General features: G+C 68.3%; 50 protein-coding genes. 16 read left to right on the top strand and 34 right to left on the bottom strand.

Annotated elements, in window-relative coordinates; all coding sequences use genetic code 11:
- Positions 1 to 111: 111 nt before the first annotated feature.
- Together purU and E3T61_RS00350 are read left to right on the top strand one after the other, a co-directional pair.
- Positions 112 to 987, top strand: a complete 876-nt coding sequence (purU, locus tag E3T61_RS00355; protein ID WP_134638946.1) for a formyltetrahydrofolate deformylase — start codon at positions 112 to 114, stop codon at positions 985 to 987.
- Between the two features lie 21 nt (positions 988 to 1,008).
- The gene (locus tag E3T61_RS00350) at positions 1,009 to 1,368 is read left to right on the top strand and encodes a YrdB family protein (protein ID WP_134638945.1); all 360 of its coding nucleotides are present in this window, start codon (positions 1,009 to 1,011) and stop codon (positions 1,366 to 1,368) included.
- 3 nt (positions 1,369 to 1,371) lie between these two features.
- Here E3T61_RS00350 and E3T61_RS00345 read toward each other — a convergent pair whose 3' ends face one another.
- The 5 genes from E3T61_RS00345 to E3T61_RS00325 all read right to left on the bottom strand — a co-directional run bounded on the left by E3T61_RS00345 (position 1,372) and on the right by E3T61_RS00325 (position 7,321).
- Positions 1,372 to 1,764, bottom strand: coding sequence for a DUF1761 domain-containing protein (locus tag E3T61_RS00345; RefSeq protein WP_134638944.1), 393 nt, complete (start codon positions 1,762 to 1,764; stop codon positions 1,372 to 1,374).
- 55 nt (positions 1,765 to 1,819) lie between these two features.
- Positions 1,820 to 2,680 carry an AraC family transcriptional regulator gene (locus E3T61_RS00340; RefSeq protein ID WP_134638943.1) on the bottom strand — a complete coding sequence of 287 codons (861 nt, stop codon included), beginning with the start codon at positions 2,678 to 2,680 and terminating at the stop codon, positions 1,820 to 1,822.
- Between the two features lie 63 nt (positions 2,681 to 2,743).
- A complete protein-coding gene (locus tag E3T61_RS00335) occupies positions 2,744 to 4,012 on the bottom strand; it encodes an MFS transporter (protein WP_134638942.1) in 1,269 nt (422 codons plus the stop codon).
- Positions 4,013 to 4,053: 41 nt separating this feature from the next.
- Positions 4,054 to 5,949, bottom strand: a complete 1,896-nt coding sequence (locus E3T61_RS00330) for a heavy metal translocating P-type ATPase (RefSeq protein WP_134638941.1) — start codon at positions 5,947 to 5,949, stop codon at positions 4,054 to 4,056.
- A 157-nt stretch (positions 5,950 to 6,106) separates the two neighbouring features.
- Positions 6,107 to 7,321 carry an NADP-dependent isocitrate dehydrogenase gene (locus tag E3T61_RS00325; RefSeq protein WP_103432194.1) on the bottom strand — a complete coding sequence of 405 codons (1,215 nt, stop codon included), beginning with the start codon at positions 7,319 to 7,321 and terminating at the stop codon, positions 6,107 to 6,109.
- 163 nt (positions 7,322 to 7,484) lie between these two features.
- Between E3T61_RS00325 and E3T61_RS00320 the strand changes: the two genes are divergently transcribed.
- A complete protein-coding gene (locus E3T61_RS00320) occupies positions 7,485 to 7,937 on the top strand; it encodes a GNAT family N-acetyltransferase (RefSeq protein WP_134638940.1) in 453 nt (150 codons plus the stop codon).
- 3 nt (positions 7,938 to 7,940) lie between these two features.
- Positions 7,941 to 8,261, top strand: coding sequence for an MGMT family protein (locus E3T61_RS00315; RefSeq protein WP_198418616.1), 321 nt, complete (start codon positions 7,941 to 7,943; stop codon positions 8,259 to 8,261).
- On the opposite strand, the gene E3T61_RS00310 is transcribed toward E3T61_RS00315, so the two are convergent.
- Complete coding sequence (locus E3T61_RS00310) at positions 8,236 to 9,513, bottom strand: NAD(P)/FAD-dependent oxidoreductase (RefSeq protein ID WP_194114239.1); 1,278 nt, start codon at positions 9,511 to 9,513, stop codon at positions 8,236 to 8,238. The genes E3T61_RS00315 and E3T61_RS00310 overlap by 26 nt on opposite strands.
- Before the next feature lie 294 nt (positions 9,514 to 9,807).
- On the opposite strand from E3T61_RS00310, the gene E3T61_RS00305 reads away from it, so the two are divergent.
- Positions 9,808 to 10,167, top strand: a complete 360-nt coding sequence (locus E3T61_RS00305; protein WP_134638939.1) for a cupin domain-containing protein — start codon at positions 9,808 to 9,810, stop codon at positions 10,165 to 10,167.
- Between the two features lie 75 nt (positions 10,168 to 10,242).
- On the opposite strand, the gene E3T61_RS00300 is transcribed toward E3T61_RS00305, so the two are convergent.
- The 10 genes from E3T61_RS00300 to sucC form a co-directional block, all read right to left on the bottom strand.
- Entirely contained in the window at positions 10,243 to 12,048 is a 1,806-nt protein-coding gene (locus tag E3T61_RS00300) for an ABC transporter ATP-binding protein (protein WP_134638938.1), read from the bottom strand.
- Positions 12,045 to 13,895: an ABC transporter ATP-binding protein gene (locus E3T61_RS00295; RefSeq protein ID WP_134638937.1), complete on the bottom strand. Its 1,851-nt coding sequence runs from the start codon at positions 13,893 to 13,895 to the stop codon at positions 12,045 to 12,047. Before E3T61_RS00295 ends, E3T61_RS00300 begins: the two co-directional genes overlap by 4 nt.
- A gap of 460 nt (positions 13,896 to 14,355) precedes the next feature.
- The gene (gene ddaH, locus E3T61_RS00290; protein ID WP_134638936.1) at positions 14,356 to 15,168 is read right to left on the bottom strand and encodes a dimethylargininase; all 813 of its coding nucleotides are present in this window, start codon (positions 15,166 to 15,168) and stop codon (positions 14,356 to 14,358) included.
- A 111-nt stretch (positions 15,169 to 15,279) separates the two neighbouring features.
- Positions 15,280 to 16,500 carry a mechanosensitive ion channel family protein gene (locus E3T61_RS00285; protein ID WP_241992306.1) on the bottom strand — a complete coding sequence of 407 codons (1,221 nt, stop codon included), beginning with the start codon at positions 16,498 to 16,500 and terminating at the stop codon, positions 15,280 to 15,282.
- 179 nt (positions 16,501 to 16,679) lie between these two features.
- Positions 16,680 to 18,359 (bottom strand): bifunctional phosphoribosylaminoimidazolecarboxamide formyltransferase/IMP cyclohydrolase, encoded by a 1,680-nt coding sequence (purH, locus tag E3T61_RS00280; protein WP_134638935.1) that lies wholly within the window; start codon positions 18,357 to 18,359, stop codon positions 16,680 to 16,682.
- Positions 18,356 to 18,949, bottom strand: a complete 594-nt coding sequence (purN, locus tag E3T61_RS00275) for a phosphoribosylglycinamide formyltransferase (protein ID WP_134639099.1) — start codon at positions 18,947 to 18,949, stop codon at positions 18,356 to 18,358. The genes purH and purN overlap by 4 nt, the downstream gene beginning before the upstream one ends.
- Positions 18,950 to 18,958: 9 nt before the next feature.
- A complete protein-coding gene (locus tag E3T61_RS00270; protein WP_174776965.1) occupies positions 18,959 to 20,215 on the bottom strand; it encodes a cell division protein PerM in 1,257 nt (418 codons plus the stop codon).
- 86 nt (positions 20,216 to 20,301) lie between these two features.
- Positions 20,302 to 21,861 (bottom strand): APC family permease, encoded by a 1,560-nt coding sequence (locus tag E3T61_RS00265; protein ID WP_134638934.1) that lies wholly within the window; start codon positions 21,859 to 21,861, stop codon positions 20,302 to 20,304.
- A 126-nt stretch (positions 21,862 to 21,987) separates the two neighbouring features.
- Positions 21,988 to 22,875 (bottom strand): succinate--CoA ligase subunit alpha, encoded by an 888-nt coding sequence (gene sucD / locus E3T61_RS00260; protein WP_134638933.1) that lies wholly within the window; start codon positions 22,873 to 22,875, stop codon positions 21,988 to 21,990.
- A gap of 14 nt (positions 22,876 to 22,889) precedes the next feature.
- Complete coding sequence (gene sucC, locus E3T61_RS00255) at positions 22,890 to 24,059, bottom strand: ADP-forming succinate--CoA ligase subunit beta (protein WP_134638932.1); 1,170 nt, start codon at positions 24,057 to 24,059, stop codon at positions 22,890 to 22,892.
- A 149-nt stretch (positions 24,060 to 24,208) separates the two neighbouring features.
- On the opposite strand from sucC, the gene E3T61_RS00250 reads away from it, so the two are divergent.
- From E3T61_RS00250 to E3T61_RS00240, 3 genes are all read left to right on the top strand, one after another.
- Positions 24,209 to 24,937, top strand: a complete 729-nt coding sequence (locus tag E3T61_RS00250) for a VIT1/CCC1 transporter family protein (RefSeq protein ID WP_134638931.1) — start codon at positions 24,209 to 24,211, stop codon at positions 24,935 to 24,937.
- 65 nt (positions 24,938 to 25,002) lie between these two features.
- Positions 25,003 to 25,389 (top strand): DUF3054 domain-containing protein, encoded by a 387-nt coding sequence (locus tag E3T61_RS00245; protein ID WP_134638930.1) that lies wholly within the window; start codon positions 25,003 to 25,005, stop codon positions 25,387 to 25,389.
- A 105-nt stretch (positions 25,390 to 25,494) separates the two neighbouring features.
- On the top strand, positions 25,495 to 26,814 hold the full coding sequence (locus E3T61_RS00240; RefSeq protein WP_134638929.1) for a DUF1254 domain-containing protein: 1,320 nt from the start codon (positions 25,495 to 25,497) through the stop codon (positions 26,812 to 26,814).
- Here E3T61_RS00240 and E3T61_RS00235 read toward each other — a convergent pair whose 3' ends face one another.
- The 4 genes from E3T61_RS00235 to E3T61_RS00220 form a co-directional block, all read right to left on the bottom strand.
- The gene (locus E3T61_RS00235) at positions 26,815 to 27,039 is read right to left on the bottom strand and encodes a hypothetical protein (protein WP_134638928.1); all 225 of its coding nucleotides are present in this window, start codon (positions 27,037 to 27,039) and stop codon (positions 26,815 to 26,817) included.
- Between the two features lie 216 nt (positions 27,040 to 27,255).
- Positions 27,256 to 28,362 carry an FUSC family protein gene (locus tag E3T61_RS00230; protein ID WP_241992305.1) on the bottom strand — a complete coding sequence of 369 codons (1,107 nt, stop codon included), beginning with the start codon at positions 28,360 to 28,362 and terminating at the stop codon, positions 27,256 to 27,258.
- Positions 28,359 to 30,836, bottom strand: coding sequence for an ATP-dependent helicase (locus E3T61_RS00225; protein ID WP_134638927.1), 2,478 nt, complete (start codon positions 30,834 to 30,836; stop codon positions 28,359 to 28,361). Before E3T61_RS00225 ends, E3T61_RS00230 begins: the two co-directional genes overlap by 4 nt.
- A gap of 54 nt (positions 30,837 to 30,890) precedes the next feature.
- Positions 30,891 to 31,928 carry a glycerophosphodiester phosphodiesterase family protein gene (locus tag E3T61_RS00220; protein WP_134638926.1) on the bottom strand — a complete coding sequence of 346 codons (1,038 nt, stop codon included), beginning with the start codon at positions 31,926 to 31,928 and terminating at the stop codon, positions 30,891 to 30,893.
- A gap of 38 nt (positions 31,929 to 31,966) precedes the next feature.
- On the opposite strand from E3T61_RS00220, the gene E3T61_RS00215 reads away from it, so the two are divergent.
- Both E3T61_RS00215 and E3T61_RS00210 read left to right on the top strand, forming a co-directional pair.
- Entirely contained in the window at positions 31,967 to 32,566 is a 600-nt protein-coding gene (locus E3T61_RS00215; protein WP_134638925.1) for a hypothetical protein, read from the top strand.
- 104 nt (positions 32,567 to 32,670) lie between these two features.
- On the top strand, positions 32,671 to 33,486 hold the full coding sequence (locus E3T61_RS00210; RefSeq protein WP_134638924.1) for a Bax inhibitor-1/YccA family protein: 816 nt from the start codon (positions 32,671 to 32,673) through the stop codon (positions 33,484 to 33,486).
- 262 nt (positions 33,487 to 33,748) lie between these two features.
- Here E3T61_RS00210 and guaA read toward each other — a convergent pair whose 3' ends face one another.
- From guaA to E3T61_RS00185, 5 genes are read right to left on the bottom strand one after another with little or no spacing between them, the layout of a single operon-like run.
- Entirely contained in the window at positions 33,749 to 35,422 is a 1,674-nt protein-coding gene (guaA, locus tag E3T61_RS00205) for a glutamine-hydrolyzing GMP synthase (protein WP_255455625.1), read from the bottom strand.
- Positions 35,419 to 35,856: a DUF3817 domain-containing protein gene (locus E3T61_RS00200; RefSeq protein ID WP_134638923.1), complete on the bottom strand. Its 438-nt coding sequence runs from the start codon at positions 35,854 to 35,856 to the stop codon at positions 35,419 to 35,421. The genes guaA and E3T61_RS00200 overlap by 4 nt, the downstream gene beginning before the upstream one ends.
- Before the next feature lie 9 nt (positions 35,857 to 35,865).
- Positions 35,866 to 36,702 carry an SURF1 family protein gene (locus E3T61_RS00195; RefSeq protein ID WP_241992304.1) on the bottom strand — a complete coding sequence of 279 codons (837 nt, stop codon included), beginning with the start codon at positions 36,700 to 36,702 and terminating at the stop codon, positions 35,866 to 35,868.
- Between the two features lie 5 nt (positions 36,703 to 36,707).
- The gene (locus E3T61_RS00190; RefSeq protein ID WP_134638922.1) at positions 36,708 to 38,066 is read right to left on the bottom strand and encodes a cation:proton antiporter; all 1,359 of its coding nucleotides are present in this window, start codon (positions 38,064 to 38,066) and stop codon (positions 36,708 to 36,710) included.
- Between the two features lie 3 nt (positions 38,067 to 38,069).
- The gene (locus E3T61_RS00185) at positions 38,070 to 38,597 is read right to left on the bottom strand and encodes a cation:proton antiporter regulatory subunit (protein WP_066597514.1); all 528 of its coding nucleotides are present in this window, start codon (positions 38,595 to 38,597) and stop codon (positions 38,070 to 38,072) included.
- Between the two features lie 347 nt (positions 38,598 to 38,944).
- Here E3T61_RS00185 and E3T61_RS00180 point away from each other — a divergent pair, with 347 nt between their 5' ends.
- The gene (locus tag E3T61_RS00180) at positions 38,945 to 39,919 is read left to right on the top strand and encodes a type IV toxin-antitoxin system AbiEi family antitoxin domain-containing protein (protein ID WP_134638921.1); all 975 of its coding nucleotides are present in this window, start codon (positions 38,945 to 38,947) and stop codon (positions 39,917 to 39,919) included.
- A gap of 234 nt (positions 39,920 to 40,153) precedes the next feature.
- Here the strand turns inward: E3T61_RS00180 and E3T61_RS21775 are convergent, their stop codons facing one another.
- The 4 genes from E3T61_RS21775 to guaB all read right to left on the bottom strand — a co-directional run bounded on the left by E3T61_RS21775 (position 40,154) and on the right by guaB (position 46,807).
- The gene (locus E3T61_RS21775; RefSeq protein ID WP_166793104.1) at positions 40,154 to 41,980 is read right to left on the bottom strand and encodes a hypothetical protein; all 1,827 of its coding nucleotides are present in this window, start codon (positions 41,978 to 41,980) and stop codon (positions 40,154 to 40,156) included.
- A 309-nt stretch (positions 41,981 to 42,289) separates the two neighbouring features.
- Entirely contained in the window at positions 42,290 to 44,014 is a 1,725-nt protein-coding gene (locus E3T61_RS00170; RefSeq protein ID WP_174776964.1) for a glycerol-3-phosphate dehydrogenase/oxidase, read from the bottom strand.
- Positions 44,015 to 44,063: 49 nt separating this feature from the next.
- On the bottom strand, positions 44,064 to 45,173 hold the full coding sequence (locus E3T61_RS00165) for a GuaB3 family IMP dehydrogenase-related protein (protein ID WP_134639095.1): 1,110 nt from the start codon (positions 45,171 to 45,173) through the stop codon (positions 44,064 to 44,066).
- Between the two features lie 131 nt (positions 45,174 to 45,304).
- Complete coding sequence (gene guaB, locus E3T61_RS00160; protein WP_134638918.1) at positions 45,305 to 46,807, bottom strand: IMP dehydrogenase; 1,503 nt, start codon at positions 46,805 to 46,807, stop codon at positions 45,305 to 45,307.
- Positions 46,808 to 47,040: 233 nt separating this feature from the next.
- Between guaB and E3T61_RS00155 the strand changes: the two genes are divergently transcribed.
- From E3T61_RS00155 to E3T61_RS00140, 4 genes are read left to right on the top strand one after another with little or no spacing between them, the layout of a single operon-like run.
- Positions 47,041 to 48,348, top strand: a complete 1,308-nt coding sequence (locus E3T61_RS00155) for a branched-chain amino acid ABC transporter permease (protein ID WP_420898453.1) — start codon at positions 47,041 to 47,043, stop codon at positions 48,346 to 48,348.
- Positions 48,349 to 48,360: 12 nt separating this feature from the next.
- The gene (locus E3T61_RS00150) at positions 48,361 to 49,341 is read left to right on the top strand and encodes a branched-chain amino acid ABC transporter permease (protein WP_134639093.1); all 981 of its coding nucleotides are present in this window, start codon (positions 48,361 to 48,363) and stop codon (positions 49,339 to 49,341) included.
- Positions 49,342 to 49,378: 37 nt separating this feature from the next.
- A complete protein-coding gene (locus tag E3T61_RS00145) occupies positions 49,379 to 50,254 on the top strand; it encodes an ABC transporter ATP-binding protein (protein ID WP_134639094.1) in 876 nt (291 codons plus the stop codon).
- Positions 50,241 to 51,011, top strand: coding sequence for an ABC transporter ATP-binding protein (locus tag E3T61_RS00140; RefSeq protein ID WP_130176257.1), 771 nt, complete (start codon positions 50,241 to 50,243; stop codon positions 51,009 to 51,011). Before E3T61_RS00145 ends, E3T61_RS00140 begins: the two co-directional genes overlap by 14 nt.
- Before the next feature lie 458 nt (positions 51,012 to 51,469).
- Here the strand turns inward: E3T61_RS00140 and E3T61_RS00135 are convergent, their stop codons facing one another.
- The 3 genes from E3T61_RS00135 to groES all read right to left on the bottom strand — a co-directional run bounded on the left by E3T61_RS00135 (position 51,470) and on the right by groES (position 54,252).
- Positions 51,470 to 52,768 (bottom strand): ABC transporter substrate-binding protein, encoded by a 1,299-nt coding sequence (locus E3T61_RS00135; protein WP_134638916.1) that lies wholly within the window; start codon positions 52,766 to 52,768, stop codon positions 51,470 to 51,472.
- Positions 52,769 to 52,936: 168 nt separating this feature from the next.
- The gene (gene rarD, locus E3T61_RS00130) at positions 52,937 to 53,884 is read right to left on the bottom strand and encodes an EamA family transporter RarD (RefSeq protein ID WP_241992303.1); all 948 of its coding nucleotides are present in this window, start codon (positions 53,882 to 53,884) and stop codon (positions 52,937 to 52,939) included.
- Between the two features lie 71 nt (positions 53,885 to 53,955).
- Positions 53,956 to 54,252 (bottom strand): co-chaperone GroES, encoded by a 297-nt coding sequence (gene groES / locus E3T61_RS00125; protein WP_066597535.1) that lies wholly within the window; start codon positions 54,250 to 54,252, stop codon positions 53,956 to 53,958.
- A gap of 144 nt (positions 54,253 to 54,396) precedes the next feature.
- Between groES and E3T61_RS00120 the strand changes: the two genes are divergently transcribed.
- Complete coding sequence (locus tag E3T61_RS00120; RefSeq protein WP_134638914.1) at positions 54,397 to 55,584, top strand: class I SAM-dependent methyltransferase; 1,188 nt, start codon at positions 54,397 to 54,399, stop codon at positions 55,582 to 55,584.
- Between the two features lie 13 nt (positions 55,585 to 55,597).
- On the opposite strand, the gene E3T61_RS00115 is transcribed toward E3T61_RS00120, so the two are convergent.
- Together E3T61_RS00115 and E3T61_RS21770 are read right to left on the bottom strand one after the other, a co-directional pair.
- Positions 55,598 to 56,098 (bottom strand): DUF4190 domain-containing protein, encoded by a 501-nt coding sequence (locus E3T61_RS00115; RefSeq protein ID WP_134638913.1) that lies wholly within the window; start codon positions 56,096 to 56,098, stop codon positions 55,598 to 55,600.
- Positions 56,099 to 56,165: 67 nt separating this feature from the next.
- Positions 56,166 to 56,609: DUF4190 domain-containing protein (locus E3T61_RS21770; protein ID WP_166793103.1), on the bottom strand; the 444-nt coding region annotated here is incomplete at its 5' end.

Raw genomic sequence — 56,609 nt, 5'->3', positions numbered from 1 at the left:
AACATCGCTGGATTGTTGCGCCGCTTTACGCGCGCCTCTCGCCCGGTCGGCACCGATTCGGCCTCCCGGCACGCGGGTGTCCGGGCGCCCGCGGCCCGGTAATCTGGTTCGATGAACCCCAGTCTTCAGGCGCCCTCCCACCATCACCACCTGGTCGTCACCCTGGTCTGCCCCGACCAGCCCGGCATCGTGCACGCCGTCAGCGGCGCGATTGTGCAGGCCCGCGGCAACATCACCGAGAGCCAGCAGTTCTCCAGCGCAGACACCGGCCGGTTCTTCATGCGGCTGCAGGTGGAGTCGCCGGCGAACCGCGACGAGCTGCAGGCCGCGCTGGCGCCGATCATCGACCGGTACGCCATGGCATCCGTCATCGACATCGTCGGCCGACCGCTGCGCACCCTGGTGCTCGCGTCGACGGCGGGACACTGCGTCAACGATCTGCTCTTCCGTCAGCGTGGCGGCCAGCTGGCGGTCGAGGTTCCGCTGGTGCTCAGCAACCACGGCACCCTGCGCGACCTGGTCGGGTTCTACGGTGTGCCGTTCGAATCGCTGCCGATCACGGATGCCGCCAGCAAGGCCGCGTTCGAGGCGCGCGTGGTCGAGGCCGTGGAGGGGCACGATATCGAGCTGGTGGTGCTGGCCCGGTACATGCAGATCCTCTCCCCCGAACTCTGCGCTTACCTCGAGGGCCGCGCCATCAACATCCACCACTCGTTCCTGCCCGGATTCAAGGGCGCCAACCCGTACAAGCAGGCGCACGCGCGCGGTGTGAAGCTCATCGGCGCCACGGCGCACTTTGTCACGAGCGATCTGGACGAGGGGCCGATCATCGAGCAGAACGTGGTGCGCGTTGACCACTCCCGCACTCCCGCCGAGCTCGTCGCGATCGGCCAGGACGAGGAGAGCCGCACCCTCACCCAGGCGGTGAAGTGGTTCGCCGAGAACCGGGTGCTGCTCGACGGCGCCCGCACCATCATCTTCAAGTAACCCGGTCGGTAGGATTGCTGGGTGAACGACACCCACTCCACGCCAGCCATCGGCGCCAACGACATCCTGCGTTTTGTGCTCGAACTGTTCGCCTTCGTGAGCCTGGCGCTCTGGGGGTTCCTGGCCTGGCCGCTGCCGTGGCCGGGCATCCTGGTGGGCATCCTGGCGCCGGCGTTCGCGATCCTGGTCTGGGCCCTGTTCCGCTCGCCCAAGGCCGTGTTCAAGCTGGACCCGTTCGGCAAAGCGATCGTGGAGATCTTCGTGTTCGGCGCCGCGGCCCTGGCCTGGTGGGACCTGGGCCAGCCGATCGTGGCCGTCGTCTTCGCGGTCGTCGCGACCGTCAGCGGCATCCTCTCCGGCCGCAAGGAACTCGGCGCCTGAGCATTATTGCAGTGCGCCGATGATGGCGCCCATCACCGTGAACGACACCACGTTGTACGACCCGTTGATCGCGAACAGCACCGGGCTTCTTCGTTCGAAGAGGTAGTTCACACCGAAGGCGGCTGCCACGAACGTCGCGCCGCTGGCGAACCCGGCGAACAGTCCGAAGGCCAGCCCGTTCGAGCCGATGAACGCGGCCAGGCTGATCGCCATCACGAGCGCCAGGATCAGCGACCCGAGGAACACCCGGGCGGTGCCGGTCTTCAGCTGGGCGTCGGTGACACCCGCGGCCCGCTGCCAGGGCCCGGCGAACAGCAGCGAATACCAGAGCCCGCCGATGACGAACGACGAGATCGCGGCCAGCGCGACCGCCAACCAGTTGAATGAGACGTCCATGAGAACTCCCGGGAGTGGTGGTCCCGGCCGGTCCGGGACACTGCCACGCTAAACCTCACGGCTCAAGGGGTCTTGTAGAAAATTCCGGCACTCCGTCCAGCTCCGCCAACGGCACGAAGGCGGCGTACTCGGGCCCGTAGCGGGCGACGATGTCGAGGTACCGGGTGGGCGAGAGGCCCGTGAACGCGCGGAACACCCGGATGAAATGGGGCTGGTCGTAGTATCCGGAGCCGGCCACCAACTCGGCCCAGCTGGGCATCGGCCCCTGCAACGGCAGGGCGTCGATGAACTGACGGAATCGCACGATATCCGCGTAGGTCTTGGGCGTCACCCCGCACCAGGTGCGGAAGTCGTCGATCAAACGGTGGTGGCTGGTGCCGGCGGCCGCTGCGATCTGCGGGATGGGCGCATCCGGGTTCTGCTGGATACCGGCCCAGGCCCGCAGCACCGCCGGCGGCGCCGCCCGGCTGCGCGTCTGCGCCCGCAGATGCTCGATCAGTAGGCCCACCGCTTCGGCCGGCTCGTCGCTGTGCAGCGCGGCGTGCCGCAGGGCATCGGTGTCGCCGAGCAGACCGTGGCTCTCCCGCACGGTTCCGGTCAGCGCGGCGGCGGGCAGGTCGAGAAACCGGGCGGCCGCGAAGGGGGCCAGTTCGGCGGCGAGGTGACGGATGACCGGTGGGCTCTGGCTGATCAGGTACCGCGGTTGCAGGCCGGAGAGGAACCCGGCCGGCAAAACCCGCACCGCCCCGGTCGGCGCGTCGACCAGCCGGTAGGGGGCGGAGAGGTTCACGATCAGGTGCAGCGCGGGCTGGGGGAAGATGCGCTCGTAGCGCTGCTCAGCCGGCTGCTCGAGGTACCAGAGCCGCAGCACATCGGGGGCCAGGTCGGCCGGGACGGGCACCTCGAGGTAAGCCATGCCCCCACCGTAGGACCGACCGGGGTCCAGGACCACTCCTCCCGCCGGCCCGGAGTGCGCGGCTTACCGGTCGAGGGGCTCGGTGACCGGGGCGGCGGGGGGCTCGGGGGCGCTCTGCGCGGGCAGGCCGGCGGGCATCCGCAGGGCGTACAGGGAGGTGGCGACGAAGAGCAACCCACCGAGCAGGAACGCGGCCGGGTAGGAGACCGTGTCGGCGAGCAGGCCGGCCACGAGCGGGCCGACGATGGCGCCGAAGTCGGAGAACATCGAGAAGATCGCCACCGGTCGCCCGCCCGCGGTGCCGGCCGCGTCACCGACGGATGCCGCAGGCGCGGTCCCCATGAACGCCGCGGCGACGCCGTACACGCTGAGCAGCACGGTGAGGATCACGATGTTCGGGGCGAACGGGATCGCCGTGATGGTCACGGCGGCCACCAGGAACGCTCCGATGATCGCGGGTTTGCGACCGACGGTGTCCACGAACTTCGACGCGGGAGCGAGGGCGAGTGTCTGCGCGACGGCGGCGATGGCGAAGGCGATGCCGGTCCAGGCGCTCGGGCCCTTGAGCACCTCCACCACGAGCACGGGCACCAGGGCGCCGCGCACCCCGAACGACGACCAGCCCTGCGAGAAATTGGCCAGGCAGGCGGCCCGGAACCGTGGGTCGCGCAGAACCGCGCGCAGCGGCAGCAGCGGCGCAGCGGCTCCCGTCGCGCCGACGCCGGCGCGGGTGGCCGGCTGCAGCAACACCAGCCCGATCAGGCCGGCCACGGCCAGGGTGCCGGCGTAGAAGAAGAACGGCGCGGTCAGAGAGATGGTCGCGAGCAGGCCGCCGAGCGCGGGCCCGGCCATGCCGCCGATGAGGAAGCCGCCCTGGTAGAACCCCACCGCGCGACCTCGGATGCCCGGAGCCGTGGTGCGCAGCAGCAGCGTCATCGCGGCGACGGTGAACATCGCCGAGCCGATGCCGCCGGCTCCGCGCAGCAACAGCAGTTGCGGGTAGTTGCCCGCGATGCCGACCAGGCCGCTGGATACCGCCACGATGCCGATGCCGACCGCCAGGATGGTGCGTTCGCCGGCCCAGTCGATCAGCTTGCCGCAGACCGGGCTGGCGACGAAGCGCATGAGGGCGAAGGCCGACACCACGGCGCCGATCTCCAGGTTGCCCACCCCGAAGCTCTTCACATAGACCGGCAGCACCGGCACGACCACGCCGAAGCCCACCATGACAAAGAAAGCGATGACACCGAGCACGTAGACATCCCGGCTCAGGCGGGGTTCGTTCGCCGTTCGGCCAGGTCTGGGGCCGAAGGGGGAACGAAGAAGTCGCATCCCTCCAGATTAGGCGCTCGGCAGCTCCCGGGACGAGCAGGTCAGCGGGTGGGTACCGGCTGCGTCGCCGTGGGCACTCGCGCGGCCACGCCGCGGGCGCGCACGTCGCGGCGCCCGCCGATGGCCCGCAGGGCGTTGAGGATGGTGGCCAGGTCCACCAGCTCCTGCAGCAGCGCACCTACCGTGGCCGGGATCAGGCCGAAGGCGGCGACGATCATCAGGCCGATGCTGAGCGCGATGCCCAACCAGATACTCTGCAGGGCGATACGCACGGTGTCCCGGCCGATGGCGACGGCCCGGGCGGCGCGGGACAGGTCGTCGAGCAGGATCACCGCATCCGCTGACTCGCTGGCCGCCGTGGAGCCCTTGGCGCCCATGGCGATGCCCACGTCGGCCACGGCGAGCACCGGGGCGTCGTTGACGCCGTCGCCGACCATGATCACAGGGCGTTCGCGGATGGCCCGCACCGCATCGACTTTGTCGGCCGGGAGGCAGTCGGCGCGCACCCGGGTGATGCCCACCTGCCGGGCGATGTGGTTGGCGGTGGGCCGGGCGTCGCCGGTGAGCATCACCGATTCGTGCACGCCGAGCTTGTCGAGCGCCTGCACGGTGGCGCGGGCGTTGTCGCGCACCTGGTCGCTGGCGACGATGCAGCCGGCGAAGCGGCCGTTCACGGCGAGGTAGATCGCGAGTTCCCCGCCGACCAGGTCTGCCGGGTAGGCGTCGGCGGCGTGCTCGGCCACAAATGACAGCTTGCCCACGATCACTTCTTGGTCGCCGAATCGGGCTGTGACACCGTGCGCCGGCACCTCTACGGCCGTTTCGGTGCGCTGGAGTTCGAGGCCCTGCAGCTCCGCGGCGGTGATGACGGATGCGGCCAGCACATGCGACGAGTACTGCTCGGCCGAGGCCGCCAGGCCGAGCAACTCGCCCTCGGTGAACGGGGGCTCCGGGCATACCCTGGCGATGGTGGGCGTGCCGTAGGTGAGGGTGCCGGTCTTGTCGAACACCACGGTGCGGGCCCTGGCGAGCTTCTCGAGCACTCCCCCGCCCTTGACGATGATGCCGTTGCGGGCCGAGCGGCTCATGCCGCCCATGAACGCCACCGGAGCGGCGAGCAGCAGCGGGCACGGGGTGGCGACCACAAGCACCTCGGCGAAGCGCACGGGGTCGCCCGAGACGAACCAGGCCAGGCCGGCGATCAGCAGGGCCACCCCGGTGAACGGCACCGCGTAGCGGTCGGCGAGGCGCACGACGGGCGCCTTGCTGGCGGAGGCCTCTGCAACCAGCGCCACGATCTGTTGGTACTGGCTGTCGGCGGCCAGGGCGGTGGCCCGCACGATGGCGGCTGCCTGCCCGTTGATCGAACCGCTGAGCACCGCCTCGCCCGCGTGCCGCTCCACGGGCAGGCTCTCGCCCGTGAGCGAGGACTCGTCGAACGCGGCCGCGGCGGAGACCAGTTCGGCGTCCACGGGCACGATCTCGGCGGGCCGCACCAGCAGCTGGTCGCCGATCTGCACCAGGGTGGCCGGCACATCCTCCACGTCGGAGGAGCCGTCGCGGAGCAGGTGCGCGATCTGCGGCACTCGGTCGAGCAGGGCGTTCAGCTCGCGCTGGGCGCGCCCCGCGGCGTAGTCCTCGAGCGCGGCGCCGCCGGAGAGCATCAGCACGATCAGCAGGGTGGCCACGTATTCGCCCACCAGGATGGTGGCGATGATGGCCAGGATCGCCAGCAAGTCCACACCGAACGAGCCCTGCCGCATCCGCCTGATCATGCCGGCGCCCTGGATGCCGACCACGACCAGGCCGAGGCCGGAGAACAGCCACTGCACGGCGACGGTCAACCCGAGGGCCCATAACAGCAGGCCGAGTAGGCCGATCACGATGGTTGCCGCCACAACCGGATACCGGCGGAATGCTCCCTGGAGCGTGGACATGGCTCCATTGTCGTCTCGGATGCGCTCGCGCACCAGCAAGGAAAGCCTGCCCTTGTCGGCCCCGCGATCCCGGGCTGGGCGCATCCAAGCCCGGGTAGGCACACGGAAGGCCCCGCCCAATGGGCGGGGCCTTCTGTGGGCGCACAGTGCCGGCGGGTTAGGCCAGGCGGGTCTGCAGGTTCTCGGCGATCGCGGCCAGGAACTCCTCGGTGGTGAGGTAGCCCTGGTCCGGGCCGACCAGCAGCGCGAGGTCCTTGGTCATCTTGCCGCTCTCGACGGTCTTCACGACGACGTCCTCGAGGGTGTGCGCGAACTCGGCGAGCGCCGGGTTGCCGTCGAGCTTGGCGCGGTGCGACAGGCCCCGGGTCCAGGCGTAGATCGACGCGATCGGGTTGGTCGAGGTGGGCTTGCCCTGCTGGTGCTGACGGTAGTGCCGGGTGACGGTACCGTGCGCTGCCTCGGCCTCTACGACGCTGCCGTCGGGGGTGGAGAGCACGCTGGTCATCAGGCCGAGCGAGCCGAAGCCCTGCGCCACGGTGTCGGACTGCACGTCGCCGTCGTAGTTCTTGCAAGCCCAGACGTAGCCGCCCTCCCACTTCATGGCGGATGCGACCATGTCGTCGATCAGGCGGTGCTCGTAGGTGAGGCCGGCGGCCTCGAAGCGGTCCTTGAACTCGGTGTCGAAGATCTCCTGGAAGATGTCCTTGAACCGGCCGTCGTAGGCCTTGAGGATGGTGTTCTTGGTCGACAGGTAGACCGGGTAGTTGCGCTCGAGACCGTAGTTGAGCGAGGCGCGGGCGAAGTCGATGATCGACTTGTCCAGGTTGTACATGCCCATGGCCACGCCGCTGCCTGGCGCCTGGAAGACCTCGAACTGCTGCGGGTCTCCGCCGTCCTTCGGGGTGAAGGTCATGGTGAGGGTGCCTTCGCCCTCGAAGCGGAAGTTGGTGGCGCGGTACTGGTCGCCGAACGCGTGGCGGCCGATGATGATGGGCTTGTTCCAACCCGGCACCAGGCGCGGGATGTTGGAGATGATGATCGGCTCACGGAAGATGGTGCCGCCGAGGATGTTGCGGATGGTGCCGTTGGGCGATGCCCACATCTTCTTCAGGCCGAACTCTTCGACGCGGGCCTCGTCGGGGGTGATGGTGGCGCACTTGACGCCGACGCCGTGCTTCTGGATGGCGTGGGCCGCGTCGACCGTGATCTGGTCGTCGGTCTCGTCACGCTTCTGGATCGAGAGGTCGTAGTACTCGAGGTCGATGTCGAGGTACGGGTGAATGAGGGAGTCCTTAATGGCCTGCCAGATGATGCGGGTCATCTCGTCCCCGTCAAGTTCGACGACAGTACCTGCAACCTTGATCTTCGACAATGGATTCTCCTCAGTGAGTCGGGGCGTGGTGGCCGTGAACAATCCTAGCCGAGGCCGGTAACTATCTTGACATCGAGAGAGTTGGCTCTGCGGCACCGGTGCACAGCCCGGTCCCCCACAAACCCGACTATCTGCCGCCGCGGCCGGACGCTACCCTAGATGCATGCCTGAACTCCGACTGGAAGATCTGTCCGCGCGTAACATCGTCGCGGCCAACAACCTGAGCCTCAAGCCCGGTCAGGAGCAATTCATCGCGCCCGTCTCCTACTCGGTGGCGGCATCCGTGATCAACCCCAACACGGCGTGGCAACGGGTGGTGCTGCTCGACGGCGAGGTCGCCGGGTTCATCCACGGCAATTTCGACCCCGACTCCGCCCAGGAGGAGTTCCGGGCCTGCATCTGGCGGATCAACGTCGACGCCGAAGCCCAGGGCATGGGTGTGGGCAAGTTCGCCGCCGAGGCCCTCGCCGAAGAGGCCCGCCGCCGCGGCTTCGAGCGCATCACCGTGATCTGGGAGCCCGGCGAGGAGGGTCCAGAGGCCTTCTTCCACCGCATCGGCTTCGTCGACATCGGTGAGACCGAGTTCGGCGAGGTCATCGGCGCCCTCACCCTGTAGTCCGTGCGTCTGTCCCCGGAGAGCCCGTTCGTCGCGGCGGTGCTCGACATCGTCGACGCCATCCCACCGGGTCGGGTGATGACCTACGGCGACGTCGCTGCCACTCTGGGCTCCCGCGCCGCCCGCGTGGTGGGCCAGACGATGGCGCAGTTCGGGGCGGATGCGCCGTGGTGGCGGGTGATCAGGGCCGGAGGCCTCCCGCCGATAGGCCACGAGACCCGGGCCCTGGCCCACTACCGCGCCGAGAAGACGCCACTTCTGCTCGGCGCCGACCCGGAGACCGGCTACCGGGTGGACCTCAGCCGAGCCCGCTGGCGTCCCTGACCGCTCCGGTCTGGATGATGGCCGGCGCCACCCCGGCCGGCATCGCTACTGGCGGGACAGCGACTGCGCCGGTGGCAGTGGGAGAGGCAGGTCCGTCGGGGCTCGCGCCCGGGTCGGCCAACTTGGCCTGCCACTGGGTCACCTGCACGGTTTGGTCGATGCCCAGCACCGCCACCGGCTGGTTGTCGCGGCGGTAGACGGCCACCAGGTCGCCGGTGTCGACGCCGCCGGACTCGATGGTCATCTGCTCGCCGCCGTGCAGCCGGCCGGCGAACTGCACCAGGGCGCCGGCCTGTTGCGAGGTCAGCCTGGCGGGCGCCAGTGCCTCGCCCGGGTGCACACCGAGCAGGGCCGCCATCGCGATCGACGGCCGGTCGCGGGTGTCGCTCCAGTGGGCGATGCGGTGGTGCTGTCCGGTGACCGGGTCCAGCCAGGCCGCGCAATCGCCGACCGTCACGACCCCGGGCACGCCGGTGCGACCGGCGGCGTCCGCGACCACCCCGCCGCGGAGGTCGAGACCGGAGTCGCCCAGCCAGCCCACCAGCGGTACGGCCCCGATGTCGAGCAGCACCACGTCGGCGCCGACCTCCTCCCCGGTGGTCAGCCGCACGCCGGACACCCAGCCGGGGCCGATCAGGTCGGCCACTCGCAGGTCGGTGCGCACGGTGATGGCCCTGCCCTCGTGCAGCCCGTACACGGCGCCGGCGACGGTCGCTCCGAAGGTCGTGCTCAGGGCATCCGTGGTGCTGCCGAGCACCGTCACGTCCAGGCCCATGTCCCGGGCGGTCGAGGCCACCTCGAGCCCCACCACACCGGCACCCACCACGACCATACGGGCGCCCGGGAGCAGTTCTTCGCGCAGGGCGAGGGCATCCTCCACGGTGCGCAGGGTGTGCACGCCACGGGGCATGGTCGTGAATCGGCGGGCGGCGGACCCGGTGGCGATCACGACGGCGTCGGAGTCGACCGTGCGGCCGTTGGCCAGCGTCACCCGGTGCGCGGCCGGGTCGAGGGCGACGGCTCCGACGCCCAACCGCCAGTCGGCGTCGAGGTCCTCGGTGGGGGCTTCGAGGGCCAATTCGCCGATCGTGGTCTGCCCGGTCAGGAATCCACGGGCGAGCGGCGGCCGGTCGTAGGGACGGTGGCGTTCGCTGCCGAGGACGGTGATGCGGCCGGTGTAGCCGTGTGCGCGGAGGGCGGCGGCACTCGCGTGCCCCACCACCCCTGCGCCCACAATGGTGACGGATTGCATGCTGGGTGATCCCCCGATCAGACAGGCCGACACCATCGGTCCCCGGTGGCACCGGCTCGGGAACGAAGGTGCTCGTTCGAGGCGGTTGTGTTCTCTGGACCAGATTCGCCGCCCGCCCGGGGAGTGTCAAGCGTGTCAGGCGGGTTCTCGGCGAGTGGTCTCCGGCCCTTGACATCCCTGAAACACGCCCGACTCAAACCCCGCCCGCCCAGCCCGCGAACTGTGAGTCAAGCCCCGAAAACTCGAGTTTTCAGGTGCTTTTCTCTCAGTTCGCGAGGGGTGTATCGTGCCGGCATGGCAGAGGAAGAGGCGGAGGCAGCCGACCCGGTCGGCTCGAACCCTGAGCACTACCGGGTCTTGTTCGAGAACGAGCGGGTGCGCGTGCTCGAGTACCGGGATGAGCCGGGCGATGCAACCAGCCCGCACCGGCACCCGGACAGCGTGATGGTGACACTGAGCGACTTCAGCCGCCGGCTCTCGCTGGGCGACCGGGTCTTCGATACGGTTCTGGATGCCGGCGAGGCGCGCTGGCTGCCCGCCCAAACCCACTCCGGCGAGAACACCGGCGCCACGCCCACCCACGCGATCTTCGTCGAGCTCAAGGGCACCCCTCTAGCGAGCCCCACGGCCGCCCCTCCCTTGGGCCCGTCCTAGCCCGCGAACCGTGAGTTAAGCCCCAAAAACTCGAGGTTTTCGGGGCTTATCTCACAGTTCGCGGGATGGTGGCGCTTAGACGAGGGACTCGCGCCAGGCGGCGTGCAAGCGGGAGAACCGGCCGGTGCCCGAGATGAGCATGTCCGGGGTGCCGTCCTCCACGATCACGCCGTTCTCCATCACGAGCACCCGGTCGGCGATCGCCACGGTCGACAGCCGGTGCGCGATGATCACCGCGGTCCGGTCGCTGAGCAGCGTCTGCAACGCCTCCTGCACCAGCCGCTCGCTCGGGATGTCCAGCGACGAGGTGGCCTCGTCGAGGATCAGCACCGCCGGGTCGGCCAGGAACGCCCGCGCGAACGAGATCAGCTGGCGCTGACCGGCCGACACCCGCCCGCCACGCTTGTTCACGTCGGTGTCGTAGCCGCCGGGCAGCCCCGCGATGAACTCGTGCGCGCCCACGGCCCGCGCGGCCGCCTCGATCTCCGACCGGGTCGCCCCCGGCTTGCCGATGGCGATGTTGTCGGCGACGCTGCCGCTGAACAGGTACGCCTCCTGGGTCACCATCACGATGGCCCGGCGCAGGTCCTTGGGGTGCAGGTCGCGCAGGTCCACTCCATCCAGCAGCACCCGGCCGGCGGACGGGTCGTAGAACCTGGAGATCAGCTTCGCCAGCGTGGACTTGCCCGCGCCCGTCGACCCGACCAAGGCGATGGTCTGCCCGGGTTCGAGGGTGAGGCTGAAGGTCGGCAGGATGACCCGGTCGGCCTGGTACTCGAACTTCACGTCCTCGAACTGCACGGCGCCCTTCGACGTCCACAGGTCCACCGGCGTGGCCGGGTCCGGCACTCCGGGCTGCTCCTCGAGCACCCCGGAGATCTTCTCCAGCGCGGCGGCGGCCGACTGGTAGGAGTTGTAGAACATCGCCATCTCCTCCATCGGGTCGAAGAACCGGCGGGTGTACAGCAGCGCGGCCAGCAGGGCGCCGATGGCCAGCTGCCCGTCGGCCACGCGGAAGCCGCCGACCAGCAGCACCGCGGCGACGGTGACGTTGCCGATCAGGATCAGCCCGGGGTCGAACACCCCGAACAGCTGGATCACCCGGGCGTTGACCAGCCGGTACGCCTCCACGAGCTTGCCGAAGACACCCTCATTGCGCTTTTCGGTGCGGAACGCCTTGACCGCGCGGATGCCCGTCATGGTCTCGACGAACTGCACGATCAGGCTCGCCGATGCGGTGCGTGAGCGGCGGAACAGGTGCTGCGAACGCACCTGGAACCACCGGGTGAGCGCGAGCAGCGGCACCAGAGCGACGAGCAGCACCAGCCCGCTGACCCCGTCGAGGGCGACCAGCGCGACGCCGGTGAAGGCCATGTAGAGCAGGCCCTGCACGAGCTGGTTGATGCCGGAGTCCAGCAGTTCCCGGATCGCATCCAGGTCGCTGGTCTGCCGGGAGATGATGCGCCCGGAGGTGTACGACTCGTGGAATTCGAGGCTGAGCCGCTGGGTCTGCAGGAACACGCGCTTGCGCAGGTCGATCAGCACGGCCTGGCTGATCCGGGCGGAGAGCACGGTGTACCAGGCGATCAGCAGGGCCCCGGTGATGCCGGTGACGAGATAGATGCCCCCGGTTGCGGCCAGCGGCACCCAGTCCTGCTTGAGCAGGGCGGGCAGGCCCTTGTCGATGCCGTACGCGATCAGGGCGGGCCCGGCGACCTGCGCGGCCGTGGACACCACGACGACGAGCATCGCCACGACCACTGACCAGCGCACCGGGAACAGCAGGGAGCCGAGCAGACGCAGCGAACGGCGCCGGATCTGGGCGCTCTCAGCCTTGGTGTAGTCGACGCGTTCTTCGCCTTCGACTCCGATGACGCTCACAGTGCTTCTCCCGCTCGTTCGGACTCTCGTCGTTCTTCGTCCTCCAGGCTGGAGATGACGAATTTGTAGTGCGGGCTCGAGGCCAGCAGTTCGGAGTGCGTGCCGACGGCGGTGATCCGGCCGGCTTCCAGCAGCGCCACCCGGTCGGCGAGCATCACAGTGGACGGGCGGTGCGCCACGATCAGCGCCGTGGTCTTCACGAGCACCCGGCGCAGCGCCGCTTCGACGAGCGACTCGGTGTTCACATCGAGCGCCGAGAGCGGGTCGTCGAGCACCAGCACGGCGGGCGCCGCGGCGACGGCGCGGGCCAGCGCTACGCGCTGCCGTTGCCCGCCGGAGAGACTCATGCCCTCCTCGCCGACGAGGGTGTCGACGCCGTCGGGTAGGTCGTGCACGAAGCCGGCCTGGGCGATCTGCAGCGCCTCGGCGAGGACCGCGTCGGCCTCGGGGCTCCGCTCGGTGAGCTCCGGCCGGCCCAGCAACACGTTGTCGCGAACGGATGCCGAGAACAGCGTCGCGTCCTCGAACGCCATGGCGATGTGCCGGCGCAGCTCCTCACGGCGCAGCGCCCGCACGTCGACCCCGTCGAGGGTCACCGAGCCATCCGTCACGTCGTACAGCCGGGTGGTCAGCGCCGTCAGGGTGGACTTGCCGGAGCCGGTGAGCCCGACCAGCGCCATGGTCTCGCCGGGTTCGAGTACCAGGTCGACCCCGTCGAGCAGGTCGGGGAAGCGCTCCGGCGAGTCGGCGTAGCGGAAGTGCACGTTCTCGAAAGCCAGCCGGCCGCGCGGGGCGGTAATGGTGACGGGGCGCGGCGGGTCGGTGATGGTGTTCGGGGTGTCGAGGATGTCGAAGAACCGGTCGGTGGCGGTGCGGGTGTCGAAGGTCATCGACAGCAGGAACCCGATCGACTCCACGGGGAAGCGCAGCACGGTGGCGGTGGCGAAGAAGGCCACCAGTTCGCCCACGCTGAGCTGGCCCTGGCTGGTGAGCCAGACACCGGAGACCAGGCAGAGCGCGAACGCCACATCGGGAACGAGCAGCAGCCACAGCCAGATGCCGGCGATGGCGCGGGCCTTCTCGATCTCGGTGCCGCGCAGTTCCTCGGCCTGGTTGGCGAAGCTCTTGAGCGCGAAACTGCCGCGCCCGAACGCTTTGAGCACCCGGATGCCGTGCACCGATTCCTCTACGGCGGTCGCGAGGTCGCCGGACTGGTCCTGGCTGCGGCGGGCGATCACCGAGTACTTCTCCTCGAAGACGTAGCCGTAGATCCAGATCGGGATCGAGCAGACGAGGAAGATCAGGCCGAGGATCCAGTTCATCGAGACGAGGATCACCACGCCGGCGAGGATGGTGAGGAAGTTCACCACGAGCAGCACCAGACCGAACGAGATCCAGCGGCGGATCATGTTCAGGTCGCTGATGGCGCGCGAGAGCAGCTGCCCGCTCGGCCAGCGGTCGTGGAAGGTCACGGGCAGGTCCTGCAGCCGGGCGTAGAGGGCGTTGCGCATCCGGGATTCGATGTGGGTGCCTGGCACCAGCACGAACCAGCGGCGCAGGGCGATCATCACGGCTTCGAGCACGCCCAGAGCCAGCACCGTGAGCACGGCGGGCCAGATCGGGGTGGTGTCGCCCTGGCTGAGGGCGCCGTCGACGAGCTGCTGCAGCACCTGCGGGATGGCCAGGGCCACGAGCGAGGCGAGCAGCGCCGCGAGCATGCCCAGGCCGATGCGCGGCAGGGCAGGCTTGGCGTAGGGGTAGAGCCGCAACAGAATACGGAGCGTGTTCGAGCGCGCGGCGGGCGTGGGCGCGGTGTGGGGCGGATGCTGTTCAGCAGTGGTGGTCATGAGTTTTCCTGGCTGGGCCCGGTGCGGCGCTGACGCGTCGGCGGGCTGGATGATGCCTGACTAGGTGGGTCGGGAGCCGTGGCGAAGCCAACGGTTGCCCTGGATGGCGCGGGATGAACGCGTCCGAGAGGTCAGGCGCGTGTGCGCCCGCCGATACGTGCCGGCCCGCGCTGGTGCGGGCGGTGTGGTTGCTTGGAGTCGCTCCTAGGCGGAGGCGAGCCCGAGCGCCGGGGCGGCCGGAACGAAGGCAGCGCCGGTTGCAATCGATGCGAACCTGGTGCGAGCTGTCTTAGTCATGTCGGCCTCCTGAGCGTTGCGTATCATCGTCTTGTGCCCCCCTGTTCAGGCAGCCTTTCAGGATAGGGCCACGGGCACGCTGGGCGCAAGAGCGAATTTCGGCCGGGCCGCTCTTTGGCGGTGGATGCGGGCGCGAAGCCGGGCGCATCCGTGCCGGTCGGCGTCAGCGCACCCGCACGCTCAGGCAGGTGACGCAGCCCTCGAGCTTCTCGAACTCGGTGATGTCCACGGTGACCGTGCGGTACCCGAGCCCGGTGAGCAGTTCGGCGGTCTGCGGGGCCGCGGCCGAGAGCAGCAGGGTGGTCTCGTCGAGGATCACGACGGCGGTGCCCTCGGCCTCGGGTACGGGCAGGAATTTCTCGAACCGGGTCGGGTCGTCCACGAGCGGCGGGTAGCCGATGACGGTGCCGTCCGGTAGCGCGGTGATCGCGGTCTTGAGATGCAGGGCGCGGGTCACCGGGACCGGCACGACGGTGTAGCCGAGCGGTTCGACGATGGCGGCCAGTTGCGCGGCGCCTTCGGCGTTGGTGCGGAGGCTCTGGCCGACGTAGACGGTGCGGCCCACCTTGAGCACATCGCCGCCGTCGAGGGTGCCGGGCAGGGCGAGCCGGTGCACGGCGAGGCCGAGGGCGCGCACGGCCGCTTCGGCGCCGGCGGTCTCGCCGCGGCGGCTGGTCGCGCCGGGGCTGCTGAGCACGGCCGTGTCGCCGAACAGGATCACGGCGTCTTCGATGAACACGGAGTCCGGCTGGTCCGGCGCCGGTGCCACCTCCGTGGTGGCCCAGCCCTCGGCCCGAAGCGCGGCGACGTAACCGTCCCACTGGGAGCGGGCCAGGTCGAGGTCGATCGGCACGCGGTCGATGTGGGTGATCTGACCCTCGGCAAGGATGTCGACGGGCCGGCGCACGAGGGCGCGCTTCCCGGTGCCCGTCGATGTCGTGTCGGCAGGGCGGCCAGAGTCACCTGAGGGAGTCATGCGCACAGCCTAACCGCCTGGCAATTGTTGCCGGATCGGACTTCTGCGTCCGGCGTACCGGACGCAAAAGTCCGCTTCGGACACAGTTGCGCGGGGCCGGCGCGCGCGGGGCTAGCGGGGAGCCGGGAGGGACTCGGGGGCGTCGTCCCAGTCCTGCACCGTGATCGACTCGGTGAAGTGCTGGGCGCGTTCCTTGCCGCCCTCGTCGCCGGAGAACAGGCCGGGCGCCTCGATGACCGGGCGGGCGGGCTTGCGGCCGCGTGCCGACGGGCGCACCGGCGCGGCCTCGGGCTCGTGGCGCACCTCGACGCGGCTCATCGGCAGGGCGTCGGGGTTCTCGGCGTTGACCCAGTCGATCAGGTTCTCCCGAACGAAGCAGCGCAGGTCGAAGAGGGTCGGCGCGTCCTGCGCGGTCACCAGCACGCGCACCCGCACGTAGCCGCCCACGGCATCCGTCACCTGGAGCACCACGGCACGTTCGTCCCAGAGGTCGGTCTGCGCGACGATGCGGTTGAGCTCTTCGCGCATCGCGGCCGGGTTGACCCGCCAGTCGAGGTCGAACTCGATCGCGCCGAGCAGCTCACTGTTGTGCCGGGTCCAGTTCTGGAACGGGGTGGTCGTGAAGTAGGTGGACGGCAGCACCATGCGGCGGTCGTCCCAGATGTGCACGACGATGTAGGTGAGGGTGATCTCCTCGATCTTGCCCCACTCCCCCTCGACGATTACGACGTCATCCACTCGCAGCGCGTTGTTGAACGCGAGTTGCATGCCGGCGAAGATGTTCGCCAGGGTGGACTGGGCCGCCAGGCCCGCCACGACGCTGAGCAGGCCGGCGGAGGCGAACAGGCTCGCGCCCACGGTCGCGGCGCCGGGGATGCTGAGCAGCACCGTGCCGATGGCGCAGATGATGAGGATCACGATGCCGATGCGCCGGAGCATCCGCAGCTGAGTGCGCACCCGGCGGGCCACCCGGTTGTCGCGCACGTCGATGCGATACCGGTTGGCGGCCATCTCCTCGGCGAAGTACAGCAGCGCGCAGAGCAGCCAAGTGGCGCTGCCGATGAACAGGGTGCGGAAGATGAAACCAGGCACCCAGGCCACATCATCGGGCAGGACCAGGTAGCTGGTCACGGCGAGCCAGAGCGAACCGATCAGGATGGTCATGCGGAACGGCACCCGGATCAGCTGCACGAGCACCCGCGCCCAGGCCTTGCGTTTGCCGACCATGCGGAAGGCGAAGGCGGCAATCGCGGTGACCGCGAGGGCGATCACGATGGCCGCGACGACGGCAACCGGGAGAGCGGGCAGGGACAGCCCCAGAAGTTCGATCACAAGTGGCCTTTCCGTGTCAGGTCTGTGGAGGTCTGCAACGGCGGTGTCACGTGGACCTCCCATCATGACAGGTGCACCTGAGAGGGGCCACAAAATAACGAACGCCGGTGCCGCAGCCGCATTGAACGGATGCTGCACCGGCGTCGCCGGGTCGCCGACCGGTAGCGGTCGGCGGATGCCTAGTGGAAGAAGTGACGCTCCCCGGTGAAGTACATCGACACACCGGCGGCCGTCGCCGCGGCGATGACCTCCTCGTCGCGCACCGAACCGCCGGGCTGCACGACGGCGCTGACGCCGGCTTCGAGCAGCACCTCGAGGCCGTCGGCGAACGGGAAGAACGCGTCGGACGCGGCCACGGCGCCCTCGGCCCGCTCCCCCGCACGGCTCACGGCGAGGTGGCAGGAGTCGACCCGGTTGACCTGGCCCATGCCCACACCCACGGATGCGCCGGCGTGCGCGAGCAGGATCGCGTTGGACTTCACGGCGCGGCAGGCCTTCCAGGCGAACTCGAGGTCGGCGCGAGTGGCGGCATCCACCTCGGGGCCGGACACCAGACGCCACTCGGAGGTGTCGAGGGCGTCGAAGGTGTCGGTCTCCTGCACGAGCAGGCCGCCGGAGATCTGGCGCAGCTCCAGCGACGAACGGCGGTAGTCGGCCGGCAGCTCCAGCAGACGGATGTTCTTCTTCGCGCTGAGCAGCTCGAACGCGGCCGGCTCGAAGCCGGGAGCCACGAGAACCTCGGTGAAGATCTGGCTGACCGTTTCGGCCATGCCCAGCGTGACGACGCGGTTGGCGGCGATGACTCCGCCGAACGCGGAGACCGGGTCGCAGTCGTGGGCACGGTGGTGCGCCGACGCGATGGCGTCGGGCGCCTTCGGGTTGGCCACGGCGATGCCGCAGGGGTTGGCGTGCTTGATGATCGCCACGGCGGGTTCGGCGAAGTCGAACGCGGCGCGCACGGCGGCATCCGCGTCCACGTAGTTGTTGTACGACATCTCCTTGCCGTGCAGCTGCACGGCCTGGGCGATGCCCTGGCCGCCCTCACCCAGATAGAGCGCTGCGGCCTGGTGCGAGTTCTCGCCGTAGCGCAGCACGGTTGCGCGGGTGGCCTCGATCGCGAGGGTCGCCGGGAACAGCGCGTCGGCCTCAGGGTCCTCCGCGCCGACGATCGCGTCGAAGGCGTCGAGGATTTCCTCGCCGAGCGCCTCGGTGTCGTCCTGCCACTGGTCGTAGACGTTCTCGGTGAACCAGGCCGACACACTCAGGTCGTAGTTGGCCGTGTGCTCGAAGGCGAGGGAGGCGAGCTTCTGGCGCAGGCGCAGGGTGCTGCCGCCGGCGGCGACGGCGGCGATGATCTCCGGGTAGTCCTCCGGGTCCACGGCGATGGCCACGTTGGCGTGGTTCTTCGCGGATGCGCGCACCAGCGCGGGCCCGCCGATGTCGATCTGTTCGATCACGTCGGCCGGCTCAGCGCCGGATTCGACGGTCTCCACGAACGGGTACAGGTTCACCACCACAAGCTGGAACGGGGCGATCGAGAGGTCGGCGAGCTGGTTCTCGTGCGCCTCGAGGCGGAGGTCGGCGAGGATGCCGGCGTGCACGCTCGGGTGCAGGGTCTTCACCCGGCCGTCGAGCGACTCCGGGAACCCGGTGACGGCGGAGACATCCGTCACGTCGTGGCCGGCGGCACGGATGGTGGCCGCGGTGGAGCCCGTGGAGATGATCTCGACACCGGCGGCGGCGAGGGCGTTGGCCAGTTCGACCAGCCCGGTTTTGTCGGAGACCGAGATCAGCGCGCGCTGCACGGGAATGACATCCCGGTCGCGGTAGAGGCTCCGGGCGTTGGTGTGACCGCTCATATGGGGGAATGCTCCTTGAGATCGACGTGTCCGTTGGCGATGTCGAGCACGGCCTGCACGAGCAGGCGGCGTTCGACGAGTTTGATGCGATCGTGCAGCGAGTCCTGGGTGTCGCCCGGATGCACCGGCACCCGTTCCTGGCTCACGATCGGTCCGTCGTCGACTCCGTTGTCCACGACGATGATGCTGGCGCCGGTCTGGCTGGCGCCGGCGGCGAGCGCGTCGCGCACCCCGTGCGCGCCGGGGAACTCGGGCAGGTAGGCGGGGTGGGTGTTGATCAGGTGCGGCGACAGCGCGGCCACCACCCGCGGTGGCAGCAGACGCATGAAGCCGCTGAGCACGGTGAGGTCGGGCTGCCACTGCTGGATCTGCTCGAGCAGCGCATCGCCCCAAGCGTCGCGGTCGGGGTAGGACGAGAACGGCACGGTGAAGGTGGTGATGCCGAACTCCTCGCCGAGGGCCAGCCCTTCGGCATCCCGGTCGGCGCCGATGGCGACGACTCGGGCGGGGAACTCGGCGTCGCTGGACGCCTCGAGAAGCGAGCGCAGGTTCGATCCTCCGCCGGAGATCAATACGACCAGTGACAGCACCATCCGAGCCTACCGTTTCGTTGAGACTTCCTCGGTGCGCGAATCCGTGCTCCGGGCCCGACGGCCACCGACGAGCATACCCAGTGCGGCGGCGATGCCGACTTCGAGGGTGGCCAGCGCCCCCACGAGCAGCGGGTTGGGGCCCACCTCGGCGAGACGGCCCGGTCCCATCGCCCCGGCGGACCACCAGCTGAGTAGGCCCAGCAGGACGCCCGCGACGACGCCCATCAGCGCCCCGGTGAGTAGCATCCGCGACGGCCCGTGCGGGGCGTTGGGGCGTTTGTCGAGGCTTTGCCGCACGAGCACGGCCATCACGAACCCGACCAGGACCGGTACGAGCAGGCCGAGGAAACCGAATTCGAGGGTGCCGTGCGGCAGCGCGCCGAACAACGGCAGGCCGGGCACGGCGTCGAGGGTGGTGCCCAGCGGGGAGACGCTGCTGCCAGCGCCGAGGGCGATGCCGGGGCCGACGAACCAGGCGGCCGCCCAGATCACCAGGTTGGGGATGAAAGCCAGCTGGGCGATGGTGAGGGCGATGCCGCCCATCACATCGGCCTGCAGCGTTTCGTAGAGGCCGATCACGGTGGCGAAGTTGGCCAGCACGGAGACGAACACGGCCAGGCCCGAGATGACCATGATGCCGGCAACGGCGGCGGTGCCGCCGCGGAGTGCCGCGAGGAGTTGGCTGCGCACCTCGGCGGGGATGCGGTGCAGTTGGTCACCGAGGGGCCGGCTGACCCAGCCGGGCAGCGTCGGCGCCACCCTGGGGGTGCCGGTCAGGCCGATCAGCACACCGCAGGCGAAGACCAGGGTGGGCAGCAGGATGCCCTGTACCGGCGCCGGCGTGACGATCGCGGTGCCGGCGGAGAGGGTGAGCAGCGCGGCGAGCAGCCCATACGTGAGCACGGCAACACCCGCGGCGGTGAGGCTGTAGTCGGTGCCGGCGGCGCGGCGGCCGGTGCGCACACCGAGCAGCACCGCGAGCAGGGCGAACCCGAGCAGGCCGATGCTCACGGTGAACGGCAGTTCGGAGCCGGCCAGGCCCAGCGAGGCCGACACGTCGACGGGGAGTTGCACAGCGAGGTCGACGCCGTTGCCGAGCAGCCAGACGTCCACGGCGGCGCGCCAGAAGACGAACCAGTCGATGCCCAGACCGTAGTGGGTGCCCCACAGGATCGTGAGCGGCACCAGGGCGATGCCCACGCCGATGGCGACGACAATGAGCGCCTCGAGCGCGGCGAGTAGGGCAGTCGTTATACGGTTCATATCCGTGTGGGAGCCTACCGTGGGCGGGCTGCGGGTTCGTCGTACCCCGCCGCGCTCGGGCCGAATCCCCGGGCACAACCGCCGTTCTAGATGCCGCCGTCCACCGACCTGGTCACCGGCAGGTCTTCGTCGGGCACCAGCACCGCGGTGTCGCGGTTGAGTGACTCGCCGCGGAAGAACGGCTTGGCGCCGGGGAAGAAGGACCACACGATCATGACGAGCACGCCGGCGAGCAGCGAGCCGACGCCGACCACGAAGACGCCGCCGACGCCGAACAGCACCGTGTAGCCGTAGTCGGGGTCGAGCATGTCGATCACCGAGAAGACGAACGCCGCCGTGAGCAGCAGCGAGCCGAGCAGCGGGAAGACGAAGCGCATCCAGGCGTTGCGCCAACTGGTGAACAGGTCATGCCGGAAGTACCAGACGCAGGCGTAGCCGGTGATGGCGTAGTAGAACGCGATGGCCAGCCCGAGCGAGAGGATGGTGTCGTTGAGGATGTTCGACGACACCAGGGTCATCCCCACGTAGAACGCCACCGCGACGATTCCCATGATCAGGGTGGAGAACGACGGGGTGTAGAAGCGCGGGTGCACCTGCGCGAACCGGCGGGGCAGGGCCTTGTAGATGGCCATGGCGAGGGTGCCGCGGGCGGTGGGCAGGATGGTGGTCTGGGTCGATGAGACCGCGGAGATCATCACCGCGGCCACGAGCAGCCAGGCCCACGGCCCGAACACCGCGTCTTTGAGCGCGAAGAAGACGTCGTCGGCGTTGCCCTCGTTGCCCAGGCCGAACCCTTCGGTGCCCAGGCCCGCGTAGGACATCGCCGCGACGGCGACACCCACGTAGGTGACCAGCAGGATGAGTGTGGTGAGCACGGCCGCCTGGCCCGGGATCCGTTTGGGATCCTTGGTCTCCTCGTTCAGCGACAGGCAGGTGTCCCAGCCCCAGTAGATGAACAGGGCCAGCAGCACACCCTCGACGAGCCCGTTGAACGAGGTGAGGGCGAACGGGTTGAACCACTCGGCCTGCGGGGTGGTGGAGCCGGCCGGGGCGCTGCCGTCGAACACCGCCCACAGGGTGAACACCGTGAACAGGATCAGGGCCAGGTACTGGAAGCCCAGCAACACGTTCTGCAGCCGTTCGCCGATCTCGATGCCCCGGTAGCTCACCCACACCATCAGCGTGATGAACACCACCCCCGTGACCGTGACGATGAGTTCATTCTCGGCCAGGTCCGGCGCCACCAGCAGCCAGAAGTAGATGCCGCCGATCTGCGCGAGGTTGCCGAGCACAACGATGCCGGCCACCGCGACGCCCCACCCGCCCATCCAGCCCACCCACGGGCCGAAAGCCTTGGTCGCCCAGGTGAACGTCGTGCCGCAGTCCGGGATGTCCCGGTTCAGTTCCCGGTAGGCGAACGCCACCAGGAGCATCGGGATGAACGCGATCACGAACACCACCGGAGCCTGGGCTCCCACGGCGAGGACCACGAACCCCAGCGTCGCGGCCAGGGAGTACACCGGGGCCGTGGAGGCGAGGCCGATCACCGTGGAGCCGAACAGGCCCAGAGTGCCGGCCGCCAGGCCCTTGCCCGACGAGGGGGCCGGGTCGGGCCGGACCGGCACCGTCGCGTCGTTGCGGGACATGGTCCTCCTGTCGAGGGCTGCGGTGTCCGTGTGGGTGCGGGCACGCGTGTGCGTGCATAGTACTCGCGGCCTCGCGCACGAGAAAGGGCCCGCCGGATCGGCGGGCCCTTCGTCGTGTGGTGCGCTCTACAGTGCGGCGAGAACCTCGCGCAGCAGGGTCGCGGTCTCGCTCGGCGTCTTGCCGACCTTGACTCCGGCGGCCTCGAGGGCCTCCTTCTTGCCCTGGGCGGTTCCGGCGCCGTCGGAGACGATGGCGCCGGCGTGGCCCATGGTCTTGCCCTCGGGGGCGGTGAAGCCGGCCACGTAGCCCACGACGGGCTTGGTGACGTGCTCCTTGATGTAGGCGGCGGCCTTCTCCTCGGCGTCGCCGCCGATCTCGCCGATCATGACGATCGCGAGGGTCTCCGGGTCGGCCTCGAACGCGGCGAGCGCGTCGATGTGGGTGGTGCCGATGATGGGGTCGCCGCCGATGCCGATGGCGGTCGAGAAGCCGAGGTCGCGCAGCTCGTACATCATCTGGTAGGTCAGGGTGCCCGACTTGGAGACCAGGCCGACCGGACCCTTGCCGGTGATGTTCGCCGGCGTGATGCCAACAAGCGCCTCACCGGGGGTGATGATGCCGGGGCAGTTCGGCCCGATGATGCGGGTCTTGTTGCCCTTCTCCTGGGCGTAGGCCCAGAACTCGGCGGAGTCCTGCACGGGCACGCCCTCGGTGATGATCACGAGCAGGCCGATTTCGGCGTCGATCGCTTCGATGACGGCGTCCTTGGTGAAGGCCGGCGGCACGAACGCGATGGAGACATCCGCGCCGGTGGCCGCGATGGCCTCGGCGACGGTGCCGAACACGGGCAGCTCGACGTCACCGTGGGTGACGGTGGTGCCGGCCTTGCGGGCGTTGACGCCGCCGACGATCTGGGTGCCGGCCTTGAGCATCAGGGCGGTGTGCTTGGTGCCCTCGCCGCCGGTGATGCCCTGAACGATGACCTTGGAGTCCTTGTTGAGGAAGATTGACATTCTCTTGGGTTCCCTTACTTCGCGGCGTAGGCGAGTTCGGCGGCCTTGGCGGCGCCCTCGTCCATGGTGGCGGCCAGCGTGACCAGCGGGTGGTTGGCCTCGTTGAGGATGCGGCGGCCTTCGTCGACGTTGTTGCCGTCGAGGCGCACCACGAGGGGCTTGTTCGCCGCGTCGCCGAGGGTGGCCAGCGCGCCGACGATGCCGTGGGCAACGGCGTCGCAGGCGGTGATGCCGCCGAAGACGTTGACGAAGACGCTCTTGACCTGCGGGTCGCCGAGAATCACGTCGAGGCCTGCCGCCATGACGGCCGCGGATGCTCCGCCGCCGATGTCGAGGAAGTTGGCCGGCTTGACGCCGCCGAACTCTTCACCGGCGTAGGCGACAACGTCGAGGGTCGACATGACGAGCCCTGCGCCGTTGCCGATGATGCCGACCTCGCCGTCGAGCTTCACGTAGTTCAGGTCGTTCTGCTTGGCCTTGGCCTCGAGCGGGTCGGCCGCGGCCTTGTCCTCGAGGTCGGCGTGGCCGGGGTGGCGGAAGCCGGCGTTCTCATCGATGGTGACCTTGCCGTCGAGGGCGATGATGTCGCCCTCTTCGGTGAGCACCAGCGGGTTGACCTCGACGAGGGTGGCGTCTTCGCCGGCGAACACGTTGTACAGCTGCACGAAGACCGGGGCGACCTTGTCGACCAGCTCGGCCGGGAACTTCGCGGCACGCGCGATCTCCGTGGCCTTGGCCAGGTCGATGCCGGCGGTCGGGTCGATGGCCACGTAGGCGAGCGCGTCGGGCTTCTCGACCGCGAGGACCTCGATCTCCACGCCGCCCTCGTAGCTGGCCAGCGAGAGGTAGGAGCGGTTGGACCGGTCCAGCAGCACTGAGAAGTAGAACTCCTGCTTGATGCGGGCTCCCCCGGCGACCATGACCCGGTGCACGGTGTGCCCCTTGATGTCCAGGCCCAGGATGGCGCGCCCGGCGGCTTCGGCCTCATCCGGGGTCTTTGCGACCTTCACGCCGCCGGCCTTGCCGCGGCCGCCGACCTTGACCTGCGCCTTGACGACGACGACACCACCGAGCTTCTCGGCCGCGGCGCGCACCTCCTCGGGCGTGTCTGCGATGATTCCGGGCAGAACCGGAACTCCATACTGCTCAAACAGGTCTCTGGCCTGGTATTCGTAAAGATCCACGCTGCTCTTCCAATCCGCGTCATAGCGTTCCGTGCATGGGGTAGGTGTGGCCTGGTTCCCCCGGCGCGAAAACTAGCTCGACGTCGAGAGATACTGACCATCTCAAACTCTACCTTCTCAGATCGACGGCCGAGTGCTTGGCTGAATCCATGAGTTCATTGAATCCGCCCGCCGAGCCGGACCACGACGTCGAACCGCATTCCCCCGGTCATGCCTCCCGGCTCAATTGGCTGAGGGCCGGCGTGCTCGGCGCCAACGACGGCATCGTCTCGGTCGCCGCGCTCGTCGTGGGTGTTGCCGCCGCCACCTCGGACTCGGCCGCGATCCTGATCGCCGGCGTGGCGAGCCTGCTGGCCGGTGCGATCTCGATGGCGCTCGGCGAGTATGTCTCGGTCAGCAGCCAGCGCGACACCGAACGGGCCCTGATCGGCAAGGAACGCACCGAACTCGCCACCATGCCGGAGCAGGAGCTCGCGGAGCTCGCCGGCCTGTACCGGGCCAAGGGGCTCTCCGCCGAGACCGCCCGCCGGGTGGCCGACGAGCTCACGGCGCACGACGCTCTCGGGGCTCATCTGGAGGTGGAGCTGCACATCGGCACCGAGGAGCTGTCCAACCCGTGGCACGCGGCGTTCGCGTCGGCGCTGGCGTTCACCGTCGGCGCCGTTCTGCCGCTGCTCGCGGTGCTCCTGCCCCCACCCGAGTGGCGGGTCCCCGCCACCTTCCTGTCGGTGGCCGTGGCGTTGATCATCACCGGCTGGGTGAGCGCCGCGCTCGGTGACAGTCCGCGGATGCGCGCGATCACCCGGGTTCTTGTCGGCGGCCTCCTCGCCCTCGGCGTGACCTATGCCATCGGCGGTCTGCTCGGAACCACGGTCTGACCGCCTGCTCACTGCTGCCAATCCCCGGCTGCCCGCGGGCCGGCCCCGCCCGGTAATCTGGTGCCATGCCCTATCGCAACGCCAGCCTCGCCCTCATTTCCTTGGCGGCCGGCCTGGATGCGGCCCTGCTGCTGCTGTTCGTGATGATCGGCCGGGCCAGCCACGGCGAGGGGCTCTGGGGCGTACTGGGCACCTGGTGGCCGTTCCTGGCCGGGCTGATCGTGGCCTGGTTGGTGTTGCGTGCCTGGCGCACCCCGCTGCAGATCGCCTGGACCGGCCTGGGTGTGTGGATGATCACCGTCATCGTGGGTTTGCTTCTGCGCATCGTCAGCGGTCAGGGTGTGCAGCTCAGCTTCGTCATCGTGACCTTCCTCGTCACCGGCGCGTTCCTGATCGGCTGGCGCGCGATCGCCCTCCTGGTGGGGCGCCTGCGTCATCGCCGCACCGTCTGAGCCCGCCGCCCTGTGCCAGGCCACGCGGCTGGGCCACAATGCTTTGCGAACGGTTCGCCCACCCGGGCCCCGCCCGGCCTGGACCGACCCCGCGGAGGATGAGTCATGAGCACCCTGGCGATCGACCCGAAAACCCTGGCCGCCGAGGCCTACATCTACCTGTACCCGCTGATGCTGATGGAGGTCACCCGGCGGCAGAGCATCAACACGCCGCCAGGCCGGGTCTTCGGCCGCGGCCCGGAGAACACCTTCGTGCACACTCGCACCTTTCCGACTGCCGATTTCCGCGACGTTGTGCGGCCCAATTTCGACACCCTCTACTCGATCGCCTGGCTCGATCTGGGCGCCGGCCCGGTGGTGCTGCACTTGCCGGACACCGCCGACCGGTACTACCTCATGCCGCTGCTGGACATGTGGACCGAGGTCTTCGCCAACCCCGGCAAGCGCACCACCGGCACCGCGGCTGCTGACCTGCTCGTGGTGCCGCCCAGCTGGAGGGGCCCGGTGCCTGCCGGGTACGGGCTGATCCAGGCGCCGACCCCCCACCTGTGGATCGTCGGCCGGTTCCAGACCAACGGGGTTGACGACTATCCGGTGGTGCGGGCACTGCAGGACCAGCTCTCGCTGACCCTGCCGCCTGAGTACGACCAGGTCCCGCTGAACCCGACAGTGGATTCGAGCACGGCGCCGTTGCGGACCGTCGCTGACCTGAGCGGGGTGGAGTTCTTCCGGCGCGCCGCCGAGGTGCTCCAGAGAACTCCGGTGCACGCGACCGACTTCTCGGTTCTCGCCCGCATCCGGCACCTGGGCATTGTGCCGGGTCTGCCCTTTGCCGACCACGAGCTGGATGCCGCGGATCTCGAGGCGCTCGAGGCCGGGGTGGCGGAGGCCAGGGCGACCCTGCTCGCCTCGCTGCCGCTCATGGGCAGGCGGGTGAACGGCTGGCTGCTCAACGTGGAGACCATGGGCAACTACGGCAACGACTACCTCAAACGGGCCGTGGTGGCGCTCGTCGGCCTCGGCGCCAACCCGCCCGAGGACGCGGTCTACCCGATCCTGCTCACGGATGTTGACGGGCATCCGCTCAGCGGCGAGAACCGGTACCGGCTGCACTTCGACAAGAACGAGTTGCCGCCCGTTGAGGCGTTCTGGTCGCTGACCATGTACGACGCGGAGGGTTTCCCGGCCGCCAATCCGATCGACCGGTACGCCCTCGGCGACCGGGATGCGCTGCGGTACAACCCCGACGGCTCACTCGATCTCCACCTGCAACACGACCGGCCGGCCGATGACCTGGTGCCCAACTGGCTGCCGGCGCCGGCGGGGCCGCTCGGGGTGACGATGCGGTTATACGGCCCGCGCCCCGAGGTGCTGGAGGGCGCCTGGGTTCCGCCGGCGGTCACCCGGCTGCCCCCGGGGTCCTGACTAGCGGTCGAGGCCGTCGTCCTCGTCAAGGTCATCGCCGAGGTCAACGAGACGGTTGTCGGCGTCGTCGCCCCACTCGTCGGTGTCCTCAACCTCGGTCGGGGCGGTGTCCTCCTCGTCGGGAAGCAGGTCCACGTCCTCGGGGATCTCCAGGTCGTGCACCAACCGATTGTCATCGAGCGCTTCGGGGTCGTGCGGCCACAGACCGCCTGTGTCGTTGGTCATCATCGAGCCTCCTCTGCTTTGCTCCGGCGAGATTGTTGGGGCGAGATGACGCGGTGGCGTGAGTCCCGGCACACGGCACGGGTGCCCCAATGCGAGACAACGTACCTGCGTCGCGGCGCGGCGACAAGGCGCAACCGGCGAGTTGCCCTCAAGCGGACGAATTGCCCGCGCGCACCAGGGCACCTCGTCCGCAGCGGCGCAAGTCGCCGGGCCGGATCAGCTCGGCAGGCCGCCGCGCCGAGCCGCCGCACGGGCCAGAGCGGCGCGGGTGGCCACCACGATCACCAGGGCGACCGCACCGCCGAGCGCCGTCTCCACGACCCGGTCGACCAGCAGGCCGGACACCGGCGCCGGGTTTCCGAGGTGCGACACCGTCAGCGCCAGCGGGGTGATGAACAGCAGCGCGGCGCCGTAGTGCCGGCCGATCAAAATCTCGGCGCCGAACTGGCCGATCGCGATCGTGAGGATCAGCACCCAGACCGGCGGCCCGGGCAGCAGGATCAGGGCGGTCACCAGCACTCCGGCGACGGTGCCGAAGATGCGGTGGAAGGCGCGGGAGGTGGAGTGCCTGGCGCCGGGCGGCGGCAGCACCGCCACGACGCTCACGACGGCCCAGTACGGATGCCCGATGCCCACGAGCACGGCCAGGCCGCCGGCGACGAGAACGCCCACCAGCATCTGCCCGATCGAGAGCCAAACCAGCTTGTCGCGGTACGCGGCCAGGTTCACCGTGGGCTGCCGTGGCAATGGTTTGAAGAGGCTGCCACCGCGATCGGGAGCGGCGCGCCGCAGCAGCCATCCCGACATCGTGACGAGCCAGGCGAAGGCGGCGCCGGCGACCCCCACCAGCAGCCGGGGCAGCACCTGGTCGAAGTCGGTGGGTACCTGGGCGCACACCGTGTAGGCGAAAACGAAGAACAGTGGCGTGCCGGGGAACAGTCCGGCGGTGCTGATCAGCAGCACACCGAGCACGATGACCAGCATCAGTCCGAGCGTGAGCGCCGCCAGCGGCGCGCCGAGGGCGGCCATGACGAGCCCGAATCCGATGCTGCCCAGCATCCCGAGCATCGCGATGCTCACCGAGCGGGCGCGCAGCCGATACGGTTCGCTGCGGCCGAACAGCGCCGTCATGCCGCCGAAGGTGGCGTAGACGGCCCAGTCCACCCGCCCGGCGACGACCAGCACCGTCAGCGGGATCACCATCGCGAGCGTCGCCCGGCTGGCGACCTCCAGGTCGAGGGCGCGCAGCGAACGCGCCCACTGCCTCAGCGTTTCCGGCCGGGCGGGCGCATCCGCCGCATCGTCGTGGTGGGGCGTGCTCACTCGATTTTCTCGATGGGCGCGATCTTGATCAGCAGCTTCTTCGCCCCGCTGGTGTCGAATTGCACGTGGGCGATGCGTTTGGTGCCCTCGCCGGTGACCTGGTTGACCTTGCCGTCGCCGAAGTCCACGTGGCGGATGCGGTCGCCCGCGTTGAGGGTGAGGTCACCGTTGTCGCGCACCTGCGCGGTGACCCGATTGGCCCACTCGGTCTTGGGCTTGGGCGCCGGCGGCAGCTGCCCGGGCGTTCCGCTGCGGGAGCCGAAGCCGCCGCCGTCCCGCCGGGCGTTCAGCGCCCGCGGCTGGGTGCCACCGCGGGAATTGGCCATGCCGGGTGACTGCTTCCAGTCGATCAGCGTCGCCGGGATCTCCTGCAGGTAGCGGCTGGGCATGGCCACATTCACCTCGCCGAACTGGGCGCGGGTCATCGCCAGCGACAGGTACAGCCGCTGCCTGGCCCGGGTGATGCCCACGTAGAACAGGCGCCGTTCCTCGGCGGGCCCACCGGGTTCGCCGGCCGACATCTGGTGCGGCAGCAGCCCCTCCTCCACCCCGGTGAGGAACACGGCCTCGTACTCGAGTCCCTTGGCGGTGTGCAGCGTCATCAGCGACACGGTGCCGGAGGCATCGTCGAGGTCGTCGGCGGCGGCCACCAGCGACACCTGGGTGAGGAAGTCGACCAGGCCGGCATCGGGGTTCTCCCGGTTGAAGTCCTTCGTCTGCGCGACGAGCTCCTCGATGTTCTCCGCCCGCACCTCGTCTTGCGCGTCACGGCTGGCCCGCAGCACGGCGAGCAGCCCGCTGCCGTCGAGCAGGAAGGTGAGCAGATCGCTGACGTTGGCGGCGCCGGCCGGGTTCTCCGGGTCCATCATGAGCGCCGCCGAGTCGAGCAGGGTGGCCAGCTGCAGGATGGCGCCGGTCACCTTGGGCCCGAGGCCCAGGCCGCCGGAGTCGCGCATGGCCTGCCGGAAGGAGATGCCGTTGGTTTCGGCGAAGCTGGCCAGCTGGGTTTCGGTGGCGGGCCCGATGCCGCGCTTGGGGGTGTTCAGGATGCGGCGGAGCGCGAGTTCGTCCACCGGGTTGGCGACCGCGATCAGGTACGCCAGCGCATCCTTGATCTCGGCGCGTTCGTAGAATTTCGTGCCGCCGACCACCCGGTACGGCACCGCGGCGCGCACCAGGATCTCTTCGAGCGCTCGGGTCTGCGCGTTGGTGCGGTAGAACACCGCCATGTCGCGGTAAGCCATGCCCGCGGAGTGCAGCACCTCGATCTCGTCGGCCACGAACTGGGCCTCGTCGTGACCGTTGTAGGCGGTGTAGCCCACGATCTTCTCGCCGTCGCCGCCGGCGCTCCAGAGCCGCTTCTCGCGGCGGTCGAAGTTGTTGCCGATCACGGCGTTGGCGGCCGAGAGGATGTTCTGGGTGGAGCGGTAGTTCTGCTCGAGCAGGATCACCTTGGTGCCGGGGAAGTCCCGTTCGAACTCGGTGATGTTGCGGCTGGAGGCGCCGCGGAACGCGTAGATGGACTGGTCGGAGTCGCCGACCACCGTCAGTGAGGCGCCGGGGATCTGGCCGGAGGCGTCCTGCAGGTTCTTCACGTGCAGACCCTGATCCTCCATGTCGTCGGCCAGTTCGGCCTCGACGGGGCGGGTCAGCTCGCGCACCAGCGCGTACTGGGCGTGGTTGGTGTCCTGGTATTCGTCGACCAGGATGTGCCGGAACCGGCGCCGGTACAGCGCGGCGACCTTGGGGAAGGCGCGGAACAGGAACACCGTCTCGCCGATCAGGTCGTCGAAGTCCAGGGCGCTGGCCTCGCGCAGGCGCCGGGTGTACTGGCGGAAGATCTCGACGAACATGACCTCCTGCGGGTCGCTCATGTTCGCGTTGCGGGCGTAGGAGTCGACATCCGCCAGCTCGTTCTTGAGCTTGGAGATCTTGGACGACACGTTGCCGGGTGTGAAGCCGAGGGTGTCGGCGTCGAGCTGCTTGATGATGCGCTTGATGGTGACCTTGGAGTCGGCCGAGTCGTAGATGCTGAAGTTCGTCGACAGGCCCGCGCTCTCGGCCTCGCGGCGCAGGATGCGCACGCAGGAGGAGTGGAAGGTGCTGATCCACATGCCGTCGGAGGCCTGACCGAGCAGGCCGCGCACCCGGTCGCGCATCTCGGCGGCGGCCTTGTTGGTGAACGTGATGGCGAGGATCTGGCTGGGCCAGGCCTCGCGGGTCTCGATGAGGCCGGCGACGCGGCGGGTGAGCACGCTGGTCTTGCCGGAGCCGGCGCCGGCCACGATCAGCAGGGCGGGGCCGCGGTACTTGACGGCCTCGAGCTGCTGCGGGTTGAGCCCGTCGAAGAGCGGACTCTGCTGCTCTGACCCTGCGCCGGGGCCGGCACCGGGTCCCGCTCGTCCGTCGAGGATGATCGGGGTCGCCGACGACCTGGTTGCGGGGGTGTTGGGCAGGTCTGGAGACAAAGTCATGGCGAGCCAATTCTAGGCGCAGCCGCCGACATCCGCCCGGCGTGAGGCGAGGTCTCAGACGTGCGAGAGCGGATGCGGCAACCCGGCGGGCAACCCGTCGCGCACGAAGACCGCCAGGTCGGGTTGGTCGGCGAAGACCCCGTCGATGCCGGTGTCCATGATCGTGCGGAACTCGGCCTGCCAGTTGCCGAAGTCGGCCTTGCGGGTGCCGACCCGGAAGCTGGGGGCCAGGAACCGGTTCTCCGGGCGCAGAGTCCAGGTGTAGATCTGCAGGCCGGCGGCATGGGCGGAGTCGACGAGGTTGGAGGCGCCGTCGACGACGCCGTCCGCATCCGTGTTGAGGATCAGGGATTTGGGCACGCTGATGCCGTCGACCTGGTGGCCGAGCTGGTAGAGGGCCAGGTCGGTGAGGTAATCCGAATATTGGGTGGCCCGGTCGCCGAACCTGGCGACGAGGTCGGCGGGGGCGCCGGTGGCTTCCAGCAGGAACACCCGGCGGCCGAAGATGCCGCGTGCCTGCACCTGGGCCAGCACGGTGCGCTCGAAGCTCTCGATGGTCAGCCGGCCCTCGCCGGTGTTCCAGCCGGCCTCGTTGACCTCGGCGGCGAACAGTTCGTCCAGGGGCAGCCCGATGGACTCGAAGTAGCTGGCGTGCTTGATCTCGGCCACGAGGCCGAGTTCGCGGTCCAGCGGCGCCTCCGCCCGGTCGACGAGGCGGAACACGTCACGCAGCCGCAGGATCGGGAAAAGCCCGTCGAAGCTGGCGCTCAGGCCGCGCAGGGCCGGCAACCGTTCCCGGGCGCGCAGGGTGCGCAGCTCCGCCCAGGTGAAGTCCTCGGTGAACCAGCCGGTCAGGGCGACGCCGTCGATGACCTTCTCGGTTCGTCGGCCGGCGAATTCGGGGTGGGCGGCCACATCCGTCGTGCCGGAGATCTCGTTCTCGTGCCGCACGACCAGAATCCCGTCCTTGGTGGCGACGATGTCGGGCTCGACGGCGTCGGCGCCCAGGGCGAAGGCGAGCTTGTAAGCGGCTTCGGTGTGTTCTGGCCGGTAACCGCTGGCTCCGCGGTGTCCGATCACGAGGGGTGGCATGACTCAAGATTAGCCTCGGCCTGTGCGAATCTTGGCTTATGACCACTCGGATCGAACCGGCCCCGCGCGTGCGCTGGGGCGACGCCCGATGGCGGTACGGGGTGGGCCTGGTCACGATCGTGCTCGGCGCGGCCCTGACCAACCTGATCAGCACCTACAGTCTGTGGTTCCTGCTCGTCGGGCCCTGCGTGCAGCTGCTCGGCTGGTTGATCCTGCCCGGCGCGCTGTGGCGCCGGCTGCTGGTGCTGCTGCCCTGCCTGCTGGCCGCCCTGGTGCTCGTCGCCGGCCCGGACTTCGCGGGGGCATTCGCGGTGCTCCTGGCCGGATGGCTGTTCGCCCGGCACCGGCCGGGGCTGAGCTACCTGGCCCTGATCCCGGTGATCGTGCTGAGTTTTGTGCTCAAGGGCGCCCTGAACGAGTACGGCCAGAACTGGGTCGGCCTGGTGAGCGGCTCCGCGGCCTGCGTGGCCTGCGCGTGGTTGGCCTGGGCGCTGGATGTCTGGCGGCGGCGCCGGGTCACCGCGCGGCGCCTCCGGCGGGCGCAGCGGGATGCGGCCGAACCGGTCTACACCCCGGGTCCGGCGGTGCCGACCGGGCCCGCCGCATCCGCCGCCGACAGCCCCGGCGCAGCTGAGTAGACTCTCAGCAAACTACGGGTTCATCCAGTAGATTTACTACACAGACTCGAGCGCCGGTGACGGCGCGCATCCCTTCACCCCAGCTGATTGTTAGGCAGGAAACCATGGCTACCTCCAACCCCGCATTTAGAAACGCCGCGTTCGGCGCTCCCGGCGCCGTTGCCACGTCCAAGGTGCTCTCCGACAACGACCTGCAGGCGCTGTACAACTCGCCCTCCGCCGGTTCGCAAGAGACCGACCGGATGACCTACGAAGACACGATCGGCAAGACCGTTCTGGCCTTCGCGATTCTGCTCGCCGCCGCGGCCACCGCATGGGTGCTCACCCCGGTGATGCCGTTCCTGGTCATTCTCGGCGCGATCGGCGGGCTCGTGCTCGGCCTGGTCAACGCCTTCAAGAAGGAGCCGTCGCCGCCCCTGATCCTGGCCTACGCCGCGCTTGAGGGACTGTTCGTCGGTGGCATCTCCCGCGTTTTCGAGTCGATCTCTGAAGGCGTCGTAGTGCAGGCCGTCCTCGCGACCCTCGTCGTCGTCGGTGTGACCCTGGCACTGTTCTCCAGCGGCAAGATCCGCGCGTCGAAGAAGGCCACCAAGGTCTTCCTCATCGCAATGGTCGGCTACGCGGTCTTCTCCCTGGTCAACTTCGGCATGATGATCTTCGGTGCCGGCGACGGCGCGTTCGGCATGCGCAGCGGCAGCATCGAGATCGCCGGCTTCGAGATCAAGCTGGGCCTGGTCATCGGCGTGCTGGCCGTGCTGATGGCGGCGTACTCGCTCGTTCTCGACTTCGACTTCATCCAGCGCGGCGTCAACAACCGCGCACCCCGCAAGTACGGATGGAGCGGCGCCTTCGGCATCATGGTCACCGTCGTGTGGCTCTACATCGAGCTGCTGCGCATCTTCATGATCGCCCGCGAGTAGCGCTCCCCCGCTCCCGCAGCATCCGCACCACCCGCAAGGGCCGGCCCACCACGGGCCGGCCCTTTGTGCGTTGTGCGGGGTAGGCGCCGCTTCGCAGGTGGCGCGCCACCCGCAGAACGGCGCCTACCCCGCGTACGAGCCCTCGCCCGCGCCGCCTGCCCGCGCCCTCTCCAGCCCGCCCTCGGGCGCCGGGGTTAACGACGGAAGCACCCTCGCTCAGGGCGAGGGTGCTTCCGGAACGGCTAGCGGAGCGGCGTGACGCCTACTCCCATTCGATGGTTCCCGGCGGCTTCGACGTGACGTCGAGCACCACGCGGTTGACCCCGTCCACCTCATTGGTGATCCGGTTGGAGATCTTCGCGAGCAGGTCGTACGGCAGGCGGGTCCAGTCCGCGGTCATGGCATCCTCGGAGGAGACCGGACGCAGCACGATCGGGTGCCCGTAGGTGCGGCCGTCGCCCTGCACGCCTACCGAGCGCACGTCGGCGAGCAGCACCACGGGGCACTGCCAGATCTCCCGGTCCAGGCCCGCGGCGGTCAGCTCGGCGCGCACGATCGCATCCGCCTGACGCAGCAGGTCCAGGCGCGCCTGGGTGACCTCGCCGACGATGCGGATGCCCAGGCCGGGTCCGGGGAACGGCTGGCGCTGCACGATCTCGGCGGGCAGTCCCAGCTCGGCGCCGATCGCGCGCACCTCGTCCTTGAACAGGGCGCGCAGCGGCTCGACGAGCTCGAACTGCAGGTCCTCGGGCAAGCCGCCCACGTTGTGGTGGCTCTTGATGTTGGCGGTGCCACTGCCGCCGCCGGACTCGACCACGTCGGGGTACAGGGTGCCCTGCACGAGGAAGCGGATCGGGTCGCCGTCGATCTCGGCGGACTCCTTGATGAGCTCGGCCTGGGCCTGCTCGAAGGTGCGGATGAACTCGCGGCCGATGATCTTGCGCTTGGTCTCAGGGTCGCTGACCCCGGCGAGGGCGTTGATGAACTGCTCGCGCACATCCACCGTGACCAGGCGGATGCCGGTGGCCTTGACGTAGTCCTCTTCAACCTGGCGGCGCTCGTCCTCACGCAGCAGACCGTGGTCGACGAACACGCAGACCAGCTGGTCGCCGATGGCCTTGTGCACCAGGGCGGCCGCGACGGCGGAGTCGACCCCGCCGGACAGTCCGCAGATGACCTTGCCGGTGCCGACCTGGGCGCGGATCAGCGCGACCTGCTCGGTGATGACGTTGCCGCTGTTCCAGTCGGCGGGGATGCCGGCGGCGCGGTGCAGGAAGTTCTCCAGCACGTGCTGGCCGTGTGCGGAGTGCTTGACCTCGGGGTGCCACTGCACGCCGTACAGGCGGCGCTCGTCGTTGGCGAACGCGGCGACCGGCGTGGAGACCGTGGAGGCCAACACCGTGAAACCGTCCGGGGCCTTGGACACCGAGTCGCCGTGGCTCATCCACACGGTCTGCTCGGCCGGCTGGTCGGCGAGCAGCGCGTTGACGCTGTCGGAGACGACCACCGGGGTGGAGCCGTACTCGCGCTGGCCGGTGTGCGAGACCTCGCCGCCGAGGGCGGTGGCCATCACCTGGAAGCCGTAGCAGATGCCCAGCACCGGGATGCCGAGATCGAAGATGGCCGGGTCGAAGGTGGGGGCACCCTCGGCGTAGACGCTGGAGGGCCCGCCGGAGAGCACGATGCCGATCGGGTTCTTCGCGGCCACCTCGGCGGCGGTGATCGAGTGCGCCACGATCTCCGAGTACACGGATGCCTCGCGCACGCGCCGGGCGATCAGCTGCGCGTACTGCGCGCCGAAGTCGACCACGAGCACCGGGCGGCTGATGCCGGAGGCGGCGGGCACGGCGGTCTCGTCGCTGATCAGGTTCTCCAGGCCCTCAGCGCCTTCGGCGCCGTCGGCGCCCACGATGTCCATCGGGTTCACCGCGCTCATGCGCTGACCCCGCTTTCCACCGAGGCGACGGGGTGTGCGGCGAGGTACGCCTTGACCCGCTGGCCGACCTTCACCTCGAGGAAGAAGGACAGGAACGGGATGATGCCGCCGAGGGCGATCACCAGGAAGGTCAGGAAGGGCCAGCGCATGATGCTCCAGAGGCGGAAGTCGGCGAACAGATACAGAACGTAGAACCAGCCGTGCACGATCAGCAACCCGGTGCTCAGGTTGACGGCGGTGACGGTGCCCTCCGGGACAAGGGCCAGGAGGCCGTTCGGGCCACCGCCCTCGAGCTCGGTGCCGAAGAAGTACTTGGCAATCACCTCGGCGCACAGCAGCAGCAGCAGGACACCGGTGATGATCGACGAGACCTGGTACAGCCGAAGCGCACCGGGGATTCTGGGCAGGTCGGCGGGCTTGGGTTCAAGTGGCATGGGCTAATTCTACGGGGCGTTCGCGTGCGACCGGTCGGCGCCCGCGGGGCCGGAGGTCTCATCCGGCGAACCCGCAGACGTCTCGGCAGCGGCCGCGGCGGCGATCTCGGCCTCTTCCACTTCGCGCTCCCAGGCATCCCGCACCAGGCGGTACCAGAGGAACACCGCGAAGCCGGCGAAGACAGCCCACTCGAGGGCGTAGAAGATGTTCAGCCAGTTCAGCGGCACCTCCACCTCCGGCTCCGGAGAGTCGATGACGGCGAGGCCCTCGGGCGCGACGCTGTCGACGATGTACCCCTGGTACACCGGCTGGTCGGACCAGTTCGCCCAGAGGTTGATCAGCGCCGCGGTCGACACGGTGGTCATGGTGTGCGGGTCGGCGCCGTCCTCGGGCAGCACGGGCGCCTCGGAGGAGAGGAACCGGCCGGTCAGCGGCTGCAGCGACAGGATCGACATCTGGGTGGCGAGCCGTTCGCGGATCGCCTCGGCCTCGTCGGCGTCGGCGGTCCAGCCGCGGGCGACCGGGATGCTGAAGCCCTCGTCGGTGACGAAGTGGCTGACCACCCAGAAGCCGGTCTCGCCGCCGTTGTGCCGGCCGCTGATGATCTGCTCGTCACCGGGCACGTACGAACCGGTGGTCTCGATCATCTGCCCTTCCGCGACCTTCGGGGGCGGCCCATCCGGTGACACGGTGTCGCTGAGCGGCTGCACGATCTCGGTGCTGCGCTCCACGACCTCGCCCGAGGAGATGGCACGGTCCAGCTGCCACTGGCCGAGCAGAGCGAACCCGGCGGCGATGGCCAGGGCCAGCACCAGAGCCGCGATCCACTGCGGTCGCAGCATCATGCGCATCATGAGTAGTCACCCGTCTGGTCGTCCTGGCCGGCCTTGTCGGTCTTCTTCTTGGCGGTCGGGTAGGTGTCGGAGATGAAGTCCATCATCGGGTCACCGGATTTCTGGTCGTGGGTGGCCGCCTCCACGAGCGCGATTTCCTCGGCGCGCATGGCGTCACGCTCGGGCGTGCGGGTGGGCGGATGCGCCGCACGGGAGCGCCGGCCGATGGCGGCGCCGATCTTTTCCGAGTTGGCGGTGAATAGCGGCCCGAGGATGGCCATGGTCAGCACGTAGAGACCCGCGAACGGTTGCAGCCGCGGGTCGAGGCCGGCGCTGACCGACAGTGTCGCCAGGATCAGGGTGAACTCCCCGCGGTTGACGAAAATCGCGGCGGTGTTGAGGCCTTCCCGCACACCCATCTGGTGCATCCGGGCCAGCAGCATGCCGGACCCCAGGCTGAGCGCGAACGTCATCACGATGGCGATCAGCACCACGCCGATCACCGAACCGAACTCGGCCACGTTCAGCGCCAGGCCGAAGTTGAGGAAGAAGAACGCGCCGAAGACGTCCCGCAGCGGCACCGCGACCCGTTCGATGCGGCCCCGGTAGGTGCTGGCGCCGAGCACCACACCGATCAGGAAGGCGCCGATGGCGTCGGTGACGCCGATGATCTCGCCGATGCCGGCGAAGAGCACGGCCAGGCCGAAGAACAGGATGGTGAACAGTTCGTCGTCCTTGGTGCGCATCAACCTGGAGACCACCCGGCCGCCCCACCGGGCGACGGAGAACATCACCACGAGGAACAGGAACGCGATGGCCAGCTGCAAAACGATGGGCCAGATCTCGGTCTTGCCGCTGAGCACCACGGACACGATGGCGAGGTAGACGGCGATGAAGATGTCCCCGACCACGGTCACCCCGAGGATCATCGGGGTTTCCTTGTTGGCCAGGCGGCGCAGTTCGATGAGCAGTTTGGTGATGATCGCGCTGGACGACGTGCCGGTCATCCCCGCGATGACCAGTGCCTCCCTGGCCCCCCAGCCGGTCATCAGGCCGAACGCGAAGCCGGCGCCCATGTTGATCAGGATGTAGGAACCGCCCGAGATCAACAGTTTCCCGGCGTCGCCGAAGAAGGCCTCCTGGTCGAACTCGAGGCCCAGGCTGAACAACAGCAGGATCAACCCGAAGACCGCGATGAGTTCGATGTCGGCGGAGTGGAAGTCCAGCGGGAACCATCCGCTGTACGGGCTCGCCAAGAGGCCCACGATCATGTAGATCGGAATCGACGGCAGGCCGATCAGCTTGCCCAGGCGGCCCAGGACGTAGGCAACCACCAACAGGATGCCCAGGGTGAGGAGGTCTTCACCGAGGTTCATCGGCTAACCTCCAGGCGGCGAGTCGACGGGCTTCGCCTTGATCTCACCGGTGCGGAAGAAGGCGAACGCCTTCGCTACCTTCTCGGGAGAACCGGCCACGACGAGAGTGTCGCCGGGGAAGACCTTGAAGTCGGCCGCGGGGGCCGGGTTGGCGGATTCGCCGCGGACGACGGCCACCACGGTGAGCCCGGCGATGCCGCGCTCGGCCGGGTTGCCCAGCGGCTGGCCGGCTATGTGGTCTTCGTAGTCCACGGTGAACCAGTCGATGCTGAGCCCGGGGATCTGGTCGAGCGCGGTGAGCGACTCGGTGATCTGGGTGCCGCCGAGCAGCTCGGCGAGGGTGTGCGCCTCGTCCTCGCTCAGGCGCAGGGAGACCTTGCTGGCGTCGGGGCCGCCCTCGTCGTCGGCGAAGGTGATCAGGTCGCTGTGGCCGGAGCGGTGCGCGATGACCCCGACCTTGCCGCCGTCGTCGGTGATGAAGGTGTGCAGCACACCCACACCGGGGAGTTTGACCCGTCGAACGTCAACCATGGTGCGACTCCTGAAGCTTGTGGGCGGTCCCACCATTCTACCGGAGGCTTTCGGCCGGTTGCCCGGGCCGCGGCGGGGCCGCATCCGCTCGGCTCGCGGGCTGCTCGTGGGCGCATCGGCTCGGCCCGCGGGCTGCTTGTGGCCCGTGGCTGCTCGCTGTTCAGGTTCGGTGCACCCCCTCTGGCCCGATGATCCCGCTTTAGCAGGCTCATCCAGCCAGAGCGGGCGCATCCACCCGTCATGGTCGCCTTCCAGAGCCCCACACACGATTGCCCACGAGCGGGAAAGATGTGCACAGATGTCTTTCGCCTGCCGGCGGGCTCACCGCATTCTGAGAGCCTCTCGGCATGGACACCATTTCATCGGCCACCGTGCAGGTTCTCACAGCGCTGTCCGTGCACAGCGGTCTCATTCTGGCCAGCGACGCGGCGCGGGTCGGCCTCCAGCACGAGCTTCGCAGGGAGTTCGACCGTCACACCGTCGTTCGCCTGCGCCGCGGTGTGTATGTGCTTGCTGCCGAGTGGGATGCTCTCGGTGCGGATGAGCGCTACCTCCGACGCATCCGCGCTCACGCCGCAGTCGCGGAGGAGCCTGCGGTGTACTCTCACCTGTCGGCGGCCGCGCTCTGGGGCCTCCCTATCGTCGGCGCGTGGCCCACCGAGATTCATGTCACCGTCACGAATGCGGCCGGGGGCCGGGCCCGCCACGGCGTGGTGCGCCACACGCAGGAACACGACCTCGACCCAATTGTGCACGAGGGGCTTCGCGTTACCTCCGTCGCCGCCACGGCGGTGACTCTGGCCAGAGTGCTCCGGTTCGGCCAGGCGGTAGCGGTGATGGACAAGGCCATCCACGAACCCCGCGGCGGCCAGGCCTTGACCACCAGGGCGGAACTCGAACGAGCCCTCGCCCAGCTCGGGCGGGTTCACGGGCGAACCGCGGCGCGGCGGGTCTTGGAGTTCGCGTCGCCGCTGTCCGGGTCTGCCGGCGAGTCGATCAGCCGTGCCGGCTTATTTATGCTCGGTTTCCTCCTGCCCGAGTTGCAAGTGCCGCATTGGGATCGCGACGGCTTGATCGGCTTCACAGACTTCTTCTGGCGCTCTGTCGGCAAGGCCGGCGAATTCGACGGGCTCGGCAAGTATCTGCGCGACGAGTTCACCGGCGGACGCTCCACCGCCGACATCGTCATCGCCGAGAAGATAAGGGAAGACCGGCTGCGTGCGCTGGGGCTGGGCGTGTTCCGGTGGGACTGGCCGGTTGCCAAATCGCTTCCGGCTCTCGGAGACCTCCTCGCCCGCAACGGCATCCCCCGCGCCCGCTGAGGTATCGCCACACCCCGACGGTCACCCCGGTGGCGACCGTCGCCGCACCCCATACGGCGGATCGCGTCCGCTATAGCGGGCGCGGCTCGCCATAGGAGGTGCGCATAGCCTCGGGCTCGTGGCAGGTGGGCGGGCCGCGCACGAACACGAAAAGACCCGCCCTGCGGCGAGCCCTTCGTGTTCGTTCAGCGTTGATGCCGGGTTGTACCCGGCTCGCTCACGCTCTGCACAGCACTACTGAGCGGTGCGGCGTCGCTTCGTCACCAGCTGGAACGCGCCGATGCCGAGTCCGGCGAGCACCAGCAGCCCGGCGAGGAGTGCCGGCATGAGTGCGTCGAACCCAGTACTGGCCAGCGCACCCGACACCGACTTTGTGTCGGTGGCAGCCTTGACGTTTGTTGCGGCCGCTGCGGGGCTCACAGTGAACGCAGCAGACGACACTGTGAAGCCAGTGACGCTGTCAACGAGAACAATGTGGTGAGTACCGGCTTCGGCGCCGGCCGGGATTGTCACCGTCGCCTTAACTACTCCGAGAGCGTCGGCACGGAATGTGCCAAGCAACACGGGAGTTGAGTGCAGGAAGACCTGCACGTCACTGTTGGGTGTGAATCCGGAGGCGGTGAAGGTAAACGAAGATCCCGGCGCGGATGGCGCCGTCGTAGACGGCATGCCAGTTCCGACGACCGGCGCGACGACAGGCGGCGTCGTCGGCTCTACCGGCGGCGTGGTCGGTTCCACGGGCGGCGTGGTCGGTTCCACGGGCGGCGTGGTCGGTTCCACGGGCGGCGTGGTCGGTTCCACGGGCGGCGTGGTCGGTTCCACGGGCGGCGTGGTCGGTTCCACGGGCGGGGTGGTGGCCTTCGGCACGAAGTTGTAGCGCACACCGTCCCACAGCACGCTCTCAACGACCACGGGGTCTGTGGCCTCAGCAAGAATTCCGAAGCCGAGGACCTTGATATTGCCGTGCGCTTCAAGCGCACTGATCATGGTGCCGAACGGAACCGACGTGTTCGCAGCAATGGCAGGGGTCGAATCCGTGGCCGGAATGGCCTTGGAGGAGATGTAGGCGCTGTACGGCGAGAAGATATAACCCCAGACTGTGTTCTGGCGCAGGGTCGTGAAGGAGTCATCCGCACCGTACGTGAGCGGGAGCTGGAAGTGAGCCGTGCCGCTGACCTTTTCCATGTCACCCGAGATGATCAGCGAGGCGAGGTCAGAGGTCACCGACGGCGCCGTGAATCCGTTGATGATCTGGGAGTTTGCACCGTTACCGAGGCTCAGACCCTCGCCGGTGATGGAGAACGCGGGAACGGAGTTCTCATAACCCTCATGCCAGCCCGCGTAGGTGCTTTCATTCGCACGAATATCGGCGGCCGCGACGTTGATCGTCTCTCGTTCGGCGACCTTGGTGAATGACGGCGAGAAGAAATACTGCCAACCGTCCCAAACCATCGATGAGACAAGTGCTGGCGCTGACGCCTGAGCGAAAAGGCCGAATCCCGAATAGCGGAGGTTCCCCTGCAACCGCAGGTGTCGACCAACCTCTTCAAGCGTCACAGGAGTGTTGGCAGCGAGTTCGCCAATCGGCTTGCTCGACACCCAAAGGGCCGTGTACCTGTCCGAGAAGGGGATTTCTGTCGCCGACGTCTCAGGAGCAGCGGGACGCAGGGTCGCCCAGCCGCTGGTGCCGAAGGTGACCGGCACCTGCTGGTAGACCGCGCCGCTCGTGATCCTGATCTGAGAGTGCGTGATGTTGCTCAGAAGCTCGTCGGAGGTAATTTCAATGCCCGGGGCACCAGAATCGACGAGTCCGTTCAAGATCTGAGAGTCCGCCCCGGTTCCGAGACTCAAGCCTGCCCAGCTCAGCGAAGAGGCCGAAGCACCGTTCTTGGTGCCCTCGTGCCAACCCATGTAGGTGTCCTCATTCGGATTGATGCTGGTGACACGGACCGCGCCCGGCTCCGCGTTGGCTGGCGCCGCGAGGGCGAGAGATGCACCGCTGAGCAGCAGGGCAACAGCCGTGATGCTCCCGATTCCGCGTTTGACTCGTAGGTTGACCATCGGGTTCCGTTCTACTGGCGTTCGTTGAGTGGCCGTCGGGCGCGCGGCACGGTATCGGAACAAGCCGGAAAACGGCATCCCCCCGAGGTGAGGCTATTCCTCAACGGTGCTCGCCACGTGCCACTTGAAACGGTCAGAATGAACTTTGCCCAGGGAAATCAACGGTTCCGAGACGCACGCGTCCCTAGCACTGGGGGGCCGGTGCAGCCGGGGCGAAAGCCATTCGGCCGCAAACGAGAGCGCAGAGCAAACCGGGGACCGCCCTCACGGACGATCCCCGGTCGTACAGCTCTCACCGAACCCGCGAGTTCAGCTCGTCACGATGTCCGGGGCCTCCAAGCGCACCCGGTCGGCGGACTCGTCGTCGGGCTGGGTTTGCGAGGCTCGCTCGGCGGCGACCCGCTTGAGGTAGATCGACACCTCCCGCTCCTCCCGTTCGGTGTCCCAGCCGAGCACATCGGCCAGCAGCCGCGCAGCGACCGGCGCGGCGGACACCCCGCGGTCCCACGCCTCGATCGAGATGCGGGTACGCCGGGCGAGGACGTCCTCGAGGTGCAGCGCGCCCATGTGGGTGGCCGCGTACACGACCTCGGCCTGGATGTAGTCATCCGCACCGGGTAGCGGGTCGGCCAGCTCCGGCCGCTCCTTGATCAGGTCGAGGAGTTCGTCGGTGAGGGTGCCGTACCGGTTCAGCAAATGCTCGATCCGCACGGTGTGCAGGTTGAACGCGTGGGCGATCTTGCCGCGCTTGTTCCACGCCGCCCGGTAGCCCTCGGCGCCGAGCAACGGGATCTCCTTCGTCGTGGACGGCGGCACCAGCCCGTCGAGGGCATCCACCGCCGCGTCGATGGCGTCCTTGGCCATCACCCGGTAGGTGGTCCACTTGCCGCCGGCGATCACGACCAGGCCGGGAACGGAGTGGCCCACGAGGTGTTCACGGGAGAGCTTGGAGGTCTGCTCGCTCTCCCCCGCCAGCAACGGCCGCAGCCCCGCGTAGACGCCCTCCACGTCTTCCCGGGTCAGCGCCACCTGCAGCACGGCGTTGATGTGCTCGAGCAGGTAGTCGATGTCCGCGGCGGTGGCCGCCGGATGCGCCTTGTCCAGGTTCCAGTCGGTGTCGGTGGTGCCGATCAGCCAGTGCCGGCCCCAGGGGATCACGAAGAGCACACTCTTCTCGGTGCGCAGCAGCAGACCCATCGAGGACTGGAACCTGTCGCGCGGTACAACCAGGTGGATGCCCTTGGACGCGCGCACCTTGAAGGTGCCGCGCTCCCCCACCATCCGCTGGGTGTCGTCGGTCCAGACACCGGTGGCGTTGACGACCTGCTTGGCGCGCACCTCGAAGCGTTCCCCGGTCTGGAGGTCGTGCGCCTGCACGCCGACCACCCGTTCGCCCACCTTGATGAAGCCCTCCACGCGCACCCGGCTGGCGACGTGGGCGCCGTATGCGGATGCGGTGCGGGCCAGCGACGCCACGTAGAGCGCGTCGTCGACCTGCGCGTCGTAGTAGGTGATCCCGCCGACGAGGGCGTCGTGGCTGAGGCTGGGCACCAGTTTGGCGACCTGGCCGCGACTGAGGTGCCGGTGGTGCGGCACGCCGGGCCGGCCACCCACGTAGGAGAGCACGTCGTAGAGCAGCATCCCGGCACCCACATAGGCGCGTTCGACCACCCGTTTCTTCAACGGGTAGAGGAACCGCACGGGCTTGACCAGGTGCGGCGCGATGCGCTTGAGAAGCAGACCACGTTCGGTGAGGGCCTCCCGCACCAGCCGGAAGTCGAGCTGTTCGAGGTAACGGATGCCGCCGTGCACCAGCTTCGACGACCGGCTGGAGGTGCCGGACGCCCAGTCCCTGGCCTCGAGCAGGCCCACGCTCAGCCCGCGGGTGACGGCATCCAGGGCGCTGCCGGTGCCGACGATGCCGCCGCCCACCACGAGGATGTCAAGCTCCTTGGATTTGAGGCGCTCGATCGCCGCCGTGCGTTCCTCAGGTCCGAGCTTTGTGGACCTGGTCACCGAATTATCGTGCGTCATCTGCAAACTCCCATCGCCATCGGTGGTGCTTGCTTCGACGCTAGTTCACTCAGTACGGCGCGACAACTACCTCTACCCGCTGAAATTCTTTGATTCCGCTGTAGCCGGTGGTGGCCATCGAGCGGCGCAGGGCGCCGACCAGGTTGGCGGTGCCGTCGGCAACGGGTGCTGGGCCGTACAGGATCGCCTCGAGCGGGGCCACGGTGCCCACCTCCACGCGCTTGCCGCGGGGCAGCTGCGAGTGGTGCGCTTCAGCACCCCAGTGGAATCCGCCACCGGGGGCGTCGGTGGCGCGGGCGAGGGCGGTGCCGAGCATCACAGCATCCGCACCGCAGGCGATGGCCTTGACGATGTCGCCGGAGGTGCTCAGGCCGCCGTCGGCGATGACGTGCACGTAGCGGCCGCCGGATTCGTCCATGTAGTCGCGGCGCGCGCCGGCGACGTCGGCCACCGCGGTGGCCATGGGGGCGTGGATGCCGAGGCTGGTGCGGGTGGTGGATGCCGCGCCGCCGCCGAAGCCGACGAGCACACCCGCCGCGCCGGTGCGCATCAGGTGCAGGGCCGCGGTGTAGGTGGCGGCGCCGCCGACGATGACGGGCACGTCGAGGTCATAGATGAACTTCTTGAGGTTCAGCGGCTCCTGGTTGCGGGAGACGTGCTCGGCGGACACCGTGGTGCCGCGGATGACGAAGAGGTCGACGCCGGCGGCGACGACGGTTTCGTAGAGTTCCTGGGTGCGCTGCGGCGACAGGGCGGCGGCGACGGTGACCCCGGCGGCGCGGATCTGGGCGAGGCGCTCGGTGACGAGGGCCGGCTGGATCGGAGCGGCGTAGATCTCCTGCATGCGCGCGGTGGTCTTGTCGGCAGGCAGCTCACGGATTTCCTTGAGCAGCGGTTCCGGGTCCTCATAGCGGGTCCACAGGCCCTCGAGGTCGAGAACTCCCAGGCCGCCGAGCTGACCCATCATGATCGCGGTCGTCGGGGAGACAACGGAGTCCATCGGGGCGGCGAGGAACGGGATGTCGAACTGGTAGGCGTCGATGGACCAGCCGACCGACACATCCTCGGGATCACGGGTTCGCCGGGAAGGCACCACCGCAATGTCGTCGAAGGCATATACGCGCCGTGCGCGCTTGGACCGGCCGATCTCGATTTCCATACTCACCCGCCCAGTTTAGTCTGAGCGCGCCCTCAGCCCCGCCATGGCTCCCCTCGCCCGCCTTCCGCGAGCTGTGAGAAAAGCCCCGAAAACTCGTGGTTTTCGGGGCTTAACTCACGGTTCGCGGATGGTTAGCGGCGGTAGTTGGGTGCCTCCACCATGATCTGCACGTCGTGCGGGTGGCTCTCCTTGAGGCCGGCGGCGGTGATCCGCACGAACTTGCCCTTCTGCTTGAGCTCGTCGATGGTGCGTGCACCCACGTAGAACATCGACTGGCGCAGCCCGCCGATGAGCTGGTACGCCACGTTCGACACCGGGCCACGGTAGGGCACCTGACCCTCGATGCCCTCGGGGATGAGCTTGTCGTCGCTGGGCACATCCGACTGGAAGTAGCGGTCCTTGGAGTAGGACGTCTTGGAGCCGCGGGTCTGCAGCGCGCCGAGCGAGCCCATGCCGCGGTAGGTCTTGAACTGCTTGCCGTTGGTGAAGACCAGTTCGCCCGGGCTTTCGTCGCAACCGGCGAGCAACGAGCCGAGCATCACAGTGTCGGCGCCGGCGACGAGCGCCTTGGCGATGTCACCGGAGTACTGCAGTCCGCCGTCGGCGATGACAGGCACGCCGGTCTCCCTGGCGGCCAGTGAGGCCTGGTAGACCGCGGTGATCTGGGGCACGCCCACGCCGGCGACGATGCGGGTGGTGCAGATCGAGCCGGGGCCCACCCCCACCTTGATGGCATCCGCACCGGCGTCGATGAGTGCCTGCGCACCCGAGCGGGTGGCGACGTTGCCGCCGATGATGTCGACGTCGGCGAAGGCCGAGTCGCTCTTGAGCTTGCGGATGATCTCCAGCACTCCGGCACTGTCGCCGTTGGCGGTGTCGACCACGAGCACGTCGACCCCGGCCTCGAGCAGGGCGGAGGCCCGGCGCCAGGCATCACCGAAGAAGCCGATGGCCGCGCCGACGCGCAGTCGCCCGGCGTCGTCCTTGGTGGCGTTGGGGTATTCCTCGCTCTTGTCGAAGTCCTTGACCGTGATCAGCCCGGTGAGGCGACCGTTGTCGTCGACGAGCGGCAGCTTCTCGATCTTGTGGGTGGCGAAGATCGCCACGGCGTCCATCGGGGCCATGCCCACCTTGCCGGTGATCAGCGGGGAGGTGGTCATGACTTCGCGCACCTTGGTGGTGTGCTTCTTCACGCTGGAGACGAAGCGCATGTCGCGGTTGGTGATGATGCCGACGAGCACCCCATCGTTGTCGACGACCGGGAGGCCGCTGATGCGGAACTGGCCGCATAGGGCATCCACCTCGGCCACGGTGGCATCGGGCGAAGTCGTTACCGGATTGGTAATCATGCCGGATTCGCTGCGCTTGACCAGGTCGACCTGCTCGGACTGGTCGGCGATCGACAGGTTGCGGTGCAGGATGCCGAGGCCACCTTCCCGAGCCATGGCGATGGCCATGCGGGTCTCGGTGACGGTGTCCATGGCGCTGGACAGCAGTGGTGTCGCGACGCTAATTCTGCGGGTTAGCCGGGACTTTGTCTCGGCCTCACTCGGAATTACGTCGGTGTGTCCAGGCAGGAGAAGGACGTCGTCGTAGGTGAGCCCGGTGAAACCGAACGGATCTGGCTGATCCATGAAACCCCTTTTGCATTCGCGGATATGGAAAAAAGTCCGGAAATCTCGAGGGATGCAACCGGTAATCAATGTTAAGCGACGTTGCCCTCTATGCATTCCGCGATCGCAAACAGACCAACTAAATTCAGCGTACGAAACATATGCGACATAATCGGCACGTACTGTCAGCAACGTCGCTGGCAGGTAAGCCCGCCGGCTCGAATTCGCACCGACGGTGCCCACTTGGAGGTGCAGTGAGCAATACACACGCTGTTCGTAGATTCGCACCGAGGAAGCTGGTGCTGTTACTCGGCCTGCTCCTTGCTGCCTTGACCTTGTCCACGCTCGGCGCCGGAGCGGCTCACGCGGACGAGATCAACACGGACCAATATGACTACGTCATCGCCGGCAACGTGCAATTCGATGGTGAACCCATCGAAGACGTGCTGATCTCCGTCGAAGGCTCCGGCTACGAGGCCGAAGTCGTCACCGACGCCGACGGCAAGTGGCGTATCGGAGTGCCGGAGAAGGAGACCTACACGGTCACCCTCGACGAGGACACCCTGCCCAAGGGCGTCGTCGTGGCCAAGGGCGGGTCGACCATCGATGCCGAGTTCGGGCTCACGAAAGTGAAATCGGTGAACTTCTTCCTCGGAGAGGGGGAACGCACCACGGTCAGCTTCTTCGACCAGTTCGTGAACCGGTTCGTCAACGGCCTGAACTTCGGGTTGCTGCTGGCGCTGGCCGCTATCGGCATGTCGCTGATCTTCGGCACCACTGGGCTGAGCAACTTCGCCCACGCTGAGATGATCACGTTCGGTGCCCTGGCCACCCTCACCCTGTCCGTCACCCTTGGTGTGCCGATCTGGCTGGCGATCATCGTCGCCATCGCGCTCAGCGGCGTCCTCGGCTTCGGTTTGGACGCGGCGATCTGGAAACCTTTGCGAAAGAAGGGCGTCGGGTTGATCCCGCTGATGATCGTCAGCATCGGCCTGTCGCTGGCGCTGCGGTACACCTTCCAGCTGTTCTACGGCGGTGGCACCAGCCAGCTGCCCGGCTCCGGAATGACCGACCTCAAGTTCGGACCGATCTCCCTCTCGCCGATCGACCTCGCCAGCATGGGCATCAGCGTCGTGGTACTCCTTGCGGTGTCCTACTTCCTGCTGCGCACCCGCATCGGCAAAGCCACCAGGGCCGTATCGGACAACCCCAGCCTGGCCTCCGCGAGCGGCATCGACGTCGACGGCGTCATCCGCATCGTCTGGATCGTCGGCGGCTCGCTGGCCGGCCTCTCCGGTGTGCTCTGGGCGTACTTCCGTCCGGGCGTCAGCTGGGACATGGGCTTCCAGATCCTGCTGCTGGTCTTCGCTGCCACCACCCTCGGCGGGCTCGGCACCGCGTTCGGCGCCCTCGTGGGATCGATCATCGTGGGCCTGTTCGTCGAGCTGTCGACGCTGTGGATTCCGTCCGACTTGAAGTACGTCGGCGCACTTGTCGTTTTGATCCTGGTCCTGCTGCTTCGGCCGCAAGGAATCCTGGGTCGCAAAGAGAGAATTGGCTAGGGGCTGACGATGATCGACTGGGGAGCAATCTTTAGCAACGCGGCCGTCGAGCTGATCAGCCCGACCACCGCCGCCTACGCCCTCGCGGCGCTGGGCCTGGCGGTTCACTTCGGCTATACCGGCCTGCTCAACTTCGGCCAGGCGGGCTTCATGGCCCTCGGCGCCTACGGGTACGCCATCTCGACCCTGACCTTCGGGTTCCCGGTCTGGGCATCCGTGCTCGTCGGTATCGGCGCATCCGTGATCTTCGCGTTGATTCTCGGTATCCCGACCCTGCGCTTGCGGGCGGACTACCTGGCAATCGTCACGATCGCGGCCGCCGAGATCGTGCGTCTGCTGTTCACGACGAACACCTTCGAGCCGGTCACCGGTTCGGCCAACGGGCTCAGTGGGTACAAGGGCGGATTCGCCGCCCTCAACCCGATCCCCGACGGCACCTACGGGTTCGGTCCGTTCGAGTACAACGCCTACGACTGGTGGCTGCGCATCGTGGCCTGGACGATCGTGATCCTGGCCTGCCTGTTCACCTGGCAGATCATGCGCAGCCCGTGGGGCCGTGTGATCAAGGGCATTCGTGAAGACGAGGACGCCGTGCGCGCCCTGGGCAAGAACGTCTATTTCTACAAGATGCAGTCGCTGATCCTCGGTGGCGTCTTCGGCACCATCGCCGGCATGATCTTCGTGCTGCCGCGTGCCGTGGTTCCGTCGAACTACCAGACCTCGCTGACGTTCTTCATCTACGCCATCCTCCTGCTCGGAGGCGCGGCGACCATCCTCGGTCCGGTCATCGGATCGATGGTCTTCTGGGTGCTGCTGTCGTTCTTCTCCGGGTTCATCGCCCGGGCCGTGGAGGCCGGCTGGATCCCGTTCATGACGAGCATCCAGGCCGGACAGCTGCGCTTCATCCTCGTCGGGGTGGCGATCATGTTGATAGTCATCTACCGGCCACAGGGCATCTTCGGAAACAAGAAGGAGCTGGCTTTTGTCAAGTAACAGCGTTCCCACGTCAAAGCCCGTCAAGACCGTTGACATGCACATCGGCGAGGCGGTGCCGGGTTGCAAGAAGAAGGACCCGATCCTCGTCGTCGACGGCGTCAGCCGCACCTTCGGTGGGCTCAAGGCGGTGGATGTCGAACACCTCGAGGTCCCCCGCGGCGCCATCACCGCTCTGATCGGGCCGAACGGGGCCGGCAAGACCACCCTGTTCAACCTGCTCACCGGGTTCGACAAGCCGGACACCGGCTCGTGGACTTTCGAGGGCACCCCGATCGGCGGCATGGCCGCGTTCAAGGTGGCCCGGATGGGTCAGGTGCGCACCTTTCAGCTCACCAAGGCCCTAGGCCTGCTCACGGTGATGGACAACATGCTGCTGGGCGCGAAGGCGCAGGTCGGCGAGAACCTGTTCCGCGCCGTGCTGCCGTTCCTCTGGCGTCAGCAGGAGGCCGACAACAAGGCCAAGGCCCTCGACCTGCTCACCCGGTTCAAGCTGGACACCAAGAAGGACGACTACGCGGCCAGCCTCTCCGGCGGGCAGCGGAAGCTCCTCGAGATGGCGCGGGCGCTGATGAGCGACCCCACCCTGGTGATGCTCGACGAGCCCATGGCCGGCGTCAACCCAGCGCTGACCCAGTCGTTGCTCGACCACATCCTCAACCTCAAGTCCCAGGGCATGAGCGTGCTGTTCGTCGAACACGACATGCACATGGTGCGTCACATCGCCGACTGGGTGATCGTGATGGCCGAGGGCAAGGTGGTCGCCGAGGGCGACCCGCACGAGGTGATGCGCAACCAGGCCGTGATCGACGCGTACCTGGGTCAGCACCACGACGAGGATCTCGGCGAGGACCCTGACGCCGAAAAGGAACATGTCGGAGCCATTAAGGAGCTGCTCGATGACGAACTCTAGCCCGCTGGTCGACGCCACGCCGCCCCCGGTGCGCACGGCCGTCGTCGAGGTCAAGAACGTGACCGCCGGCTACGTGCCCGGCGTCAACATCCTGAACGAATGCTCGCTCACCGCCTACGACGGCGAACTGATCGGCATCATCGGCCCGAACGGCGCCGGTAAGTCCACCCTGCTCAAGTCGATCTTCGGCCTGGTCAAGGTGCGCGAGGGCGAGATCCGGTTGCGCGGTGACAACATCACCAACCTCAAGGCCAACAAGCTGGTCTCCAAGGGTGTGGGGTTCGTGCCGCAGACGAACAACGTCTTCCCGACGTTGACGATCCAGGAGAACCTGGAGATGGGCATGTACCAGAAGCCCAAGGGCCTGGCCGAACGGCTGGAGTTCGTCACCGAGATCTTCCCCGAGCTGCGCAAGCGGCTCGGCCAGCGGGCCGGTTCGCTCTCCGGTGGTGAACGCCAGATGGTGGCCATGTCCCGCGCCCTGATGATGGGCCCGCACGTGCTGCTGCTCGACGAGCCGAGCGCCGGGCTGTCCCCCGTGCGTCAGGACGAGGCGTTCCTGCGCGTCAAGGAGATCAACAAGGCCGGTGTCACCACGATCATGGTGGAGCAGAACGCCCGCCGTTGCCTGCAGATCTGCGACCGCGGCTACGTGCTCGACCAGGGCCGGGATGCCTACACCGGCACCGGCCGTGAGCTGCTGAACGACCCCAAGGTGATCGGCCTGTACCTGGGCACCCTGGGCCAGGACGACTAAGCCGCACTCACGGCATCCGCCGTACCCCCACCACCGACTTGCCCCGCTGGGGACGAGTTGCCCCGGTTGACCGGAGCAACTCGTCCGCAGCGGGGCATTTCGCGTTCCACGGCGGCGCCAGGAGCCCCGTAGACGCCCGTTGGGCGCCGGGAACGGGCACGAACGCGCCTGTCGCCGCCTCCGGCGTCCCAGCGGGCCCTGAGCGCCGCCGGCATCCGGCCTCCTGCATCATCCGTCCCGCCCCAGTTGCGTAACTCCTGCGATTTCTCCCGACGACGGATGCGTCCCTCCGCCAAACCGGGCCTCGGCATCCGCTGGGCCGAATCGAGCAGGAGCTGTCACACCACGCTGCACCCGGGCACTCCGGGCACGCAGAAGGGCCCCGGCCGAAGCCGGGGCCCTTCTGTTGCGTGTCGCGGTACCTGCGCTGTGGCTGTACCGCGGGTCAGCGGGAGTGACTAGTTGATGCGGGCGTACTTGTTGTCTGCACCGAACTGGTAGACGCCGATGGTCGCGTCGGTCGGGTCGCCGTTCTCATCGAACGTGATCGGGCCGGAGTAACCGTCGTAGTCGATCTGCTCACCCTTGGCGAGTGCCTCGGCGCCCGACTTGAAGTCGGTGACCTTGGTGCCTTCGCCGGTGCCGCCGGAAACCTGCTGCAGGTAGCTTGCGATGGACTCACCCGAGACGTCGTTGCCCGCGTAGGCGGCCAGCGCGATCAGGATGACGGCGTCGTACGACTCAGCCGCGTAGCTGTAGTCGGTCAGGGCCGGGTCGACAGCGAGCAGACGCTCGGTGAAGTCGCCGAGGGTAGCGGTGTCGAGGCCGGGCAGGGTGCCCTTCGAGCCCTCGATCAGTCCAGGAGCGAAGTCCTCGCTGTAGTCGGCGAGGTTTCCGTCGACGAAGTAGAGCTTGTCGCCGGGGAAGCCGCCGGCGACCAGGTCCGGGGTGATGACCTTGGCCTGGTCGAAGGTGATCAGGGCGATCGCGTCGGGGTTGGCCGCGGTGACTTCAGCGATCTGCGCCGAGAAGTTCGCGTCGCCTTCGTTGAAGCTTGCGCTGGCGACAACTTCGCCACCGGCTGCTTCGAAGGCGGCGGTGGTGGAGTCGGCGAGGCCGGTTCCGTACGAGTCGTTGAGCACGATCAGGCCCAGGGTGCTGTTGCCGTCTTCGGCGATCTGGTTGCCCAGCACTTCGCCCTGCAGAAGGTCGGACGGGGCGGTGCGCCAGAAGAGGCCGTTGTCGTCGTAGTCCGTGAAGTCGGCCGAGGTGTTGGCCGGCGAGAACTGCACGACGCCGGCGCCGGTGATCTGGTCGATGACGGTCTTGGAGACGCCCGAGGACGCCGCACCGATGATCGCGGTGACCTTCTGCGAGAGCAGGTCGGTCACGGAGACGGTGGCGGTGTCGGTGGTGGTGTCGCCCGAGTCACGCAGGATGGCTTCGATGTCGATGCCCAGGCCTGCTTCGTTGACCTCGTTGATGGCGAGCTGGACTCCGGCTTCTTCGGGCGGGCCGAGGAAGGCCAGTCCACCACTCTGCGGGAGGATCGTTCCGACCTTGAGGCTCAGATCGCGGTCGCCGGCGACGATTTCATTGACGTCGCTGCTTGACGCTGCGGGCTCGTCCGATGCGGCCGGCGTTGACTCTGCCGTGCTGCATCCGGTGAGCAGCAGTGCACTGACGCCGAAGATGGCGACGCCGGCGACTGCGGCCCGGACCGAGCGGGAGGCCGAGGCCTTCGCGAATACGCTCATGTTGCTCCTAGGGTAAGGGGAATCGAAAGAGAGCTGGCAAACGATCGTTGCCGTGCTGTAAAGCTATTCATCTCAACGACATGAAACAAGGCGGTCGTGTTACAGCCGTGTAACGCGACCAAATCGTTACGAACGGGCCGCTGATCAGGATGCCCGGGTTGAACCCCCCTAAAACGGGTCGATTGCCGGCCGCCGCTGGGCACGGCCGGTGACGACCATATCAACGGTCAGCACGATCAGCGCCAACCAGACCAGGCCGAAGCCGAGCCAGCGTTCCGGCGGCATCGGCTCGCGCAGGATGACCACGCCGGCCAGGAACTGCAGCACCGGGGCAAGGTACTGAACCAGCCCGAGGGTGGTCAGCGGCAACCGCCGTGACGCGGCGGCGAAGAACAGGAGCGGAATCGCGGTGAGAACCCCTGAGCCGATCAGCGCTATCGTGTGCACCGGGGAGACGGTGCCGAAGGTCAGCCCGGAGATCAGCGACACCACCACCAGCTGGATGATCGCGATGGGCGTGAGCCACATCGTCTCGAGGGTCAGCCCGGTGAGGGCATCCAGGTGCCCGCCGACCCGTTTCTTGATCAGGCCGTAGAGGCCGAAGGAGAACGCCAGGATCAGGGAGATCCACGGCACGGTGCCGTAGCCGACGCTGAGCACGATCACGGCGATGAAGCTGATCAGCACCGCCACCCACTGCGCGGTGCGCAGCCGTTCGTGCAGCACGAACACGCCGAGCAGCACCGTGATGATCGGATTGATGAAGTACCCGAGCGCGGTTTCGACCACGTGGCCGCTCAGGGTGCCGAGGATGAAGGTTTGCCAGTTGATGTAGATGAGCACACCAGCCAACCCCATCGTCCACACGATGCGGGGAGACCGCAGTGCTGCCACCAGAGGCCGCCAGGCCCGGGTGGAGGCAATCAGCACACCGCAGAACACCAGGGAGAAGAGCACCCGCCAGGCGACGATCTCGAACGCGCCGGTGGGGGCCAGGAAGAGGAAGTAGAGCGGGAGGATGCCCCACATGCCGTAGGCGGAGAAGGCGAAGATCAGTCCGGTGTTCGCGGCGCTGCGCGGCGCGCGCCTCCCACTGCTGGTCGGACTCTGCTGCACGGGTACCCCCTCTGAACGCGAAAAATCCCGGACGGCCGAGGCCATCCGGGATTCAACGATATGGGGTGTGACTAGCGAACGACGACCGCGAGAACGTCGCGAGCCGACAGAACGAGGAGGTCCTCGCCACCGAACTTGACTTCGGTTCCACCGTACTTGGAGTAGATCACCTTGTCGCCGACGGCGACGTCGAGCGGGATGCGGTTGCCGTTGTCGTCAATGCGGCCGGGGCCGACGGCGACAACTTCGCCTTCCTGGGGCTTCTCTTTCGCGGTGTCCGGGATCACAAGTCCGGAAGCGGTGGTCTGTTCTGCATCCACCTGCTTGATGACGATGCGATCTTCGAGCGGCTTGATGGAGACCGACACGGTTGACCTCTTTCTTAGCTAAGACGTAGTTAGCAGACTCACAGCGAGAGTGCTAAGTCGAGTTTAGGGCGCAACTGGCACTCACGCAATGTGAGTGCCAGAGTGCCCGGGGTCCATCCCGGTTTCGGTTGGTAGGTTTGCGGGATGGATCGTGCCGAGCTCGTTGAGCTGCTCTCACCCGAAGGCCTGCGCCTGTTGGACTCCCTGCCGCCTTACGAGGCCGGAGCGGATGTCGTGCGCACGGTCAGCGCGCTGCGAAAAGACGGGCACTCCCCCGCCCTGGTCAACGCGGTGCTCTATCAGTCCCGGTTGCGGGCGAAGGCAGAGGGCAAGTTCGGTGATTTCGCCAGCCGGATGCTGTTCACCGAGGCCGGCCTGGAGCAGGCCACCCGGTTGCGGGTGGCAGCCCTGCACGCCGGCCGGTTCGTCGAGGCGGGCCTCAAGCGAGTCGCCGATGTGGGCTGCGGCATCGGCGGCGACGCCATGGCCATGGCGGCGATGGAGTTGACCGTGACCGCGATCGACGTGGACGAGGTCACCGCCACCGTCTCCAGCTTCAATTTGGCCCCGTTCCCCACGTCCTCGGTGCGTTGCGCCGACGCCGCCGACATCGACCCCACCGAATTCGACGCTCTCTGGTTCGACCCGGCGCGGCGCACAGCCGGGCACGGCAACACCAGCCGGCTGACCCGCTCAGAGGACTACTCGCCCAACCTCGACGAGGTGTACGCCCTGGCCGCACGGATGCCGGTCGGCGTCAAGCTCGGCCCCGGCCACGACCGCGACCAGATCCCGGACACCGCCGAGGCCCAGTGGGTGTCGGTGGATGGCAAGCTGGTGGAGATGGGGCTGTGGTTCGGCGCTCTGGCCCGGCCGGGCATCCGCCGGGCGGCGCTGCTGCTGGGCAAGGACGGCGTCGCCGAGCTGACTGCCCCGGCCGACAGCGAGGACGTGGGCGTCGGCGAGCTCGGCGCGTACGTCTACGAACCGGACGGCGCCGTCATCCGTGCCCGCCTGATCGGCGATCTGGCCCGGTCGATGGACGCGTCGATGCTCAGCGAAGGCCTGGCCTACCTGACCGGCCCGACGCTCACCCGCACCCCGTTCGCCACCGCGTTCCGGGTGCTTGAGGTGTTGCCCACCGACGAGAAGAAGCTGCGACTGGCGCTGGCCGAGCGGAAGATCGGCACGCTCGAGATCAAGAAGCGCGGCGTGGACGTAGACCCCGCGACCCTGCGCACCCGGTTGAAGCTGAAGGGTCCGAACTCGGGCACCCTGGTGCTCACTCGTGCGGCCGGGCACAAGGTGGCCCTGCTGGTCGAACGGGTCTGAGCCGCCGCCCGCGTCAGCCGTAGTACGCGGGCAGCATCCGGGTGATCACGACAAACCACAGCGCGCCCATCAGGATGCCCACCAGACCACTGACCAGACCGACGATCCAGAGCCCGCCTGCGCGGCGCTCCACGAACCGGGCGACCAGCGCCAGCACCACCGCGGCGATGCTCAGGGGCACTCCCCAGATCACGAAGATGCCCGCCAGCACGCCGAGCAGCCCGCAGACGGCGGCGGCGGTGCTGAGCCCTCGACGGGCCAGGTGGGTCTGGATCTCGGCCGTGGTGTAGACGTACGGCACCCACTCGGTCGGCGCGGTAATGGTGGACTCGTAAGCGAGTTCGCCGGCGACAGGCGGCCGGGTCAAGTCTGGCGGGTGCCCCGCGGCCGAGCGCAGTTCGGCGGCCCGAGCCTCCGCGGCCCGCGCCTGGGCACGCGAGAGTGCCGGCGCCCCGGCGGGCGGTTGCGGTTGCTCCCGCTCGGCCCGGGTGTCGGGCTGCCCGGACTGCGACATGGGTGGGACTCGTTTCTGGTCTCGGCCGGGACGGCCCTGCCGACGGCATCAGCCGCCGGCGCGCGGGTCAGTAGTTGTAGTTGTTCATCGGAACGCTGGCGAAGACCAGCGCCCACAGCAGAATACTCAGAAGTGCCAGGGCGATGCCAACGAAGCCCGTGATGATGCCCGTCAGCCAGAACCCCTTGCCGTGGGGTTCCTTGTTCCGGGCGATGAAGCCGAGCACCACGGCGGCGGCCGGCAGGATGATGGCCAGGATGCCGCCGAAGATCGGGAAGAACGCGACCGGGGACCCGAGGATACCGATCACGCCGGCGACCATCGACAGGATGCTCAGGATCGGCTGTTTCGCGACCGGAGGCACGCCGGGCTGGTAGTAGCCGGCGGCCGGGCTGCCGGACGGCGGCGGGGTGCCGTAACCGGGCTGCACGGAGCCGGGCTGCGGCGCACCGTAGGGCGGCGGAGCGGGCTGGCCCGTGGCCGGCGGGCCGTAGGCGGGCGGCGGCGGGGT

It is taken from the genome of Cryobacterium lactosi, assembly GCF_004403945.1.
Taxonomy (GTDB): domain Bacteria; phylum Actinomycetota; class Actinomycetes; order Actinomycetales; family Microbacteriaceae; genus Cryobacterium; species Cryobacterium lactosi.
This window is presented reverse-complemented; position numbering and strand designations above follow the sequence as displayed.

What these genes read in the sequence shown, in the direction of transcription:
- E3T61_RS00335 (WP_134638942.1), bottom strand. Translation starts at nt 4,012, where the DNA reads ATGCGACTTCTTCGTTCCCCCTTCGGCCCCAGACCTGGCCGAACGGCG.
- E3T61_RS00250 (WP_134638931.1), top strand. Translation starts at nt 24,209, where the DNA reads ATGAGTTCATTGAATCCGCCCGCCGAGCCGGACCACGACGTCGAACCG.
- E3T61_RS00310 (WP_194114239.1), bottom strand. Translation starts at nt 9,513, where the DNA reads ATGCAATCCGTCACCATTGTGGGCGCAGGGGTGGTGGGGCACGCGAGT.
- E3T61_RS00215 (WP_134638925.1), top strand. Translation starts at nt 31,967, where the DNA reads ATGACCACTCGGATCGAACCGGCCCCGCGCGTGCGCTGGGGCGACGCC.
- E3T61_RS00115 (WP_134638913.1), bottom strand. Translation starts at nt 56,098, where the DNA reads ATGTCGCAGTCCGGGCAGCCCGACACCCGGGCCGAGCGGGAGCAACCG.
- E3T61_RS00170 (WP_174776964.1), bottom strand. Translation starts at nt 44,014, where the DNA reads ATGACGCACGATAATTCGGTGACCAGGTCCACAAAGCTCGGACCTGAG.
- E3T61_RS00185 (WP_066597514.1), bottom strand. Translation starts at nt 38,597, where the DNA reads ATGGTTGACGTTCGACGGGTCAAACTCCCCGGTGTGGGTGTGCTGCAC.
- E3T61_RS00135 (WP_134638916.1), bottom strand. Translation starts at nt 52,768, where the DNA reads ATGAGCGTATTCGCGAAGGCCTCGGCCTCCCGCTCGGTCCGGGCCGCA.
- E3T61_RS00270 (WP_174776965.1), bottom strand. Translation starts at nt 20,215, where the DNA reads ATGAACCGTATAACGACTGCCCTACTCGCCGCGCTCGAGGCGCTCATT.
- guaA (WP_255455625.1), bottom strand. Translation starts at nt 35,422, where the DNA reads ATGAGCGCGGTGAACCCGATGGACATCGTGGGCGCCGACGGCGCCGAA.
- E3T61_RS00225 (WP_134638927.1), bottom strand. Translation starts at nt 30,836, where the DNA reads ATGACTTTGTCTCCAGACCTGCCCAACACCCCCGCAACCAGGTCGTCG.
- E3T61_RS00320 (WP_134638940.1), top strand. Translation starts at nt 7,485, where the DNA reads ATGCCTGAACTCCGACTGGAAGATCTGTCCGCGCGTAACATCGTCGCG.
- guaB (WP_134638918.1), bottom strand. Translation starts at nt 46,807, where the DNA reads ATGGATCAGCCAGATCCGTTCGGTTTCACCGGGCTCACCTACGACGAC.
- E3T61_RS00220 (WP_134638926.1), bottom strand. Translation starts at nt 31,928, where the DNA reads ATGCCACCCCTCGTGATCGGACACCGCGGAGCCAGCGGTTACCGGCCA.
- E3T61_RS00240 (WP_134638929.1), top strand. Translation starts at nt 25,495, where the DNA reads ATGAGCACCCTGGCGATCGACCCGAAAACCCTGGCCGCCGAGGCCTAC.
- E3T61_RS00180 (WP_134638921.1), top strand. Translation starts at nt 38,945, where the DNA reads ATGGACACCATTTCATCGGCCACCGTGCAGGTTCTCACAGCGCTGTCC.
- E3T61_RS00245 (WP_134638930.1), top strand. Translation starts at nt 25,003, where the DNA reads ATGCCCTATCGCAACGCCAGCCTCGCCCTCATTTCCTTGGCGGCCGGC.
- sucD (WP_134638933.1), bottom strand. Translation starts at nt 22,875, where the DNA reads ATGTCAATCTTCCTCAACAAGGACTCCAAGGTCATCGTTCAGGGCATC.
- E3T61_RS00120 (WP_134638914.1), top strand. Translation starts at nt 54,397, where the DNA reads ATGGATCGTGCCGAGCTCGTTGAGCTGCTCTCACCCGAAGGCCTGCGC.
- E3T61_RS00295 (WP_134638937.1), bottom strand. Translation starts at nt 13,895, where the DNA reads ATGACCACCACTGCTGAACAGCATCCGCCCCACACCGCGCCCACGCCC.
- E3T61_RS21775 (WP_166793104.1), bottom strand. Translation starts at nt 41,980, where the DNA reads ATGGTCAACCTACGAGTCAAACGCGGAATCGGGAGCATCACGGCTGTT.
- E3T61_RS00265 (WP_134638934.1), bottom strand. Translation starts at nt 21,861, where the DNA reads ATGTCCCGCAACGACGCGACGGTGCCGGTCCGGCCCGACCCGGCCCCC.
- E3T61_RS00200 (WP_134638923.1), bottom strand. Translation starts at nt 35,856, where the DNA reads ATGCCACTTGAACCCAAGCCCGCCGACCTGCCCAGAATCCCCGGTGCG.
- purU (WP_134638946.1), top strand. Translation starts at nt 112, where the DNA reads ATGAACCCCAGTCTTCAGGCGCCCTCCCACCATCACCACCTGGTCGTC.
- ddaH (WP_134638936.1), bottom strand. Translation starts at nt 15,168, where the DNA reads ATGACTCCCTCAGGTGACTCTGGCCGCCCTGCCGACACGACATCGACG.
- E3T61_RS00345 (WP_134638944.1), bottom strand. Translation starts at nt 1,764, where the DNA reads ATGGACGTCTCATTCAACTGGTTGGCGGTCGCGCTGGCCGCGATCTCG.
- E3T61_RS00190 (WP_134638922.1), bottom strand. Translation starts at nt 38,066, where the DNA reads ATGAACCTCGGTGAAGACCTCCTCACCCTGGGCATCCTGTTGGTGGTT.
- E3T61_RS00145 (WP_134639094.1), top strand. Translation starts at nt 49,379, where the DNA reads ATGCACATCGGCGAGGCGGTGCCGGGTTGCAAGAAGAAGGACCCGATC.
- E3T61_RS00210 (WP_134638924.1), top strand. Translation starts at nt 32,671, where the DNA reads ATGGCTACCTCCAACCCCGCATTTAGAAACGCCGCGTTCGGCGCTCCC.
- purH (WP_134638935.1), bottom strand. Translation starts at nt 18,359, where the DNA reads ATGAGCGGTCACACCAACGCCCGGAGCCTCTACCGCGACCGGGATGTC.
- E3T61_RS00235 (WP_134638928.1), bottom strand. Translation starts at nt 27,039, where the DNA reads ATGACCAACGACACAGGCGGTCTGTGGCCGCACGACCCCGAAGCGCTC.
- E3T61_RS00305 (WP_134638939.1), top strand. Translation starts at nt 9,808, where the DNA reads ATGGCAGAGGAAGAGGCGGAGGCAGCCGACCCGGTCGGCTCGAACCCT.
- E3T61_RS00165 (WP_134639095.1), bottom strand. Translation starts at nt 45,173, where the DNA reads ATGGAAATCGAGATCGGCCGGTCCAAGCGCGCACGGCGCGTATATGCC.
- E3T61_RS00140 (WP_130176257.1), top strand. Translation starts at nt 50,241, where the DNA reads ATGACGAACTCTAGCCCGCTGGTCGACGCCACGCCGCCCCCGGTGCGC.
- E3T61_RS00340 (WP_134638943.1), bottom strand. Translation starts at nt 2,680, where the DNA reads ATGGCTTACCTCGAGGTGCCCGTCCCGGCCGACCTGGCCCCCGATGTG.
- E3T61_RS00330 (WP_134638941.1), bottom strand. Translation starts at nt 5,949, where the DNA reads ATGTCCACGCTCCAGGGAGCATTCCGCCGGTATCCGGTTGTGGCGGCA.
- E3T61_RS00195 (WP_241992304.1), bottom strand. Translation starts at nt 36,702, where the DNA reads ATGATGCTGCGACCGCAGTGGATCGCGGCTCTGGTGCTGGCCCTGGCC.